Source organism: Galbibacter sp., from assembly GCF_035306585.1.
GTDB lineage: Bacteria > Bacteroidota > Bacteroidia > Flavobacteriales > Flavobacteriaceae > Galbibacter.
Genome location: NZ_DATGNU010000007.1, coordinates 1 through 46,494 on the forward strand (window position 1 = coordinate 1; position 46,494 = coordinate 46,494).

45 protein-coding genes, 1 tRNA gene and 1 pseudogene are annotated in these 46,494 nt (G+C 38.5%); 18 read left to right on the forward strand and 29 right to left on the reverse strand.

The genetic code is table 11. The annotated features are described in order from the left end of the window. Positions 1–162: 162 nt before the first annotated feature. Together VKY50_RS00635 and VKY50_RS00640 are read right to left on the reverse strand one after the other, a co-directional pair. Positions 163–1,356, reverse strand: a complete 1,194-nt coding sequence (locus tag VKY50_RS00635) for a pyridoxal phosphate-dependent aminotransferase (RefSeq protein ID WP_324297793.1) — start codon at positions 1,354–1,356, stop codon at positions 163–165. Between the two features lie 15 nt (positions 1,357–1,371). Beyond that, positions 1,372–2,478 (reverse strand): fatty acid desaturase family protein, encoded by a 1,107-nt coding sequence (locus VKY50_RS00640; RefSeq protein ID WP_324297795.1) that lies wholly within the window; start codon positions 2,476–2,478, stop codon positions 1,372–1,374. A 134-nt stretch (positions 2,479–2,612) separates the two neighbouring features. Between VKY50_RS00640 and rsmG the strand changes: the two genes are divergently transcribed. Beyond that, positions 2,613–3,248 carry a 16S rRNA (guanine(527)-N(7))-methyltransferase RsmG gene (gene rsmG, locus VKY50_RS00645; protein WP_324297797.1) on the forward strand — a complete coding sequence of 212 codons (636 nt, stop codon included), beginning with the start codon at positions 2,613–2,615 and terminating at the stop codon, positions 3,246–3,248. A gap of 12 nt (positions 3,249–3,260) precedes the next feature. On the opposite strand, the gene VKY50_RS00650 is transcribed toward rsmG, so the two are convergent. From VKY50_RS00650 to VKY50_RS00665, 4 genes are all read right to left on the reverse strand, one after another. Continuing rightward, the gene (locus VKY50_RS00650) at positions 3,261–3,509 is read right to left on the reverse strand and encodes a hypothetical protein (RefSeq protein WP_324297799.1); all 249 of its coding nucleotides are present in this window, start codon (positions 3,507–3,509) and stop codon (positions 3,261–3,263) included. Between the two features lie 178 nt (positions 3,510–3,687). Next, positions 3,688–5,319, reverse strand: coding sequence for an L-glutamate gamma-semialdehyde dehydrogenase (gene pruA / locus VKY50_RS00655; protein WP_324297801.1), 1,632 nt, complete (start codon positions 5,317–5,319; stop codon positions 3,688–3,690). 91 nt (positions 5,320–5,410) lie between these two features. Continuing rightward, positions 5,411–5,797, reverse strand: coding sequence for a Co2+/Mg2+ efflux protein ApaG (apaG, locus tag VKY50_RS00660; protein ID WP_008991250.1), 387 nt, complete (start codon positions 5,795–5,797; stop codon positions 5,411–5,413). A 255-nt stretch (positions 5,798–6,052) separates the two neighbouring features. Further along, positions 6,053–7,306 carry a type IX secretion system plug protein gene (locus VKY50_RS00665; protein ID WP_324297807.1) on the reverse strand — a complete coding sequence of 418 codons (1,254 nt, stop codon included), beginning with the start codon at positions 7,304–7,306 and terminating at the stop codon, positions 6,053–6,055. 167 nt (positions 7,307–7,473) lie between these two features. On the opposite strand from VKY50_RS00665, the gene VKY50_RS00670 reads away from it, so the two are divergent. Genes VKY50_RS00670 through nqrF form a run of 6 tightly spaced genes read left to right on the forward strand, consistent with a single transcriptional unit; the run spans position 7,474 to position 13,397 of the window. Continuing rightward, a complete protein-coding gene (locus VKY50_RS00670; RefSeq protein WP_324297809.1) occupies positions 7,474–8,817 on the forward strand; it encodes a Na(+)-translocating NADH-quinone reductase subunit A in 1,344 nt (447 codons plus the stop codon). A gap of 13 nt (positions 8,818–8,830) precedes the next feature. Then, the gene (locus VKY50_RS00675) at positions 8,831–9,988 is read left to right on the forward strand and encodes an NADH:ubiquinone reductase (Na(+)-transporting) subunit B (protein ID WP_324297811.1); all 1,158 of its coding nucleotides are present in this window, start codon (positions 8,831–8,833) and stop codon (positions 9,986–9,988) included. Positions 9,989–9,990: 2 nt separating this feature from the next. Continuing rightward, on the forward strand, positions 9,991–10,716 hold the full coding sequence (gene nqrC, locus VKY50_RS00680; protein ID WP_324297813.1) for an NADH:ubiquinone reductase (Na(+)-transporting) subunit C: 726 nt from the start codon (positions 9,991–9,993) through the stop codon (positions 10,714–10,716). A 5-nt stretch (positions 10,717–10,721) separates the two neighbouring features. Beyond that, entirely contained in the window at positions 10,722–11,441 is a 720-nt protein-coding gene (locus VKY50_RS00685; protein ID WP_324297815.1) for an NADH:ubiquinone reductase (Na(+)-transporting) subunit D, read from the forward strand. A 24-nt stretch (positions 11,442–11,465) separates the two neighbouring features. Then, positions 11,466–12,080, forward strand: a complete 615-nt coding sequence (gene nqrE, locus VKY50_RS00690; protein ID WP_324297818.1) for an NADH:ubiquinone reductase (Na(+)-transporting) subunit E — start codon at positions 11,466–11,468, stop codon at positions 12,078–12,080. 24 nt (positions 12,081–12,104) lie between these two features. Then, on the forward strand, positions 12,105–13,397 hold the full coding sequence (nqrF, locus tag VKY50_RS00695) for an NADH:ubiquinone reductase (Na(+)-transporting) subunit F (RefSeq protein WP_324297820.1): 1,293 nt from the start codon (positions 12,105–12,107) through the stop codon (positions 13,395–13,397). Between the two features lie 76 nt (positions 13,398–13,473). On the opposite strand, the gene VKY50_RS00700 is transcribed toward nqrF, so the two are convergent. Both VKY50_RS00700 and VKY50_RS00705 read right to left on the reverse strand, forming a co-directional pair. Further along, complete coding sequence (locus VKY50_RS00700) at positions 13,474–13,998, reverse strand: hypothetical protein (protein WP_324297822.1); 525 nt, start codon at positions 13,996–13,998, stop codon at positions 13,474–13,476. 38 nt (positions 13,999–14,036) lie between these two features. Continuing rightward, complete coding sequence (locus tag VKY50_RS00705) at positions 14,037–15,845, reverse strand: vWA domain-containing protein (protein ID WP_324297824.1); 1,809 nt, start codon at positions 15,843–15,845, stop codon at positions 14,037–14,039. 171 nt (positions 15,846–16,016) lie between these two features. Here VKY50_RS00705 and VKY50_RS00710 point away from each other — a divergent pair, with 171 nt between their 5' ends. Continuing rightward, entirely contained in the window at positions 16,017–16,376 is a 360-nt protein-coding gene (locus VKY50_RS00710; protein WP_324297827.1) for a Na(+)-translocating NADH-quinone reductase subunit F, read from the forward strand. Beyond that, entirely contained in the window at positions 16,357–17,394 is a 1,038-nt protein-coding gene (locus VKY50_RS00715) for an FAD:protein FMN transferase (RefSeq protein ID WP_324297829.1), read from the forward strand. The genes VKY50_RS00710 and VKY50_RS00715 overlap by 20 nt, the downstream gene beginning before the upstream one ends. On the opposite strand, the gene VKY50_RS00720 is transcribed toward VKY50_RS00715, so the two are convergent. The 5 genes from VKY50_RS00720 to VKY50_RS00740 all read right to left on the reverse strand — a co-directional run bounded on the left by VKY50_RS00720 (position 17,391) and on the right by VKY50_RS00740 (position 22,964). Next, positions 17,391–18,164, reverse strand: coding sequence for a class I SAM-dependent methyltransferase (locus VKY50_RS00720; protein ID WP_324297831.1), 774 nt, complete (start codon positions 18,162–18,164; stop codon positions 17,391–17,393). The genes VKY50_RS00715 and VKY50_RS00720 overlap by 4 nt on opposite strands. A 6-nt stretch (positions 18,165–18,170) precedes the next feature. After that, the gene (map, locus tag VKY50_RS00725) at positions 18,171–18,986 is read right to left on the reverse strand and encodes a type I methionyl aminopeptidase (protein ID WP_324297834.1); all 816 of its coding nucleotides are present in this window, start codon (positions 18,984–18,986) and stop codon (positions 18,171–18,173) included. 179 nt (positions 18,987–19,165) lie between these two features. Beyond that, positions 19,166–21,463, reverse strand: coding sequence for a M1 family metallopeptidase (locus VKY50_RS00730; RefSeq protein WP_324297835.1), 2,298 nt, complete (start codon positions 21,461–21,463; stop codon positions 19,166–19,168). Between the two features lie 58 nt (positions 21,464–21,521). Next, positions 21,522–22,073, reverse strand: coding sequence for a DUF6702 family protein (locus VKY50_RS00735; RefSeq protein WP_324297837.1), 552 nt, complete (start codon positions 22,071–22,073; stop codon positions 21,522–21,524). Between the two features lie 138 nt (positions 22,074–22,211). Further along, the gene (locus tag VKY50_RS00740; RefSeq protein ID WP_324297839.1) at positions 22,212–22,964 is read right to left on the reverse strand and encodes a carboxypeptidase-like regulatory domain-containing protein; all 753 of its coding nucleotides are present in this window, start codon (positions 22,962–22,964) and stop codon (positions 22,212–22,214) included. Between the two features lie 111 nt (positions 22,965–23,075). Here VKY50_RS00740 and pepE point away from each other — a divergent pair, with 111 nt between their 5' ends. Beyond that, complete coding sequence (gene pepE / locus VKY50_RS00745) at positions 23,076–23,777, forward strand: dipeptidase PepE (protein ID WP_324297841.1); 702 nt, start codon at positions 23,076–23,078, stop codon at positions 23,775–23,777. Between the two features lie 6 nt (positions 23,778–23,783). Here the strand turns inward: pepE and rluF are convergent, their stop codons facing one another. Both rluF and VKY50_RS00755 read right to left on the reverse strand, forming a co-directional pair. Then, complete coding sequence (rluF, locus tag VKY50_RS00750) at positions 23,784–24,515, reverse strand: 23S rRNA pseudouridine(2604) synthase RluF (protein WP_324297843.1); 732 nt, start codon at positions 24,513–24,515, stop codon at positions 23,784–23,786. 62 nt (positions 24,516–24,577) lie between these two features. Beyond that, positions 24,578–24,650, reverse strand: a tRNA-Gly gene (locus VKY50_RS00755). A gap of 137 nt (positions 24,651–24,787) precedes the next feature. Between VKY50_RS00755 and VKY50_RS00760 the strand changes: the two genes are divergently transcribed. Together VKY50_RS00760 and VKY50_RS00765 are read left to right on the forward strand one after the other, a co-directional pair. Beyond that, positions 24,788–25,078: a GNAT family N-acetyltransferase gene (locus VKY50_RS00760; protein WP_324297845.1), complete on the forward strand. Its 291-nt coding sequence runs from the start codon at positions 24,788–24,790 to the stop codon at positions 25,076–25,078. Positions 25,079–25,153: 75 nt separating this feature from the next. Then, positions 25,154–25,795 carry an O-methyltransferase gene (locus VKY50_RS00765; RefSeq protein WP_324297847.1) on the forward strand — a complete coding sequence of 214 codons (642 nt, stop codon included), beginning with the start codon at positions 25,154–25,156 and terminating at the stop codon, positions 25,793–25,795. 1 nt (position 25,796) lies between these two features. Here VKY50_RS00765 and VKY50_RS00770 read toward each other — a convergent pair whose 3' ends face one another. The 4 genes from VKY50_RS00770 to gpmI all read right to left on the reverse strand — a co-directional run bounded on the left by VKY50_RS00770 (position 25,797) and on the right by gpmI (position 28,992). Beyond that, a complete protein-coding gene (locus VKY50_RS00770; protein WP_324297848.1) occupies positions 25,797–26,354 on the reverse strand; it encodes a phosphatase PAP2 family protein in 558 nt (185 codons plus the stop codon). Continuing rightward, the gene (locus VKY50_RS00775) at positions 26,354–26,626 is read right to left on the reverse strand and encodes a Sec-independent protein translocase subunit TatA/TatB (protein ID WP_324297850.1); all 273 of its coding nucleotides are present in this window, start codon (positions 26,624–26,626) and stop codon (positions 26,354–26,356) included. The genes VKY50_RS00770 and VKY50_RS00775 overlap by 1 nt, the downstream gene beginning before the upstream one ends. A 169-nt stretch (positions 26,627–26,795) precedes the next feature. After that, a complete protein-coding gene (locus tag VKY50_RS00780) occupies positions 26,796–27,368 on the reverse strand; it encodes a thioredoxin family protein (protein ID WP_324297852.1) in 573 nt (190 codons plus the stop codon). Between the two features lie 103 nt (positions 27,369–27,471). After that, positions 27,472–28,992 (reverse strand): 2,3-bisphosphoglycerate-independent phosphoglycerate mutase, encoded by a 1,521-nt coding sequence (gene gpmI, locus VKY50_RS00785; protein WP_324297854.1) that lies wholly within the window; start codon positions 28,990–28,992, stop codon positions 27,472–27,474. A gap of 249 nt (positions 28,993–29,241) precedes the next feature. Between gpmI and VKY50_RS00790 the strand changes: the two genes are divergently transcribed. After that, the gene (locus VKY50_RS00790; protein WP_324297856.1) at positions 29,242–29,640 is read left to right on the forward strand and encodes an ankyrin repeat domain-containing protein; all 399 of its coding nucleotides are present in this window, start codon (positions 29,242–29,244) and stop codon (positions 29,638–29,640) included. A gap of 166 nt (positions 29,641–29,806) precedes the next feature. Here the strand turns inward: VKY50_RS00790 and clpX are convergent, their stop codons facing one another. The 10 genes from clpX to VKY50_RS00840 all read right to left on the reverse strand — a co-directional run bounded on the left by clpX (position 29,807) and on the right by VKY50_RS00840 (position 41,678). Continuing rightward, entirely contained in the window at positions 29,807–31,036 is a 1,230-nt protein-coding gene (gene clpX / locus VKY50_RS00795) for an ATP-dependent Clp protease ATP-binding subunit ClpX (protein WP_324297858.1), read from the reverse strand. A gap of 87 nt (positions 31,037–31,123) precedes the next feature. Further along, positions 31,124–31,801: an ATP-dependent Clp endopeptidase proteolytic subunit ClpP gene (gene clpP, locus VKY50_RS00800; protein ID WP_324297860.1), complete on the reverse strand. Its 678-nt coding sequence runs from the start codon at positions 31,799–31,801 to the stop codon at positions 31,124–31,126. A gap of 89 nt (positions 31,802–31,890) precedes the next feature. Further along, entirely contained in the window at positions 31,891–33,213 is a 1,323-nt protein-coding gene (gene tig / locus VKY50_RS00805) for a trigger factor (protein ID WP_324297862.1), read from the reverse strand. Positions 33,214–33,399: 186 nt separating this feature from the next. Then, the gene (locus VKY50_RS00810; protein ID WP_324297864.1) at positions 33,400–33,741 is read right to left on the reverse strand and encodes a phage holin family protein; all 342 of its coding nucleotides are present in this window, start codon (positions 33,739–33,741) and stop codon (positions 33,400–33,402) included. Positions 33,742–33,832: 91 nt separating this feature from the next. Further along, a complete protein-coding gene (locus VKY50_RS00815; RefSeq protein WP_324297866.1) occupies positions 33,833–35,305 on the reverse strand; it encodes a G-D-S-L family lipolytic protein in 1,473 nt (490 codons plus the stop codon). Between the two features lie 22 nt (positions 35,306–35,327). Next, a complete protein-coding gene (locus VKY50_RS00820; RefSeq protein WP_324297867.1) occupies positions 35,328–36,578 on the reverse strand; it encodes an OmpP1/FadL family transporter in 1,251 nt (416 codons plus the stop codon). 113 nt (positions 36,579–36,691) lie between these two features. Continuing rightward, the gene (locus VKY50_RS00825) at positions 36,692–37,462 is read right to left on the reverse strand and encodes an alpha/beta fold hydrolase (RefSeq protein ID WP_324297869.1); all 771 of its coding nucleotides are present in this window, start codon (positions 37,460–37,462) and stop codon (positions 36,692–36,694) included. A gap of 26 nt (positions 37,463–37,488) precedes the next feature. Beyond that, the gene (locus VKY50_RS00830) at positions 37,489–39,522 is read right to left on the reverse strand and encodes a M3 family metallopeptidase (protein WP_324297871.1); all 2,034 of its coding nucleotides are present in this window, start codon (positions 39,520–39,522) and stop codon (positions 37,489–37,491) included. 127 nt (positions 39,523–39,649) lie between these two features. Then, positions 39,650–40,135 carry a 5-(carboxyamino)imidazole ribonucleotide mutase gene (purE, locus tag VKY50_RS00835; RefSeq protein ID WP_324297873.1) on the reverse strand — a complete coding sequence of 162 codons (486 nt, stop codon included), beginning with the start codon at positions 40,133–40,135 and terminating at the stop codon, positions 39,650–39,652. A gap of 385 nt (positions 40,136–40,520) precedes the next feature. Then, entirely contained in the window at positions 40,521–41,678 is a 1,158-nt protein-coding gene (locus tag VKY50_RS00840) for a 5-(carboxyamino)imidazole ribonucleotide synthase (protein WP_324297875.1), read from the reverse strand. A 258-nt stretch (positions 41,679–41,936) separates the two neighbouring features. On the opposite strand from VKY50_RS00840, the pseudogene VKY50_RS00845 reads away from it, so the two are divergent. The 5 genes and pseudogenes from VKY50_RS00845 to VKY50_RS00865 form a co-directional block, all read left to right on the forward strand. Then, positions 41,937–43,044 (forward strand): annotated as a pseudogene (locus tag VKY50_RS00845) (adenylate kinase). A gap of 34 nt (positions 43,045–43,078) precedes the next feature. Beyond that, positions 43,079–44,095, forward strand: a complete 1,017-nt coding sequence (obgE, locus tag VKY50_RS00850; protein ID WP_324297877.1) for a GTPase ObgE — start codon at positions 43,079–43,081, stop codon at positions 44,093–44,095. A 77-nt stretch (positions 44,096–44,172) separates the two neighbouring features. Continuing rightward, positions 44,173–44,691, forward strand: a complete 519-nt coding sequence (locus VKY50_RS00855) for a DUF4136 domain-containing protein (RefSeq protein ID WP_324297880.1) — start codon at positions 44,173–44,175, stop codon at positions 44,689–44,691. Between the two features lie 86 nt (positions 44,692–44,777). Next, positions 44,778–46,142, forward strand: coding sequence for a UDP-N-acetylmuramate--L-alanine ligase (locus VKY50_RS00860; protein WP_324297882.1), 1,365 nt, complete (start codon positions 44,778–44,780; stop codon positions 46,140–46,142). Positions 46,143–46,278: 136 nt separating this feature from the next. Beyond that, positions 46,279–46,494 (forward strand): UPF0758 domain-containing protein (locus tag VKY50_RS00865; protein WP_324297884.1); only part of this gene is annotated, 216 nt, incomplete at its 3' end.

Genomic DNA, 46,494 nt, shown 5'->3' on the forward strand with positions numbered 1-46,494 from the left:
GTCTTCTTACTGGACTCTTTTCTAAAGTCGAAAACATAAATTAAGAAACCGCCGTATACGAGAACCGTACGTACGGTGGTGTGAGAGGACAGATAGGGAACAATAGTCTTAATAAGATAATCCCTATCTTCCTACTCGATTGTCAATAGTAAAAGATGCGTTTTATGCGTTTGAAACAGCAGTTTTAATTCTACTGATCGCTTCTTTTAAGGCCTCCTCTGAAGCGGCATAGGATATTCTGATACAGTTTGGATTTCCAAATGCCTCGCCAGTAACAGTAGCTACATTGGCTTCTTCTAATAGGAATAAGGCAAAGTCAGAAGCATTTTCTATTTTCTTTCCTTTGAGCGTTTTTCCAAAGAATGAGGAAACATTAGGGAAAACATAAAATGCTCCTTCAGGAACATTGAGCTGAAAACCTTCAATTTCTCCTAATAGTGAAAGAACCAAGTCCCTGCGTTCTTTGAATTTGTCGATCATAAATTGAATGCTACTCACAGGGGCCTCTAAAGCAGCGATGGTCGCTCTTTGAGCAATACTATTCGCACCACTTGTGATTTGACCTTGGATCTTGTTGCAAGCTCTAGCGATCCAATCTGGAGCACCGATGTATCCAATTCGCCATCCGGTCATTGCAAATGCCTTGGAAACGCCATTAACAGTCACAGTGCGATCAAACATGCCCTCGATGGAAGCAATACTGGTATGCCCACCCGCAAAATTGATATGCTCATAAATCTCATCGGAAACCACGATGATATTTGGGTGCTTTCTTAAAACTGCTGCAATAGCCTCTAGTTCTTCTTTGCTATAAACTGATCCACTTGGATTACAAGGTGAACTGTACCAAAGCATCTTAGTTTTAGAAGTAATAGCAGCTTCTAGTTGATCAGCAGTCATTTTGAAATCATTCTCTATCGAAGTTTGGACTTCTACAGGAACCCCCTCAGCTAATTTTACGATCTCTGAGTAACTTACCCAATACGGCGCCGGTAGAATAACTTCATCACCTGGATTGATTACTGCCATAGCGACATTGGCTAAGGATTGTTTGGCTCCAGTAGAGACCACAATACCACTTTGACCATAGGTCAAGTTATTATCCCTTTGGAATTTCTTTATAATAGCATCTTTAAGATCAACATAACCATCCACTGGGGAATAACTACTGTAATTTTGATCAATTGCTTCCTTTGCAGCCTGTTTTACAAAATCTGGAGTATTAAAGTCTGGTTCACCCAAACTAAGTCCGATGATGTCTTTACCTTCCGCACGTAATTCTCTTGCTTTGGCTGCCATGGCAAGGGTTGCAGAAGTTGCCATGTTCAAAACTCTTTCCGATAATTGTTGTGACATAAAATTGATATTCGTTTAATTGTACACATAAGCTGGTTTTTGTCCCAGCTCCTTTAAGTGTTTAAAATGCGAAATTATAGCTTTTCTTGTAGTTTTATACTCATAATATGGTAAATCAAACTCCTGAGCGGTTTGTTTAACAATTTTAGCAATATTTGTGTAATGGACGTGGCTAATATTAGGAAAAATATGATGTTCCACTTGATGATTTAGTCCTCCAGTAAACCAATTGACCAATCTGTTATTGGTGGAAAAGTTTGTGGTAGTAAACAACTGGTGAATTGCCCAGGTATTTTTAATGGTGCCCGTCTCATCTGGAAGGAAGGTGTTCGCTTCATCTACAATATGCGCCAACTGAAAAACCACACTTAAAATAAGCCCAGCAGTATAATGCATCACAAAAAATCCAATGAGAACTTTCCACCAAGCTAGTTCGATGAAAAACATTGGAATAGCAATCCATACAACGATGTAAATGATTTTGGTAATGATCAGAACACTCCATTCCTTGGCAGGATTAGGAAATTCACCATAAGAAAGCTTCCGAGATAAGTAACGTTTCATTTGTTTAAAATCCGTAGTAATGGCCCAATTCAAGGTAAGCAAGCCATAAAGTAATATGGAGTAATAATGCTGAAAACGGTGAAAACGATGCCATTTGGAATGTTCACTAAAACGAATAATTCTACCGGCGTCTAAATCCTCATCATGCCCTGGGATATTAGTATAAGTGTGGTGAAGAACATTGTGTTGTACTTTCCAATTGTATACGTTCCCGGCAAGAATATAAATGCTCGAGCCCATCACTTTATTGATCCACTTTTTAGAAGAGTAGCATCCGTGATTCCCATCATGCATAACATTCATTCCAACTCCTGCCATTCCAATTCCAATGACTATGGTCAATAATAATTGTATCCACTGATTTAAATCTGTGGTTAGAAGTAGGAAATAAGGCGTTAGGAAAATGGCAAACATGATCGCAGTTTTGAGATATAATTTGAAATTCCCTGTCTTTTTAATTTCTTTTTCCTTGAAATATGTGTTTACTCTGGAGTTTAGTGTTTTGAAAAATTTTTTCGGATCCTTTCGCGAAAACCGAATTGTAGTTGCTGTATTCATTTGGAAGTCTGTATTAATGCCTTACCTTCAACAGGTATGTAAAAGACAAAAGTATAATAATTAATTCCAATATCCTTCGAATAGATTCAAAAGTGATTGTTAATTTTCTATTTTTGTGAAAATTTGGCATTCGCATGGCGCTCGAGATAATCAAGAACTACTTTCCATCCCTGACCCCAAAACAAGTACAGCAATTCGAACAATTAGAACCGCTGTACAAGGACTGGAATCGTAAGATCAATGTGATAAGTCGCAAAGATATAGATGAATTATATGTACGACACGTGCTTCATTCTTTGGGTATAGCTAAGGTTCAGGGTTTTGCTCCAGGTAGTGCTGTGATGGACGTGGGAACAGGAGGGGGATTTCCTGGGATCCCTTTATCGATCCTATTTCCTGAAACGGAATTCTACCTTGTAGATGCTATTGCAAAGAAAATTAAGGTCGTACAAGAAGTGGTCGATACCTTGGGGTTAAAAAATGTCACAGCTGAACAAAAGCGGGCAGAAAAAGTAAGTGCTGAATTCGACTTTATTGTAAGTCGAGCGGTCACCTCCATGCCCGATTTTGTAAAATGGGTTAGAAACAAAATTAAAAAGCAGTCGAAACACGAATTAAAAAACGGGATCCTTTATCTTAAAGGAGGAGATCTTACTCAAGAGCTGGCATTGTATCAGACCGCTACTATTTACCAGCTTACGGATTACTTTAAAGAAGACTTCTTCGAGACCAAAAAGGTGGTTCATCTCCCTTTAAAATACAAAGGATAACCTGGTATTGCACTAGAGCCTCAACATTTCCCGCTGAGTGTAGCTCCAACTTTTTATAAAATGCTTCAAATACGCCTTAACGCGTTTATAAAAAGAAGCGGGTCGATGGGGTTTTAAACTCGTTTCAAAAGCTTTAATCTGAGCTCTTAATTTTTTCTTATTAGAAGTGGCATAGAAGTGTTTTGTTTTTGTCTTCTCCGTAGAAGGGTCTAGAAAAGAATACGTAACACTTAATACTATTTTGTCGTCATCAGCTTTCATTGCAATTGTATTTAGTGATTCTGTCAAATATAAGAAGGATACATTAAATTTACAATTACATAACATTAAATTAACATTGTAGTGGAGTGAAATTTAATGAATTACATAAAAAAACCCCAGTTTTAAACCGGGGTTTTATGGTTTTATAGGGATCCTAGAGATAAGGAATCCCATTACATTATGATTCGCCCAAGAAAGGGTATCGGTAATTCTCGGGAGAAACAAAGGTTTCTTTGATTAATCTTGGCGAAACCCAGCGCAGAAGGTTCTGTGCTGAACCTGCCTTGTCATTTGTTCCAGATGCGCGAGCACCTCCAAAGGGCTGTTGACCAACAACAGCACCAGTTGGTTTGTCATTGATATAAAAGTTACCAGCACTGTTTTGAAGAGCGGTCGTAGCTTCTTCGATGGCATAACGATCATGTGAGAAGACCGCACCTGTGAGTCCGTATGCTGAAGTTGTGTCAACTAAATTTAAGGTTTCACTCCACTTATCATCCTTGTATACATAAACCGTTACCACAGGTCCGAAAAGCTCAGTGGTCATGGTTTTGTATGTAGGATCAGTGGTGACAATTACCGTTGGATGAATAAAGTACCCTTTGGATTTGTCGTAAGTTCCACCTACAAAAATTTCAGCATCCGCATCTTCTTTAGCTTGATCAATATAGCTAGCGAGTTTGTCGAATGATCCCTCGTGAATCACCGCAGTAATGAAGTTTTCCATTTGGTTCGGCGCTCCAATCTTAAAGGATTCTACGTCTTGTTTTACAAAGTCTAGGACCTCTGAAGCAATGGATTCAGGAAGGTAAACTCTGGAAGCAGCACTACATTTTTGACCTTGGAATTCGAAAGCTCCTCTACTAATAGCGGTAGCTACTTGTTTTGGGTTTGAAGTCGGGTGTGCTATTATGAAATCTTTTCCTCCAGTCTCACCAACAATTCTGGGATAGGATTTATAGATGTCAATATTCTTACCGATGCTTTTCCAAATTGATTTAAAGACACTGGTAGAACCTGTAAAGTGAATTCCGGCAAAGTCAGGACTTGCAAGCACCGTATCTGTGATCATTTGCGGATCTCCATAAACCACATTAATTACGCCATCGGGAAGGCCAGCTTCCTTGAAAATGTCGACGATTACCTTTGCAGAATAAATCTGGCTATCGCTAGGTTTCCACAGTACGACATTCCCCATCATAGCTGCACTAGCTGGAAGATTACCAGCAATAGCTGTAAAGTTAAATGGCGTAACGGCGTATATAAAACCTTCCAAAGGTCTGTATTCTACACGATTCCAAATTCCAGACTCCGATATAGGCTGGTCTTTATATATGTTGGACATGAACTCGATGTTGAAGTTCAAGAAGTCGATTAATTCACAAGCTGAATCAATCTCCGCTTGGTGAATATTTTTCGACTGAGCAATCATAGTGGCAGCATTGATTTTAGCCCTATAAGGACCAGCGATCAAAGCTGCTGCTTTTAAAAATACGGCTGCGCGCTGTTCCCAAGAAAGGGCAGCCCATTTTTCTCTGGCTTGTAGATTGTTGGTAATTGCTTTACTTACAAGTGATTTGTCAGCCAAATGATAGTGCCCAACGATGTGTTGGTGGTCATGTGGAGGAGACAGTGGTCGGGTGTTTCCCGTTCTGACCTCTTCGCTTCCAATATACATTGGAATGTCAACTGTACTGTTAAAGTACTGATCGTACTGCTCTAATACAGCCGCTCTTTCAGGTGAACCTGGCGCATATGATTTTACCGGTTCATTCACTGCCTTAGGGACATGAAAAAAGCCTTTTCCCATACTCTTTATGATTTATAGCATTAAAAAATTAAATCAAAGGTACTAAAAAGCCTATAGGTTTAAAAAGCAAATTTTTGTTAAAGGTTTTCCTTTAGTTCAAGGCGAAAGGTGCATGTAATTTGAAAGTTGGCACAAGAACTCGAAACCTTCTAGTGGATGTGAAGTTGATCATATTAAAATGACCTCGCATGGCGCCTATAGGAGAGGTTAATAAACAACCTGAATTATAACTATAGGATTCTCCTGGTTTAATCACTGGTTTTTTTCCGATAACTCCTTCACCATCAACAATTTCAACTCTATTTAAGGCGTCGAATATTTGCCAATGTCTCGTGGTGAGTTGTACGGAGTCTTTGCTTTGGTTTTCGATAGTGATACAATAACCGAAAGCAAAGTGCATCTTGTAGTTTTTAAAGAAGGTACCTTCAAAACTAGTCTTGACTGTAATTTTTATGCCTTTGGTTATTTGTGTAATCATGTTTTTTCACGCTCTTTTATCGGGACTGTGTGATTTAATAACGATGCTAAATTAATAAAAATTGTGTTATCATGAACGATTTTAACAATTGTTTACCTTGCTTTTCGCCCTATGATTCACTGTGTTAGGTTTTATTTACAATATTATCTATCGATTTACTAGATTAAAGAGCAACATAATCAATATGTTATGGTTTGATACTGGGATCTTAAACACCAGATTTGAAAATAATTTTTTACACTTAGATTTAACGATTTAATTCGAAATTGTCTGAGAACTAGCATTTCCAACTCCGATGACACTGTCATATGTTTTTCCAAATTCCCTGTAGTAAACAAGAACGGTGTAATTGTTTTCGGTTTCCCAATGGCTGCCGCTAATAAAATTGTAGTCAACCACCTGATTTTTGTCCCCCATTTTAACGTACTTGTAATTGTAAAATCCTTGTTTTAATAGAATTGGAGTTTGAAGCAATTGATTTTCATGATCAATTTTTAACCGGTTCTCTTCAGTGAGTTGATAGTTATTGAATTTTCCGTAAACATAAATCTTATCCAGACCGATCTCATTGGTGTATGGTAGGCTAAAATAAACAAAGGAGTAATCTGCTTCACGATCAGAATTGGTGGCTCCAGCATCGATGGTTCGCACTCTAAAATCTCCGTTAATATCTGGGTTATAGGTGTAGGGTTGGTCATTTCGGATCTGGTCTGGGTATAAATAATGGTAGTACCGGTTTTTAGACTCGACCATGGCGATGGAATTACTAGCGGTTCTTATTTCTTTGGTGTCGAACCACAGGTATTCATTTCCGCCCTCAAAGGAGGTTTCCTTTTCATACCTATAGAGTAATTGATTTCCCGAAATAAATTGTGGCGTAACATCTTTAATGCTATGGTTAAAGTTTCCGTTTTGGTACATGATAACATGGACATCCTGTTTTGGGTTGACTAGCTCAAAATCTGGAGCGTCTATGGTGATTTCTAGGCGTTGCATTCTATCGAAATTTTTAACCTCCTTGGCAGTTTTTACCGCTACCCCTACCTGCACCGCTTCTTTGTATACAACAAAGCGACGCGAGAAGATTGGTTCTCCTTTGCTATCGGTGATCTCCAAGATATAATTGCCAGTAATCTTGAATTTTGTTTGTGCGTTTGGAAGTTGTAGTTGGTAGTTTGTGTAGGGTTGCAGGGTTGTAATGGAATTGGCGTAATCTGAGATGCGTTGATTGTCAATCCCATCCAAGTATTGTGATTTTAAAAGCCTTGATGGGGTCCAATCGTAATTGCAGTACACGATACGATAGTAGTAATCCATTTCATCCGCATAGAGATCATCAAAGGAAAGCTGCAGGGCTTGTCCCAGCTTTACGATAGGGAATTGATCTGTTTCATTTTCTGATTTGAATACAATGGTTTTAATGTTTTCTGGCGGTTCTTTTTCTTGGATCACTTGAGAAAAACCAATGTTAAGAAAACCGAGGCAGAATAGTATAAAGGTAAATTTCACTTTCTAGTTGCGTTTTGGATTTTTGTTATAAAGGTAAACAAATTCACTTAGAGCTGTTTTGTTTGGTTCTAGGGGTCTAAATTAATACTGTTTTATTGTGCAAACTCTATTTTAATTATTAAATTTGCACGAATTTTTGAGTTAACTAATTTCATTAGATAGATAACATGTCCAACGACATTAAGATTAGAAAAGGCTTAGACATTAAGCTGAAGGGCGAAGCAGAGAAATTGATTTCCGCAGCGCCAAGATCTAAATTCTTCGCAATTAAACCTACGGATTTTCACAAAGTTACTCCTAAGATGGTTGTTAAAGAGGGTGCGACAGTTCAGGCTGGTGACACCATTTTTTATTCCAAAGCTAGTGAGCGTGTGAAGTTTGTTTCCCCAGTTAGTGGAACGATTCATGAGATTAAAAGAGGTGCAAAGCGTCGTATTTTAGAGGTGGTAATCAATGCCGATGCCACTGACACGTTCAAGGATTTTGGTCAAAAAGATGTTTCTAAAATGTCTGCTGAGCAAATAAAGGAACATTTACTTTTGAGTGGATGTTGGCCTTTTATAAAGCAACGACCATACGATATTGTGGCGAATCCAGAAGATACTCCTAAAGCAATTTTTATTTCGGGTATGTCAACAGCACCGCTGGCTGCTGATGTTGAGTTTATACTTGAGAAAAGAAAAGAGGATTTTCAGTTGGGTATCGATGCAATTTCGAAACTAACTTCTGGGAAAACGCATCTTTCAGTTGATAATCGCTCTGCGTCATTTTTCGACCAGGTAAATGGGGTGACCATCCACAAGGTTTCTGGACCGCACCCAGCTGGAAATGTAGGAGTGCAAATTCATCACATCGATCCTATTAATGCGGGAGAGCGTGTGTGGGTGATCAATCCTGAAGATGTAGCCATCATAGGGTCACTGTTTAAAACAGGGCATTATGACCCAACTCGTGTGGTGGCTGTAGCGGGAACTGAAGCGCCTAAAGCACAGTATTTCCGATTCAAAATAGGTTCCAATATCAAGGATATCGTAGGTGATATTGCTACTGATGTACGTATTATCAGTGGGGATGTTCTTACTGGAACTAAAATAGCTAGTGATGGCTTTGTTGGTTTTTACGATAACACGATTACATTAATTCCTGAAGGAGATAATTATAGAATGTTTGGATGGTTGCCATTTAAAGATAATAATATCCCAAGTATGTCGAAAACTTCATTGTCTTGGTTATTTCCAAATAAAAAGTATAAGGTTAACACAAATCTCAATGGAGAAGAACGTGCCTTAGTTGTTACAGGAGAAATGGAACAAGTGATGCCAATGGATATCTATCCTATGCAATTGTTGAAGGAGTGTATGGTAGGTAATATAGAAAAGATGGAAAATCTTGGTATCTACGAAGTGGCTCCAGAAGATTTTGCATTGATAGATTATGTGAATACCTCCAAGTTGGAAGCTCAGGCTATCATTCGTGAGGCACTAGATATAATGATAACAGAAGTTGGTTAAAAAATATTGAGATATGAACGCCTTAAGAAAAAAAATAGATCAACTAAAGAAGCCTTTTGAGAAGGGACAGAAATGGGAGAGGTTTGCTCCCGCGGTAAACGCATTTGATACCTTTTTATATGTGCCAAATCACACCACACAAAAGGGAGCCCATATCAGGGATTCTGTAGACTTAAAAAGGACGATGATAACCGTTGTCATTGCTTTAATACCAGCATTGATTTATGGGATTTATAATTCAGGATACCAGCATTTTATACAGTTAGGAGAGCAATTTACATTTTGGGATGCCTTTGCACATGGTGCTATGAAAATTGTTCCAATGCTTATTGTGTCCTATGTTGTAGGGCTTACCATTGAATTCATTTTTGCTATTTATAGAGGGCATGAGGTCAATGAAGGATTCCTGGTTACGGGTATATTAATCCCGATGATTATGCCTGTAGATTTACCGCTTTGGATGCTTGCTTTATCGGTTGCTTTTGCAGTGATTTTAGGTAAGGAAGCTTTTGGTGGTACTGGAATGAATATACTAAACCCGGCTTTAACGGCTAGGGCTTTTGCTTTCTTTGCCTATCCGACATATATGTCAGGAAATAAAATATGGGTATCGGAAGCCTCTAATATTGACGCTATCTCTGGTGAAACTATTCTAGGTTCACTGGCCGCCAATCATGAAGTGCATTACAGTGTTTGGGAAATGTTCAGCGGAGCCATTCCTGGTTCGGTTGCAGAAACATCAGTATTGTGGATTTTAGTGGGTGCTGCGATCCTAATCTTCACTGGTGTGGGTAGTTGGAGAATTATGCTAGGAGGAGTTATCGGAGCGGCATTTATGGGATTCCTATTTAACTTATGGGGAGTAAATGCACTTATGAGTTTCCCTTGGTATGAACACTTGCTTGTAGGAGGTTTGGCTTTTGGACTTGTATTTATGGCAACGGATCCGGTATCTGCTGCACAAACCTTTAAAGGGAAATGGATTTATGGAATTTTGATCGGTATCTTCTGCATCATGATTCGTGTTTTTAATCCGGCTTATCCTGAAGGAGTGATGTTGGCAATCTTACTGATGAACGTATTTGCACCAACAATTGATCATTATGTGATACATGCTAATATTAAGAGAAGAAAGAAACGTGTATCGACAGCAACTGTTAAATCCGCTTAATCATGAATAGAGAAAGTAACGCATATACATTAATTTTCGCCGTGATTATGGTAGTGGTAGTAGCATCTGCTTTGGCAATTGCTGCGACTTCACTTCAGCCACTACAGGCGCAGAATATAAAAATCGAGAAAATGCAAGACATTTTGTCGACTATTGAAATTTCTACCACTAAAGAGGATGCTGAACAGACCTATGATAAATATATTACCAAGGTTGTTGCTCTTGATCAAAATGGAGAAATTGTAGTAGAAGGACAGGAAGCCTTTGCAATTGATCTTGCAAAGGAATATAAGAAGAATATTGATCAACAACGTTTTCCGCTCTATGTGGCTGACGTAGATGGTTCTAAATACTATGTTATCCCACTTTACGGTGCTGGTCTTTGGAATTCAATATGGGGTTATATCTCCCTAGAAGAAGATGGAAATACCGTTAAAGGAACTGTTTTTTCCCATGCTGGAGAAACACCAGGACTTGGTGCTGAAATTACACAAGATTGGTTCCAAGAGCGTTTTGTTGGTGAAAAGATCAAAGATTCCAATGGTGAATTTGTTGGTATCACCGTTCAAAAGGGATATTCAGGAGGAAATAATAAAGACGATAACGCAGTAGATGCCATATCGGGAGCAACTATCACAGGGGATGGTGTGACTAATATGATTCATGAGCGTTTGGCGTACTATATTTCCTATTTAGAGAAACAGAACACTAATTTAGCTTTAAATTAAGGATAATGGCTGATATTAAAAATAAAAAAGAGAAAGATCCTATGGTGCTTTTTGTAGCTGAGGAAAAAGAGCCACTCTTCTCTAAGAAAAACCGAAAACTTATTACGGATCCACTTAATGATGATAACCCCATTACAGTTCAAGTACTTGGTATTTGTTCAGCCTTAGCGATCACAGTTCAATTGGAACCTTCCATTGTAATGGCCATTTCGGTAATGGCTGTTATGGCTGCAAGTAATGTCGTGATTTCGTTGCTTCGAAATCTAATTCCTAATCGAATTCGGATCATTGTTCAATTAGTGGTAGTGGCTGGTTTAGTTGCTCTTGTAAATGAGGTGCTTAAAGCTTATGCGTATGATGTAAGTAAACAGCTATCTGTTTTCGTTGGGCTTATTATTACCAACTGTATCGTGATGGGTAGATTGGAAGCATTTGCTTTAGGTAATGGTCCTTGGAAGTCTTTCTTGGACGGGATCGGAAACGCAGCAGGGTATGGACTCATTCTTATCCTTATCGCATTTTTCCGTGAACTATTGGGATCTGGTAAATTGTTTGGATTTGAAATTCTTGGACATAAAGGTGTAACGCTAGCTGAATCAACTGGTCTCTACGCGCTAGGGTATGAGAATAATGGACTGATGTTATTATCACCTGCGGCATTACTGGTTTTAGGTGTAATCGTATGGTTCCAACGTTCTAAAAACAGAAAATTAATCGAAAAATAAGCAATAGCATAAAAACATTAAATTATGGAATACGTAAATCTTTTTGTAAGGAGTATTTTTATAGAGAACATGATCTTTGCTTATTTTCTTGGAATGTGTTCTTATTTAGCCGTCTCTAAGACGGTGAAAACTGCGGTTGGATTAGGTGCTGCGGTGATCTTTGTATTGGCCATTACAGTGCCAATGAACTATATGATTGATAATTATTTGCTAAAACCTGGAGCCTTATCATGGTTAAGTCCTGATTTGGCAGAATTAGATTTGAGCTTTTTAAGTTTTATTCTATTTATAGCAGTAATTGCCTTTATGGTACAACTTGTTGAAATGATTGTTGAGCGATTCGCACCAGCACTTTACGGTGCTTTGGGGATCTTTTTGCCATTAATTGCGGTTAACTGTGCGATTCTGGGAGCTTCATTATTTATGCAACAAAAGGACTTTTCTTCCGTTGGAGAAGCTTCTGTTTATGGATTGGGTTCTGGTGTAGGCTGGTTTTTAGCGATTCTTGCCATAGCAAGTATACGTGAAAAGATTACGTATTCGAATGTTCCCGCTCCTCTAAGGGGCCTTGGAATTACATTTATCATCACTGGACTTATGGCCATTGGGTTTATGAGTTTTATGGGAATTAAATTATAATATAAATCTTATTTTAAGTAGGATATGGATTATTCAGTAATCATAGCAAGTTTAGTAGTCTTTCTAGCACTCATCATCATAATGGTAATAGCTCTCTTGTTCGCCAAGTCAAAGCTACTCCCTTCTGGTCCAGTGACCGTAAAGATCAATGGAGAGAAAGATTTAGAGGTTTCCTCTGGTGGCACTTTGTTGTCTACCTTGGGTAACAGTAAAATATTTTTACCTTCTGCATGTGGAGGAGGTGGAACCTGTATTCAGTGTAAATGTATCGTTAAAGAAGGAGGAGGTCAAATTCTTCCTACGGAGGAGCCACACTTTACACGAAAAGAAATCGCAGAAGGATGGCGACTCAGTTGTCAGGTAAAAATCAAACAAGATTTGGTTATACAAGTTCCTGAAGAGGTTTTCGGTATTAAAAAATGGGAAGCTGAGGTTGTTCGTAACTGGAATGTTGCTTCCTTTATTAAGGAATTTGTGGTTAGGCTACCTGAAGATATGGACTATCAACCAGGAGGATATATTCAAATTGAAATTCCTAAAGGGGAAGTTAAGTTTAAGGATATGGATATTACGGCTCACCCAGAGGAGCATGATGATCCTAATAAGTTCCAATTGGAGTGGGATAAGTTCAATCTTTGGCCTCTGGTTATGAAAAATGACGAAGTTGTGGAAAGAGCCTACTCTATGGCTTCTTATCCAGCTGAAGGAAGGGAAATCATGTTGAACGTTCGTATTGCCACCCCACCATGGGATCGTAATAAAAACGGATGGATGGATGTAAATCCTGGGATTGCTTCATCTTATATATTTTCTAAAAAACCTGGTGATAAAGTTATTATTTCAGGGCCTTATGGTGAATTCTTCATCAATCCGAGCGATGCTGAAATGGTCTACGTTGGAGGTGGAGCAGGTATGGCGCCAATGCGTTCTCACTTATACCACTTATTCAAAACACTTAAAACAGGTAGAAAAGTATCTTATTGGTATGGAGGGCGTTCAAAACGTGAGCTGTTCTATTTAGAGCACTTTAGAGAACTTGAACGTGAATTCTCCAACTTTAAATTCCACATTGTTCTTTCTGAACCTTTAGAGGAGGATAACTGGAAAGTTAAAGATTCCATGGATGCTGAAGGAGATGGTTTTGTTGGATTTGTACACCAAGCGGTTATCGACCATTACTTAAACCACCATGAAGCACCAGAGGATATTGAATTCTATTTCTGTGGTCCACCATTGATGAACAAGGCAGTTGAAAAAATGTGTGATGATTTTGGAGTACCACCTGAAAATGTTCGATTTGATGATTTCGGAGGATAAGAGACCACCCGAAATTTGGGATATAAGATAAAAAAAACCGCTAATTGGCGGTTTTTTTTATCGTGTTTATTGAACTTTACCTCGAAGGCACGGTGATGATCTTGCTATCCCCATCCGATTTAAACTCCAGGGTCTTTAGTTTGTTATCTGCTGGTAATTTAAATATCAGTGTTGGTATGGTTGAAAATGACTGTTTATCACCCTTGATGGTTTGGTAGGTGATAATAGCACCAGATCCAAATCGCTGGGCATCAGAAATCTCAATAGTAGTTTGTACATCGGTGGTTGGCATTACAATTGCACCGATTCTATTTTTTTTAAAATCAATGGTAGTTATGGAATTATTCATTGTTTTAGCTGCCCCAAATTGCTTGTCAAAGTCCTCCTGGTTATCGATGGTGAAATACTGAACTACCCTAGGCGCCATATCGTTTTTTGTAAAATAATTTTCAACTATTTCAATTTCCATAGGTGTTGTTTTTGCAGTCATCTCCATGTTACTTTCGGAGCTTTTCTTATCTTTTTTCTCCTTGTTGCAGGATAAACAGAGACTGAAAATCAATACCCCTAGTAGTGGTCTAGTGAATTTAAAAGTTTTCATATGGTTTTTGTTTTTAATGAATTAGCCTTTTAAAGATACTAATTTTGGTGGTAACTTTTTATAAGACGCACAAACTCTGCTCGGTAGCCTTGCGGGTCTTGCGCTTTATTTCCATCGGCTAAGGCAATAATTTGATCTTTGGTTGCACCATTTAAATATTCAGATTCTCTTACATACATTCCCCACATTGCTACGGCCGCTGCAAAGTTAAAGTCAGCATCTGATTTTTCAACGGTGCTTCCAACGGTATGAACAACCTCTTTACTTTTAGCCGCACCTGGTTTTTTGTATCTGAATTTTATGGTTACTAGTTCATCTTTAAAATCGGTACTTGGCGTTACTTTCGTATACTTTAAAGAGTCTATATCTTTTAAATACTTACTGTGGACTCCAACAGGAATGATTTCATATAGTGCCGTTACCGTGTGTCCACTCCCTAACTCCCCCGCATCTTTAGTATCGTCTTTAAAATCTTCATCCTCTAGAAGTCTATTCTCATAGCCTATTAGTCGGTATGCTTGTACTTGGGCAGGATTAAATTCCAATTGTAGTTTAACATCTTTGGCAATGGTGTATATGGTACCACCAAACTCAGTTCCTAAAATGCGTTGCGCCTCTTGCATGGTATCAATATAGGCATAATTACCGTTGCCCTTGTTTGCCAGAATTTCCATCTTTGAATCTTTGTAATTCCCCATCCCGAAACCTAAGCAACTTAAAAATACGCCCGATTTTCGTTTCTCAGTAATTAATTCTTCCATTTCATTGTCCGTATATGGACCAACATTAAAGTCTCCATCGGTGGCAATTATCACACGATTGTTTCCATTTTTAATAAAATGCTCTTCGGCGGTTTCATAGGCCAATTTAATTCCTGCACTTCCCGCAGTAGACCCTCCAGCCCGAAGCGCTTCTAAGGAAGCAATAATAGTTTGTTTGTCACCGCCAGAGGTGGGAGGAAGAACTTCCCTAACGGAGCCTGCGTAGGTGACTATGGCCACCTTGTCTATAGGTCTTAATTTTTCAACTAGAACCTTTAAAGCTGACTTCAATAGCGGTAATTTGTTCGGTGCATTCATGGAACCTGATACATCGATTAGAAAGACTAAATTGGAGGCTGGAAGGTGCTCTAAAGGCACTTCTTTGCCTTGTAAGCCTATTTTTAGGAGTTGATGATCTTTATTCCAAGGCGCCTTACTTAAAGTGGTTGCTATGGAAATAGGGTGTTTAGATTCGGGTTGCTTGTAATTATAAGTAAAGTAATTGATCAATTCCTCTACTTTGATAGCATCCTTGGGTATTTTAGTTCCATTGTTTATCATGCGTCTCATATTGCTATAGGAAGCCTTGTCAACATCTATAGAGAAGGTGGAAAGTGGTTTGTAGCGCACTTGCTGAAATCCATTTTCCACGATCTTTGCATAGCGCTCTGTATTTGTAGCTACAGGAATTCTATTGCCTAGAACAGGCGTACTAGTTCTGCTGACCCCTCTAATTTTACGCGGTGGCGCATAAACCTGTACAACTTCTTCACTAAGCTCATCTACATGAAGGACTTGTGGTGGGTTGTGATCTAATTGAACATCTAGTTTAGTACTGTGTTGTACAACGATCTCTACAGGGTGATATTCCTCTAAAGTAAAGCGTAGCGTGTTTCCAATTGCTGCTTTAATGGAATAGTTTCCGTTTTGATCAGTTATAGCGGTGACTTGCGTGAATTTATTGGTAACTAAGACACCCACTAAAGCCTTGTTGTTCTTTGTATCTGTAACGCGGCCGCTAATGGTGAGGTACTGGGCATTGGTCCATGAGGAACATAGTACTAATAACAAGAGGACGATTCGCATATTGGATATAATTTATTGATTTTTAAAGTGAATAAAACAAGTTTTGTGCCAAAAACACCCCCCCCTATAACAAACCCTCTAAAAGCCATCGTTTTAGTTGGTGTATTTTCGGATGAATTCAATTAAATTTATTAGATTGCATATGGAAAATTTTAAGATAGCAACAATACGATGCCTGAAGAATTTACAGAGCAGGAGCTGCATAATTTGGCGATGAATGTCGTTGGTAAAGAGCTTGAAAAAGAAGGTTTTGAGTTTATGACCGTCAATTCAAAGCTAAAGAAAGACCCGCAATTCGTATGCTTGAAGAATAAAAAGCTTCATTTTGTTGTGGTTCGAGCTATAAGGTACCCTAATAACCCTGCAACCTATGATGTCACCTATATGGAAATAGTAAAACAGCATGCACTGAACTTTAAAGCACGAACTTATTACGCTGGAGTGGGCATAGCCAATGCGAATGATTATACAAAAGGAGTATTTAAGGGTGATAAATATATAATAAACTTTAATGGAATTACCGAAATTTAATCAGTTAACCCTAGTTTTAGGGTTGTTGATGTTGCTAGGAAGTTGCTCCATAGGGAAAGCTCCAGAGGTGAAAATCGAAGAAGGCTATGTGCTGGGCTCTACCTATCAGATACGCTATGATGCCCTCGAGGATTCGTTATGCATTAGGCAGGAAATTCAAAAAGTTTTTCAGGATATTAATCAATCACTTTCTACCTATTTACCTACCTCAGATTTATCGGCTATAAACCGGGGTGATACGAATAAGGTTGTCGATGCCTATTTCAAGGAAGTGTATACCACAGCAAAGGATGTATGGCGACAAACAGAAGGCTATTTTGACCCGACTATTGGTGGTTTAATAGATGCTTGGGGATTTGGTTCTAGCAAAGCTTTAAGTAGTATGGGGAATAATCAGGTAGATAGTTTAATGGAATATATAGGATTTGGGAAAGTTTATTTGTCAAATGACAATAGGGTTATAAGAGAAAACATCCAAACAAAATTAAATTTCAACGCCTTGATAAAAGGCTACACTGTGGATCTAGTTGCCCGAGTGCTGGAGGAAAATGGGGTAGAGAATTATGCCATAGCATTAGGAGGTGAACTCATGGTAAAGGGGGATAGGGATTTTGCTAATATCACTAAAAATTGGGTGGTGGCCATAGAGAGTCCCATTCAAAGTGGAAAACAGGATGTGTTCATAGCTAAGGTTCAACTGAAAAATAAGGCCATGGCAACTAGTGGCAATTACAGAAAATTTAGAGTAGACCCGATTACTAAAGAACACTATGTGCACATTGTTGATCCACACACTGGTTATCCAAAAAAAAGCAATGTATTAAGTATTGCGATCATTGCAGATCAATGTATGATCGCGGATGCCTATGCCACGGCTTTGATGGTCATGCCTTTGGAGAAAACCAAGGCCTTTCTAAAACAAAACCCTGAAATTGAGGCCTATATTATAGTAGCTGATAAGGATGGTGATCTAAGCGAGTATAAAACAAAAGGTTTTCAGGAACGACTACTGAATTAATTACCTAAGGGCTTTCTGCAAATTGGAAGTATTTCCGAAGGGTTCAGTCCATAGCACTGGATTTGCTTAGGCGTTAGTTTATCCTGAAGCAATACTTCTTGAACCTCAAAGCCAACACCTCTGAGTTTGTTAAAATAATCCATTCCATAGACCCTTACATGGTCATATTGGCCGAATATTTTTGCCCGCTCTTTGGGATCCGTAATACGATCATCCTGAAAGGTCTTGGAGCGTTGTGTATCTAAAGGTACTTGGAAAATACCCCAGCCTCCAGGCTTCATTACACGAAATAATTCTTGCATCGCTTTTAAGTCGTCTGGGATGTGCTCTAAAACGTGGTTGCAAAAAATAACATCGTAAGAATCGTCTTCAAAGGGAAGGTCGCAGATATCGGCTTTAACGCTTGCAAGAGGAGATTCAATATCAGTAGTAGTGTACTCCAAATTCTTCTGAACTTTAAAACGTTTATAAAACGCTTGTTCTGGTGCGAAGTGTAAAAGTTTTAAAGGCTTGGTAAAAAAATCTGTTTCTGCCAAATAAAGCCATAACAAACGATGGCGCTCTAAAGACAATGTTCCAGGAGCTAGCACGTTTTCTCGCTGATTCTCGTAGCCATAAGGCAAGAAAGAACGATAGTTCTTCCCATCAATAGGATCATGATAACCTTCTCCTCGATATAAAAAGGCTACAATTGGACTGACCCAATAACTTATTTTTATAAGCAAGGGGCGTGGAACCTTATTTAAGAAAAATTTAAAAACGTGCTTCAAGGAGGTTTAGGTTGTTACATGATTTTTAAACTCATTCTCCTCATCACTCTTTATACCAAGGGCTTCATAGATATAATGAAAGGTAGATAGAATCTCAGGTTTACCATCAATAAGGGCTACATCGTGTTCAAAATGAGCACTTGGTTTGCCATCAGCCGTAACAATCGTCCAGCCATCTTTTAATTGTTTGATACGGTGCGTTCCCATATTTATCATTGGTTCAATGGCCACCACCATGCCATTTTGGAATTTTTTGCCACGCCCCCTTTTGCCATAGTTAGGCATTTCAGGATCTTCGTGCATCTTTTTTCCAAGACCATGCCCTACAAGTTCTCTAACAACACCGTATCCGTGATCTTCACAGTATTTTTGAATCGCATAACCAACATCACCCACACGGTTCCCATGCTTGAACTCCCGAATTCCGATGTATAGTGAATCTTTGGTTACCTTAAGTAGTTTCTTAGTTTCAGCTTCAACCTCACCAATTTCGAAAGTATATGCGTGATCGCCATAGAAACCATTTTTTAGTGCACCACAATCAATGGATACGACATCACCTTCTTTTAGTGGTATATCTGTCGGTAGTCCATGGACCACCGCCTCATTGGTTGATGTCAGTAGGGTAGAGGGACAGCCATATAAGCCTAAAAATCCTGGTTCGGCCCCTTGCTCTCTGATATAATCCTCTGCGATTTTATCTAAATATTTCGTCGTAACACCTGGCTTTAATTCCGTGGCTAACATACCCAGTGTTTTGGATACTATTAGGGCACTCTCTCTCATCAATTCAATTTCTTCAAGCGTTTTTAACTCAATCATATACTGTTATTTTTAGAATCTAATGCGGCTTTAATTTATCATTGGCTAGTTATGGGAGCAAAAGTAGCTATTATTTTTTGTTTTTCGCGGTTTCTCTTTATGGAGACTAAACCCACGGTAAAGAAAAAAACGAGTCCAAGACAAACCATGGACTCGTTTTTAAGATAGGTTAGGTTCAGTTATTGCACCTTTTTTTTAAAGTTGTCAAAATCAGAATCTGTTTGATCCTTTGGCCATTTATTATTGGAAGTGTCTACATCCGCTGTTTGCGCTTTTGGATCTACTTCTATACTGGTGATTTCTTTCTCGCTAGCGATTACTCTTATGTGCTGCTTATCATTTTTTCGCCAAATCTCTACAGGATAAGTAATCGTTTCTTGACTTCCATCTCCATAGGTATACTGCACAATGAGTGGCATTGGAATACCACCTGGTTTGGTGAAGGTAACTTCGTAGAAATAATTGGGCGATTTTAATTTAGACCGCTCCGATGGGGTGAAATTATCCATCAAGTATTCATTAAGCGTTTTGAAATTTTCCTTTTCGCTCCTTTTGACTACCTCATTTTTATATTCATCACTCTGCTCTGCAACCAAATATACCAAAGCTGGCAAGTCGGACTGGGTCATACCTTTTTGCTCTAATATCTCTTTCACTCGGTTGTTGGGCTTGGAAGTCACATGGAACTTTTTCACACGTTCAATACCTATATCTACATAATCGGTAGTATAGAACCAAGCTCTCCAAAACCAATCTAAATCTATACCTGAGGCGTCTTCCATGGTACGGAAAAAATCTTCAGGGGTTGGGTGTTTAAACATCCAACGTTGTGCATAGGTTCGAAAGGCATAATCAAAAAGTTCGTGTCCCATAATGGTTTCTCTAAGGATGTTTAATGCCGTAGCAGGTTTACCATAAGCATTTGCGCCGAGTTGGTGCACATTTTCTGGATTAGACATAATAGGAGAGATGAAATTTTGATCGCCTTTCATATAACTGACAATTTTACTGGGCTCGCCTCTTCTTGATGGGTAAACTCCTGAAGGAACAGCTGCTGGGTTATTTCTGGCGAACTCTTGTTCTGTTAAATACTGGCAAAAAGTATTCATGCCTTCATCCATCCAACCCCATTGTCGTTCGTCGGAATTTACAATCATTGGGAAGAAGTTGTGTCCAATCTCGTGAATAATCACACTGATCATCCCAAACTTTGTACGATCACTATAGCTTCCGTCTTCCTCTGGTCTGCCATGGTTCCAGCAGATCATTGGATATTCCATTCCTTGATTTTTGGCATGAACAGAAACCGCTTTGGGATAAGGGTAAGGAAAGGTGTGTTTAGAATACGTTTTTAGCGTTTGAATTACCGTTTTGGTAGAGAATTCTTCCCAAAGAGGATTTCCTTCTTTCGGATACATCGATACAGCCATTACGGTGCTTCCATCTTCCATTCTTACCGCTTGACGTTCCCAAATGTATTTTCTAGAAGTCGTGAATGCGAAATCGCGAACGTTCTCCGCCTTATAGACCCATGTCGCTTTATCAGTAGAATATCCTTTTTCGTTGACCATAGCCTGTTCTTCTGTGACAATAAAGACAGGACTTTTATAGGAGGATTTCGATCTTTCATACGCTTTTAGCATCTCTTCTGTGAGGACCTCTTCTGGATTTTGCAAGGTTCCGGTTGCTTCCATAATGTGATCAGAAGGCACTGTAATGCTTACTTCAAAGTTTCCAAAAGGGAGTGCAAATTCACCATCTCCCCAGAACTGATGTGTTTGCCAACCTTCTACATCGGTGTAAGCGGCCATACGAGGATAGAACTGCGCGATCACATAATTTCTGTTTCCATCAGGAAACTCTTCATATCCACTTCGTGCGCCATCGACAAGGTGGTTGTTTATTTTATACCACCACTTGATGTTAAGGACAAATTGTTCCCCTGATTTTAGTGGTTGGTCCATCTCTACTCGCATCATTGTTTGATTGATGGTGTAAGGGAGGTTCTTCCCGTTTCCATCCTTGACCTGAGTGATATTAAACCCACCATCGAAAGCAGGTTCATAATGTTTCTTTACAAAACTAGCGGTCTGCTCAGCTGGAGGCATCGCCTCACCATCTTTAATAAGCGCTTTAGAATCCTTGGTTCGTATATTTTGATCTAGTTGAAGCCATAGATAGTCTAAGGATTCTGGTGCATTGTTGGTATAGGTGATGGTTTGTTCTCCAGAGATTTCTTTGGTATCATCATTTAGGGTGATGTCCATTTTGTAATCCGCCTGTTGTTGATAATAGGCCGAACCTGGAGCTCCAGATCCAGTTCGAAATAAATTAGGAGTAGCAAACTCCTGGTACATTTGTCGGAACTTGTTGGTATTCTCATGACCTTTTTGATCTCCATTTTCGCCATCTTGTGCCATGGAAAGACCGAAAATCAAGAGTCCAAAGGTTGTTGCTAATAGTTTTATTTTTTGCATTTTTAAATAGTAAATATATTGAGTTTGAAATATAATTATAATCCAGATCTTGGGGCAGTTAATCGTATAATTTTAACACAGCACTGTGTTTTTCTTTTATCAAAACGTAACTTTTCTTTACATCCATTACTTTGATGTGAACCACATTCTTTTGTTCTGGATAAACCCCATAGAGTACCGAGCTTTGCACACCTATACTGTGGAATTTACCTTTGGCTATATTGGGTATTTCTAAATAGACTTTCATAACATCAATATCATATTGCTTGCCTATGAAGTTCCAGTCCACTTTTTTCCCGTCGATAAATATAATAAATTTATCCCTGAGGTAGGTTTCAATATAGGTGTCGATATTTTGTAGCTCTCGATCAGACATGAGCCTGGGCGTAATGTCATAACGCTCCATTAATAGCTTTTCCATATCATCTATAAAATACCTGGAAATCATTTGAATCGCTTGGTTTTCCTCGTTGTAATTGACATCTGTCACACTGAGGTAAAACTTGTGATAGGCCGTAAAACCCAACAGCGGTACTAGTATAAGCAACAGCAGGTATGTGCCTTTATAAAGCCATTTAAACAAGCGTACATTGTCACGTGATAAACTCAATTAGATCGCGTTTTTATTCTACCAAAAAGATCCTTTGTATACCAAGCAAAGGTAGAGATTGCTTCTCACAATCGGGTAAGATAATTAATCAAAAGAAGCATTTTCCATTGCTTTTTAAATAAATGATTTTTTTACAACTTAATTATCTTCAGATTCTAAGATGGCATTAAAGTTTTTACTTTCTTCAACCAGAAAGTCGATTAACTCAAATTCATGGTCTTGTCTCATCAGTTCTTGGGACGGAAGTTTGTCATCGACATAATATAGAAATGCATCAATTTTGTCTTGAGGTATCTTTAGATCAATTACAAAGAACGCATCATCGTACACCTGGCGCATTACTTGGCTAGGGAGAATAGGAGTACTTTGGTCTTTTTTAGAATTCGAATTAAAAAGGGCTTTAAAAATATTGACAAAATTGATTCCGTTAACCATACCTCTTTGGCTCAAAGGAATGGCTTCATTGGTGCGAATTGGGGTAGAATGATCCTTCTCATACACATACTCCATGAATTGCGCGTTTTTATTTTGGATCCAAGCCTCCCTTTGTTCGGGAGTTATAACAACCTCGTCAAGTTCTGTAACTTTTTCATTTACCTCCACTACCATTCTTTTGTTTTCAAAGATGTCCTGAGTGATCTCAACGGTCTTTAGTTCAAAATTTAGCGAAGTAAAAGCTAATTTGTCTCCTACACTCACCTTGATTTGAAAGGCTCCTTTCTCATTGGTAGTGGTCGCTTGCTCATTATCAATATTGATAACATTCTGATTGGGTACAGGAACGTTTTGATACAACACCACCCCGCGAATAAGGTTGGTATCATTTGATTGTCCCTGTGATAGTTGTGTAGCAAAGAGGGTGAGGCAAATTATAATGAGATATTTTTTCATGGAAATGTTGTCTAGAATTTTGCGTTTAAAACTCCTTGGAACTATAAAGGTAACTCCATAGTAGTTTTGAGTTTATATTATAAATTTACAAAAAAATAAATCTTTAGGCTTATGAAAAAGATGTTAATTGCAAGTACTTCCACCCTATATGAAGGGACTTATTTGGATTATCTACAAAAGGAATTACAGGAATTTTTTACTGGGGTGGATGAGATCATTTTTATTCCTTATGCACGCCCTGGCGGGATCTCTCATGATGCCTATACCGAAATTGCACAACAAGCCTTTAAGCATATTGGCAAAAGTATCATTGGATTACACCGTTTTGAAGACCCGCAAAAAGCACTAAAAGGTGCAAAGGGCGTATTCACCGGTGGTGGGAATACGTTTTTACTAGTATCACAACTCTATAAATTTAATGTGCTATCCAGATTACGACAACGTATTTTTGAAGGCATGCCTTATTTTGGGACAAGCGCTGGGTCCAACATCACAGGAGTGACCATGCAAACCACCAATGATATGCCTATTATTTATCCGCCGAGCTTTAAAACTCTCGGTGCAATTCCCTTTAATATCAACCCTCATTATTTGGATCCAGTTTCTGGTTTAAAGCATATGGGAGAAACCAGAGAAACTCGAATTAAAGAATTTCATACCTACAATAGCATACCAGTTGTTGGTCTTAGGGAAGGAAGTTGGCTGGATGTCAAGGGTGATCAAATTACTTTAAAGGGAGCGTTATCCGCTCGCGTATTTAAGCAAGCAGAGCAGGCGTATGAATTAGCAACAGGTAGTTTGGTAGAACTCTAAACAGCGCTATTTAGTATGAGTTTTTTTGGACCCTGCCGATAAGTCATTGATTCGATCTAATTCCGCTTTGGTGAGATAACGCCACTGACCCACTGGCACATCCAAACTCACATTCATGATTCGGATACGTTTTAAGGATGTAACTTGGTAATCGAGGTATTCACACATTCTTCGAATCTGCCTATTGAGTCCTTGGGTGAGAATGATTTTAAAGGTATGACTGTCGATTTTTTCTGCCTTACATTTTTTAGTCAGGGTATTTAAAATTGGAATTCCATTGCGCATGCGATTTAAAAAATCATCCGTGATGAGTTTGTTTACACCTACGATATACTCCTTTTCATGACCATTTTTAGCTCTGAGGATCTTGTTGACGATATCCCCATCGTTGGTTAAAAATATTAAGCCCTCACTTGGTTTATCCAATCGTCCAATAGGGAAAATACGCTTCGGGTAGTTGATGTAGTCTATGATGTTATCTTTTTCAACTCTAGTATCCGTTGTGCATACAATGCCAACAGGTTTGTTGAAGGCTATATAAACGAAGTCTTCACTTGGTTTGCCGATGGGTTTACCGTCCACTCGAATCTCATCATGGGCGCTTACTTTGGTCCCCATCTCAGGAAGCTGACCATTTACGGTGATTCGCTTTTGTAAGATGAGCTTATCGGCAGCTCTTCGAGAACAATAACCCACTTCACTTAAATACTTATTTATTCTGGTAAGTTCTTTTTCCATGGTAGTTTACAAGATACAACTTATTTACATAAAAAAAGCCCAACTTTAGTTGGGCTTCAAAGAGCGGGAGACGAGGGTCGAACTCGCGACATTCAGCTTGGAAGGCTGACGCTCTACCAACTGAGCTACTCCCGCTTTTACTATTACGTTGGCAAATATACAGAAAGTCTTAAATGCGATGCAAATATTTTTTTAGGTATTTGATGTATAATTTTTGCATTGGTAGAATTGTAAAATTTAAACTACCTTTAATCAATATACTAAAGAGACTTATGGATGTTTTAATTCAACAGGAAGAATCTGTAAGCAAGGGTCGTTTTTTTATCGAAAAAGAGGATAAGACCTTGGCAGAGATGACCTATTCCATTGCAGGACCAAGAAAAATAATAATTGATCATACGGAGGTAGATCCATCTTTGAAAGGTAAAAAAATTGGTTTTAATTTGTTTTTAGCCGTTGTCAATTACGCTAGAGAGAACAATTTAAAAGTAATACCACTTTGTCCTTTTGCCAAGGCACAGTTTGATAAAAATCAGCAGTTCAATGACTTGTTAGTCCCCTAGGTTGTGTTATTCGCAAATGCCTTTAGGTTAGTTTATGTACTGTATATCACGTAAATTTGAAAAAAAAAGTCAAACATGCATTTTATTTCAAAAGATATTGAATCCTATGTGGATAATCACAGTGAAGATGAGCCTGAGTTATTGAAAGAGCTCTCTAGGGAAACGCATCTACAGGTCCTTCGGCCTAGAATGCTAAGCGGGCATTTTCAAGGGCGGTTTTTAAGTCTTTTGTCAAAAATAATCGCGCCTAAGACCATTCTAGAAATCGGAACTTATACGGGGTATTCTGCTATTTGTATGGCCGAAGGGCTTGCAGCGGATGGGCAATTGCACACGATCGATATCAACGAAGAGCTCTATGATTTTCAAAGACGATTTTTTGATAAAAGCGGTTATGGAGCACAAATCATCCAACACCTGGGTAGTGCACTGGATATTATACCTACCCTTGATATGAGTTTTGATTTGGTATTTATCGATGCCGATAAGGAAAACTATCCCGCTTATTTTGATTTGGTGATCGATAAGGTAGCCCCTAAGGGAGTTATACTTTCCGATAATGTCCTATGGAGTGGTAAAGTGGTTGAGCCTTTGGATCCAAAAGATAAAAGCACCCCAGTATTGTTAGAATTTAATAAGAAGTTAAAAGAAGACCCTAGGGTAGATACGGTATTGTTACCTATAAGAGATGGGTTAACTCTTAGTAGAAAAGTTTGATTTAAGAGCTGCATTTGTTTTTTAAGTACACAAATCTATAGATCACCCAAGCTATTAAGACACCAACAAGAGTTCCTATTAAAATATCCGAAGGGTAGTGCACCCCTAGATACATCCGGCTATAGGCGAATAATATTGGCCAAATAAAAAGCAAGTAGACCCATTTGGTTTTTTCTCGAAGCACCAGTTGAACAAAGGTCGTTATAGCAAATGAGTTTGCCGCATGGCCAGAAAAGAAACTATAGGAGGTGGGGAAGCTTAATACGCGCAATTTATTTTGGAGGCTCACTAAATGTTCTGGACGTACGCGTCCAACAGAAATTTTTACTATGTAAGTCACTAGTCCACAAACCAAGAGCACCAGAAGCATATGAAGAAATACTGTATAGAATTTGGAAGGGGTAAAGTAAAACCAAATGACAATTAAGATGGCCAAATAAAGGGGTAACCAACTAATGGGATTGGTGACAAAAAGCCAAAACCCATCGTGATCTACAACACCAAAATTATTGATATATAACAAGAGCGCGCGATCGAGCTCTAGGAGTTTTTCAAGCATTAGAGCTTACGTTTTACCGAACCTGTAAAGTTTTCCAAGTCATCTTTAACCTTACTTACTTCTTCACCTATTCCTTTAGTGAAGTCTGCATCTAAGCCGTTTTTCTCTGCACTCTTTTGAATCTCCGATTTAACCTCATTTGTAGCGTTCTTTAACTGACGCATACCTTTTCCTAATTCTCGTGCGATTCCAGGGAGCTTATCAGCACCAAATACCATAACTACAATAAAGAGAATGAAAACAATCTCTGCTCCACTAATAAATAAAAACATATACTTTGTTATTTAATGTGGTAAATCCACTAGCACAAATATAATGAAGTTTCGATGTAAATTTAAAATACTTATGTCTTAAATGCTAAGTTTTAACGTAACAAAAACTCCAATTTGTTGCCGATTTCTATACGAGTCAATAATTCACTTAATTTTAAAATCTTTTCTCCTAGAGCGCATAAGGATTTTTATAACCTTTACCTTGGAGGATTTCTAGAAGATCTTGTTCAATGCTTGTTAGCGGATATTCTACCAGTCTATTGAGTTCTTTGCCGTCTTTGTAGATAATAAAAGTGGGAACTTGCGTGATGTTTAAATTTTGTTCAAAATCCTGAGGAGTCATTTTGTCTTCCGTCATTGAGTAGAGCTCAAAGTCGGTATACTTATAATCTGCTCGATCCATGATTTTGAAAAATGCGGGTACATGCTGTTGACTATCACTACACCAAGTCCCCATAAACACTTTAATAGTCACCCCTTTAAGTAGCGGCTCTAGTTCTGAAATTACCTTCTGATTAGTCTGATATCCCTGGTAGTTTGCGTCAAACCACTCTTTATAGGGGGCGGACTCCAGCTGTTTTCTAGTGTGCTTTCCCACTAGGATAGAATCCTCTCCCTGGTATATAGATTCTTGAGTGCTATAATCAACACTTGTTGTTTGATTCGATTTGCTTTGACAGGCCAACAGGGCTAACCCAAGGGCTACGATCAACGTAGCTGCTTTATATTTTAATAGTTCCATTACTTGAAAAATCTGTCTTTAAATTAAGTACTTCACTTTTAAAATGAGCTCCTTAAAGCTAACTTTAAAAGTGAAGTTGTTAAGGTAATTTCTCTAAAGTGGTTTACACCAAAGACGCTCTGGTCATTTCTTTAGGCTGTTCAATACCCATTAAACGAAGAATAGTTGGTGCGATATCTCCTAGAACACCATCTTTTATTTGTTTTACATCCTTATCTACCAGAATCAGTGGGACGGGGTTGGTGGTGTGAGCTGTATTAGGAGTGCCATCAGGATTTATCATGGTATCACAGTTCCCGTGATCGGCGATCACTAGGGTTGTATATCCGTTTTCCAAAGCCGTGGTAATGACATCTTTAGCGCAGATATCCACGGTTTCGCAGGCTTTGATAGCAGCTTCCATAACGCCTGTATGACCTACCATGTCTGGATTGGCAAAGTTTAAGCATACAAAATCTACCGTGCCTTTCTGTAATTCAGGAATGATTCTATCTCGGATATCAAAAGCGCTCATTTCTGGCTGGAGGTCATAGGTAGCCACCTTTGGAGATGGGCAAAGGATCCGACTTTCGTTTTCAAAAGGTTCTTCTCGACCACCGTTAAAGAAAAAGGTTACGTGAGGGTACTTTTCTGTTTCAGCTATTCTGATTTGATGTTTTCCTGCCTTGGATAAGGTCTCTCCAAGGGTGGCAGTGATGTTATCCTTTTGATATACCACATGAACGTTTTCAAAGGACTCATCATAATTGGTCATGGTTACAAAATACAAGGGTAATTTTTGCATGTTTTCCTCTGGAAAATCACGTTGAGAAAGCACTTGAGTTAGTTGACGACCTCGGTCGGTTCTAAAGTTAAAGAAAATCACCACATCGTCTTTTTCTACCTTGGCCAAGGTGTTGTTGTCTGCATTCTGCAGTGCAATAGGTCGGATGAATTCATCTGAAACTCCTTGATCATAGCTTTCCTGGATAGCTTCTAGGGCATTTTTATAAGGAGCCCCTTGGCCATTGACTATTAGGTCATAAGCTAGTTTTACGCGTTCCCATCGCTGATCTCTATCCATGGCATAATATCGACCTACAATGCTCGCTAGACGACAGTGGGTTTGTGCGCAGTGTTTTAGTAGATCATCAATAAAACCTTTGCCGCTATGGGGATCCACATCACGACCATCAGTAAAGGCGTGAATAAATACCTGCTCATCTAATCCGAAGTTGTGCGCAGCGCTCATCAGGCCCTTTAGATGATCAATATGAGAATGGACTCCACCATCACTTACCAATCCTAATAGATGGACTTTTTTATGATGCTCTTTTGCATAGGTGAAAGCGTCCTTTAATTCTTTTTCCTGAGCTAATTTGTTGTCCGCTACGGCCATATTGATCTTTGCCAAATCTTGGTATACAATTCTACCGGCGCCTAAGTTCATATGGCCTACTTCGCTATTACCCATTTGACCATCAGGTAATCCGACGTTCATTCCGTCAGTTAAAAGATTGGCATTAGGATATTGGGCGTATAAGGAATCTATAAATGGAGTGTTGGCATTTTCTATGGCTGATATTTTTGGATCAGGAGACTTACCCCAACCATCTAATATCATCAATATTACTTTTTTGTTCATCGTTTTAAAATTATTATCCTTCAAAGATACTATTATAATGGCTTTTTAAGAAAGCTACCAGGGGCTTTGTATCGGACTGTGCTGAATTACACAAAATTAAACTTTATATCATGCTTGTATAACAAGTTAGCATTGAATTTGTTAATTATATCACTTTTTGATGTTAAAGATACGTTAAACGAAATTTGTTCTGTAACAATTCACATTTACCTCTGTCTTTAAAGTTATAAACCAATAAATATTTATATTATGAAACAAGCATGTTTAATCATGCTCCTTGTCCTTACAGCAGGGAGCACCTTGGCACATTCATCAAAAAACGAAAAAAATTTTCAATGCATCCAATCAATGCATATTCTAAAAACAGCAGACCTATCTCCTTTTTGTAAGGCGATTGTAAAAGGAGATCTAGAAACCGTTCAAAAGCTACTAGCTTTAGGAGCAGATGTGAATGAGAGATCACTTGGAAGAACACCAGCTATGTATGCTGCACGTTACAACAAGGTAGAAATCTTAAAGCTTTTAATTAAGTACCAGGCGGATCTAAGTGCTAAATGTGCGGGTAAAAAATTTACCGCTTTAGAGTATGCAAAACAATCCAATGCGAAGGAGGCAGCTCGAGTTATCGAGCAAGCTATGCATTCTTAATTTAGAAATAATTGCATTAAAATTTATTTAATTTAGCTATTTCAAAATCCTGCTTTTTAGCGGGATTTTGACTGGTTAATAGTTTGGGATACAGGGTATTTGAAATAGAAACAGCAGGAAGTATATTCCCGCTGTTCCATGCTATTTCTAGATTTAATTTTTGTTTTTAAGAAACCGCTTTGAGCTTATTCACTGTGGCCTTAGTAAGTTTATCTTCCACATATTGCCTGTCGACGATAAGCTCCGTTTCTTTACTACTAGGTAGTTCAAACATGGCATCCGTAAGTACTGTTTCGCAAAGGGAACGCAATCCTCTAGCCCCTAGTCCATACTCAACAGCTTTGCTAACGATATAATCCAAGGCCTCATCCTTGATTTCGAACTTGATATCATCCATTTCGAACAACTTGGTGTATTGTTTAATAATGGCATTTTTAGGTTCGGTCAAGATGGAACGCAATGCTTTTACATCCAACGGATTCATATGGGTAAGGACTGGTAAACGACCAATGATCTCTGGAATCAATCCAAATTCTTTTAGATCCTTGGGAATAATGTACTGTAGGAGATTCTCTCGGTCCACCAATTCTTTCTTGTCGATATTATAACCAACAGCTTGCATGTTAAGCCTTTTAGAGATGTGTCTGTCAATACCATCAAAAGCACCACCAGCCACAAATAATATATTTTCAGTATTTACCTCAATAAATTTCTGATCGGGATGTTTTCTTCCGCCTTTAGGTGGAACGTTTACCGTAGTACCTTCAAGTAATTTTAGTAAAGCTTGCTGGACACCTTCTCCAGAGACATCTCTAGTGATAGAAGGGTTGTCGCTTTTGCGAGCAATTTTGTCGATCTCATCGATAAAAACAATCCCTCGCTCCGCCTTTTCTAAATTGTAGTCTGCAGCCTGTAATAAACGGGTTAAGATACTCTCTACATCCTCACCAACATAACCAGCCTCTGTTAATACCGTGGCATCTACAATAGCCAACGGTACGTTGAGCATTTTAGCAATGGTCTTTGCGATTAAGGTTTTACCAGTACCGGTTTGTCCAACCATGATGATATTGCTTTTTTGTATTTCAATATCATCTTTTGATGCCGGTTGTAGCAGTCGTTTATAGTGGTTGTATACGGCCACTGACATCACTTTTTTAGTAATGTCCTGACCAATTATATATTCATCCAAATAGGCTTTAATCTCCGCTGGCTTCTTTAGTACCAGTTCTGCAGATAACTCTTGATTCTTGGATTGTTGTAACTCCTCCAGAACAATTCCATGCGCCTGTTCGATACAACGATCACAAATATGAGCATCCAGTCCAGCTATAAGCAAGTTGGTTTCTGGTTTCTTTCGTCCACAGAAGGAGCATTCTAAATCTTCTTTCGCCATTTTTCCTTTTTTGTGAAAGCGGTAAACAATATGCTTTCTATTTAAAAATAGATTTTAAGTTGCTGTTGTGGTGGTTGGTTTTGGGTGTTATTTATTTCGAGCGAGGATCTCATCGATCATCCCATAATTTTTGGCCTCTTCAGCCTTCATCCAGAAGTCGCGATCACCATCCTCTATTACTTTCTCCATCGATTGTCCTGAGTGATTTGAAATAATTTGATATAACTCGTCTTTTAATTTCAATATCTCACGGGCAGTGATTTCAATATCACTCGCTTGACCTTGTGCACCACCAAGTGGTTGGTGAATCATCACTCTACTATGAGGTAAGGCAGAACGTTTTCCATTTTCGCCAGCGCATAATAGAACCGCACTCATAGAGGCGGCCATACCTGTACATATGGTAGCAACATCGGGTTTGATGTATTGCATGGTATCATAAATACCTAAACCGGCATATACGCTTCCCCCAGGGGAATTGATGTATATCTGAATGTCTTTTGATGCGTCGGTGCTTTCTAAAAACAACAACTGCGCTTGTATGATATTTGCTACCTGGTCGTTAATTGCAGTGCCCATGAAAATGATACGATCCATCATAAGTCTGGAGAAAACATCCATGGCCACAGCATTCATTTGACGCTCTTCAATGATATTTGGTGTAAGGCCTACAGGCGTCATAGCACTTACGATCTTATTGTAATATGCACTATTGATTCCTTGGTCTTTTATGGCAAATTCCTTAAATTCTTTATCTAAATTCATAAGATTTAATTTCTATTTATAAGACGTAAAAAGGCGTTAAAACTTACTTTTTAACGCCTTAAAGATACTTAAAAATATTTTACTTGAAATTAGCTGTATACTTCTTTAACAAAGTTTTCAAAGCTCATTTCCTTCACCTTTAAATTGGCTTTTTCCTTATAGACGTTGATAAGTTTTTCACTCATCAATTGTTCGGATAAACGCTTCGCTTCATCTTGGTTAGATAACACTCTGGAAGCGATGTCTTCTAATACCTTTTCCTCTGGATTGGTTTGTCCAAATTGTGCCATTTGGATCGCTACGTATTTTTTAGTGTAATCCTTTAGTTCCTCATAGGTGATCTGAATGTCATTATCTTTAATGATCTTCCCTTCGATGAGTTGGTAACGCAATCCCTTTTCTGATTTTTCGTATTCCTCACTAGCCTCTTCGATGCTCAGCTGGTTCTCCCCTGTAACCTGAATCCATTTTTTAAGGAATTCTGCAGGAAGGTCAAACTTGGTATCTTCAATTAACTGCTCGGTAATATCGTTCAGAAGTTTTTGATCCGACTGCTGAACAAATTGCTTCTCAGCATCTTCTTTGATCTTAGCGCGTAATTCTTCTTCAGAAGTTACCACACCTTCACCATATAATTTATCAAAAAGCTCTTGATTTAATTCTGCAGCTTCTCTTTTATTTGCTTCTTCAATGGTAAACTTAACCTCGATCTCTAAATCGTGTGCTTTATCATGATCAACTTTTAGTAGATGCATTAAGTCGTGGTCATCCTCAAATAAATTTTTAGTTTTTAGCTCTAACGTATCGCCAACCTTAGCCCCTATAAATTTATTTAAATTTCTTTTTCCTTTAAGTTTATCTAAGGTAAATGTAGCTTTGTTATCGATTCCTTCTTCTTCATTGATGAAGGTTCCAGTAACCTCGCTATCCTCACTTACTTCTTGTTGAGAGATGAGTTTTCCATATTGTTTAACGATGCTCTCAATTTGCTCATCAATCATTTTATCATCAGCAATTAGCTTGTAATGAGTGATCGGCTTTTTGGTGTTTAATTCTACCTCAAACTCAGGAGCAAGACCTAATTCAAATTCAAAAGAAAAATCTTCATTGTCCCAATCCAAATCATCTTGAGCCTTTGGAAGTGGATTTCCAAGAACGTCAAGCTTCTCCTCGGTAAGGTACTTGTTTAAAGATTCTTGAAGTAATTTGTTGACCTCGTCAACCAAAACCGCTTTACCGTATTGTTTCTTCACTAACCCCAAAGGAACGTGTCCTTTTCTAAAGCCAGGAATGTTTGCAGTTCTACGGTAATCGTTCAAAATCTTAGCGACTTTGTCGCTGTAGTCATCTTTTGTAATTGCAACCTTAACTATTGCATTTAAATCGTCTATTTGCTCTCTAGTAATATCCATGCGCAGTAAAAAAAATTTATTGGCCCCTGTAAATGGGCAGGCAAAAGTAATACATTTTAGAAAGTTAACCAAGTTTTTAAAAGGCTGAAAAACAAATTCTTATTTTTTGTTTTCAGCCTAGGTAAAATTGTAAATGCATATGAGGTTCACTAGTTATATTAGTTAGCCGTTATAACTAGGTTCTAACTAATCTGTAGTAACTAATGCATTGAATATGGATTGCAAGATGGTAAGTAGTAAACTAAAGATAAGCGCCCACCAAAAATTTTCCGCGGCAAACCCTTGCACCAAATAATCCACAATCAAAATAACAATGGCATTGATTACCAGTAAAAACAGTCCCAGTGTCAATATGGTTGCTGGCAAGGTTAGTAGAACCAAGATCGGCTTTACTAGAAAATTTAATAACGCTAAGACCACAGCTACGATAATGGCTGTGACGTAGCCGTCCACACTGATCCCTGGCAAAACATTTGCCAGAATGACCACGGCTACGGCTGTCAATAGTAGTTTGATAATCATTTTCATATTTAAAACGTTGTTAATGGTTTAAAACTAAAGGTACAAAAAATGCGTCTAAAAAATATAGCGCCTCGAATAACTAACGCCTTCAGGACGTTTACTTTACAAATATCGTCGGATAATTTCCTGGATTTACTATAGGTAAATCAGCATTGTATTTTGAATTAATTGCCTTGATAAAAGTATTGGCAACCACAGCGTAACCACGTTGTGTAGGGTGTACTCCGTCTAAAGAAAAGGCGCCACCAGTTCCAAAAGTATTGGTGATGGTCCCGCCATCGAACGAGACGCCTTCTTGAGCTAAGGTATTCATTAGCCCCTGGATGTCCACAAAGGCAATATCATATTGGTCTGCCAATGTTTTTATTGTCGTATTGTATGCTCTTTGAGCAGTCACTACTAATTCAATTTCTGAAGCGGTAAGCAGCTGACTATCATTTAATGGTACGCTCACTCCGATGACCGAATTGGGGTTTTCTGGATCCGATAGTGTCCCTAATACGGAAGAAACAGGTAGGGGAATAAGGTCTTTGTCCGTTGCTTGTCTCATATTGGTGAGTCCCTGATTGATAAAGGTTAAATCGGTGAGATCTTCATCGAGTAAAACCACTGGATTTTGACCAGCTTTAAAATTAATAGTACGGGCAGTGGCTTCTTCATCCGTAATAACACCCAATAGGGCAGCTTGTTGCAGTCCATTATTGTAGGGTTCATAGGCTTGGTTGAGCATGGCAGCGGTAGACTCATCCAATGGAATGGCATTATAAGGTACAGTGGTAAAATAAGGGATCGAGGTTACATCAGGGATGTTAGCGACTGCTCCTTTAGCGCCATTAGCAGTAAGGGCTTTGAGGAATTCATTGTAGAGGTTCGCAAATACATTTGGATCAGTGATATCAGAACTACCATAGGTAAAAGGGTCTAAATTTCCAGTTTGGTCTTCTCCTACACCTCCAGAGGTTGCAAAACTTAATATATCATTGTTACCGATCCAAAGGGTAAAGAATGTTGGGTCTTGTGCGACGGCATCACCGATAACCGTTGCTTGGTTGGAAGAGGCTATTCTTATAAAATAAGGATTGGCCGCAGGGAGGTTACCGATATTACCATAGGTGTTGGCGGTAAGATGAAAACTTTTGGCTCCTGGAATTCCCATGTTGTTAAAGCTACCTTCAAGGTGATTGGCAATATCAGTAGTTGGTGTTCCTTCTATAGGAACAGGGCTTTGTGAGCCTGCGGTCACTTCCAATACCAGACGATTGCCTTGAATTTGTTGCCCATTGACTAAAAGTCCTCCTAAGTTATCTGAAACCAAAGGTTGGTTAAAGTCTCCTCCTCCCGCTAAAGAAAATTTATTAGCAAGCATTGAAGGGAACGAGTTTAATTGTCCTTCCAAATATAGGGCGTTGTCGGCATATCCTGCCGTTAAAGAATTTCCAACCGCTACATAATTGGAGAAATCAGCCGATCCACTACTGTAAAACCCAACTTCATTTATAGGATCATTAAATTCAGGCTGACATCCAATACTTAAGCTTATAGCTAGGACCGTATATAAATATTTTTTCATGAGTATCGCTTTTTTTCAGTGTTTAAAATCCATAAGTTATCCCGAGTCCAGGTACAAATCCATTGTTCTTGTAAAGTCCACCAAAGGAAACATTTTGACCGTTTTCTTGATAGTAGTCGTATGATTCCTCAATCTCATCAAAATGAATATAGAGGAAGGACGCATCAATTGCAAATCGGTCGCTGAGTTTAAAACTAAACCCTCCAGTGAAGTTATTGGAGTCATTGCGTGGCGTTTCAGGTGCAAAATAACCGGATTGAACTGGAGATTCATCAAAATAGTATCCACCTCTTAGCACCAGTCTTGGTGTGGCGTTATACTGAATTCCGAAACGATAGGTCGATGAGTTTTTATAATTTCTTGGATTAATGGAAGATTGACCATTGCTGAATGTTACATTTAAGTTCTCATAAGCATTCCAGTACACCCTATTGTAATCAATAGCAACAAGCCATTTTTCATTGATGGTATAGGAGGCACCTACGGTTAATTCGGCTGGAAGGGGTAGGGAGGCATTGAAAGTCACCTGATCAAACTGTCCTTGAAGGTTTCCTGCCTCTGGAACATTTTGAAAATCAGCGTCTCCATTTTTAGCATCCATCTGAATTTTGGATCGATAGTTCACCCCTAACGTTAATTTTTCGGAAGGCTTTACCGTTAGACCTAGGTTGTAGCCCCAAGCCGTAATCCCTGTTTTATCGATGGTAACATTGGTTCTGTTTCCATTGACATCGGTGGTGGTACGATCGATATTTCGATTGAAATTTACATTTCCAGTAGCAAAAATGGGGCCGCCACCTATGCTTACTATATCATTGATTTTAAATGCCACAGTGGGTTGTACGAATATTGAAGCTAGACTAATGTCGTTAATCAAATGGGATCCTTCCCAATCCTTTGGATATTCTACGCCACTACCATAGGGTGTATAAATACCTAGCCCTATACTGACCCATTGGTTGACCTTATAGGCGGCGTATACATTAAAAGGGGTGGATACACCATTTTTATCCTCGGTGTGCCAACCATAGTTTTGGTTTTGAAAACTAATATTGGCAAAAACCAAATTGGCACCAACGCTCACTGTAAATTTTTCGTTTAAAAAGGTGAGTCCCGAAGGGTTAAAGAAGACCAGTTCTGAGGCGTTAATAACGGCCACTCCAGTGTGACCCATCGCTAATTGTTTCTGCCCTTGTAAGGCGATCCGATATCCCCCAGCATAGCTCGCTGTGATGCATAGCAATGAAAGGACTAGTAGTATTGTGCTTTTCATGGGCATTAAAGTTTTAGATTTAGCACTTTGATATACCAAAAATATAACATTAATACTGAAAAAACCTATAAATATTAACAAAAAAACTTGCTAAAAGTCTATGAGTGGTTATACTAAGCCTGAAGAAAGACGAGTGATTTTTCAAAAAATTGCTTCGGATTTTCAGCGTGTAGCCAATGTCCAGCATTGTCTACAGTCTCCACCTGTGCGTTGGGAAAATAGCGTAGAATTTCTGAGGTGTCATCAGGATGAATATACTCCGATTTTGACCCTCTTAGAAACAATGTCTTGCCTTTAAAAATACTACTGGAAGGCAAAGGCTCTCCAATTTCTTCTTGGGCATTGCTAAGGACCTTAAGGTTGATCCTTAAACCAAGTTGCTGCTTTGTTTTCCAATAAAGGTTCTTAAGTAAAAATTGACGTACTCCCCAATCCGTTATATATTCGGCAAGTTTTTCATCGGCTTGACCACGAGAAGAAATGGAAGAAAAATCAAGCGCATTCAAACCTTCAAGAATCCGATGATGGTGCGCAGGATAAAACTTAGGAGCGATATCAGCTACTAATAAACGTGCTACCTTATCGCTGTGGCTAACAGCTAAAAGCATGGCTACCTTGCCGCCCATGGAATGGCCTAAGACGCTTACCTTATTTAGGTTTTTAGCTAGGATATATGCTACCACATCCTCCACCATGAGCTCATAGGAGAAATCATCGGAATGAAAACTTCGCCCGTGATTTCTAAGATCTAGTAGGTGTACCTCAAAACCATTTTCAGCATATTTACCCCCCAAGGTTTTCCAATTATCTGCCATGCCTAGAAAGCCATGTAATATAAGTAGTGGTGCTCCTTGACCAAGTATTTTCGAATGTAGTAACGCCATGTTTTTATAAATTTAAATTAAGAGGATTATTTTAATAGCCCAGCTCTTTTTAACAGTGCTTCTGGTTGAGGTTCTTTGCCTCTAAATTCCTTATAGAGATCCATTGGGTCTTGGGTACCCCCTTGTGAGAGTACCGTGTTTTTAAATTTGGTAGCAACTTCTTTATTAAAGATTCCCTTTTCTTTAAACAGCTCAAAGGCATCAGCATCCAAAACCTCAGCCCATTTGTAACTATAATACCCTGCCGAATAACCGCCTTGAAAAATATGAGAGAACGACGTACTCATACAAGTCTGTGGTGTATTTGGAAATAAGTTAGTAGATTCGAAGGCCTGTTCTTCAAAGGATTTAACATCTTTAATAGCTGTTGGGTCAGTGCCATGCCAATTCATATCCAAGATGCCAAAACTCAGCTGTCTTAAGGTTTGCATTCCTTCCATAAAAGTGGAAGATTCCTTTATTTTTTGGATGTATTGCATTGGAATTACCTCACCGCTTTGGTAATGCTTGGCAAAGAGTTCTAAGGCCTCTTTTTCATAACACCAATTTTCCATCACTTGAGAAGGAAGTTCTACAAAATCCCAATAAACACTCGTGCCACTTAAACTTGGGTAAGTAGTGTTTGCTAACATACCATGTAGCGCATGACCAAACTCATGGAATAGGGTAGTAACCTCATTAAAGGTGAGCAGCGAGGGCTTGGTGGCGGTTGGTTTTGTAAAGTTACATACAATGGAAATATGAGGTCTAGAGTCCACCCCATTTTTTCTGTACTGTCGTTTATACACGGTCATCCATGCGCCATTTCTTTTTCCTGGGCGTGGATGAAAATCGGCGTAAAAAACAGCCTTAAAGGCATCGTTTTCATCCAACACCTCATAGGTTTTTACCTCTGGATGATAAGTATCAATGGTTGCGTTCTCTTTGAACCGAAGCCCGTACAATCTTTCTGCGATCGTAAAAACACCTTGGATAACATTTTCAAGCTTGAAATATGGTTTTAACTTTTCATCATCCAAATCAAAGCGTTGTTGCTTTAGTTTTTCAGTGTAATAGGCAGCATCCCATTTTTCTAACCGATCGATACCATCAGTCTTTTTGGCAAATTCTTGTAGTTCTTTAAATTCTCTTTGTGCTGCCGGTTTCGCCTTGCGAAGTAATTCGTCTAAAAAAGCGTTCACCTTTTCAGGACTTTTAGCCATACGCTCCTCTAGAATGAAATCAGCATGGGTTTTAAAGCCTAACAATGCCGCTCTTTGTTGCCTTAGTTGAACGATCTCTTTGATAATATCTTGATTGTCATGAGCGCCTGCTTTGAAGGCCTTACTACCAAAGGCTAATGAGATTTCTTTTCTTAAGTCCCTATCATCGGCATAGGTGATCATGGGGATGTAACTAGGATAATTTAAGGTGAAAATCCATCCTTCTTTATTTCTAGCTTTTGCTTCCTCAAGGGCCGTTTCGATGGCGTTCTCCGGAAGACCTTTTAAATCGGACTCTTTTGTAATGTGAAGGGTGTAGTTGTTGGTTTCGGCTAGTACATTTTCCCCAAAGGTCAGACTAAGCTTGGAAAGTTTTGAATCAATCGCTCTCAGGGTTGCTTTTTTGTCCTCTGGGAGGTTTGCACCATTTCTGGAAAAACTCTTATAGGTCTTTTCCAATAGCATGGATTGTTCCTTGTTTAAAGAAAGCTGTTGTCTGTTGTCCCAAACGGTCTTTATACGCCTAAAGAGCTTTTCGTTTAAACGAATATCATTTCCAAATTCAGAGAGTAGTGGCGATATTTTTTGAGCTAATCTTTGAATCTCCTCATTGGTCTCTGCACTGTTTAAATTAAAGAAAATAGCGGTAATTCTATCTAGTTGCTCACCAGTAAATTCCAAGGCCTCAATAGTGTTTTCAAATGTCGGTGATTCTGGATTGGTGCATATTATATCGATCTGCGTTTTTGTGTTTTGAATCTCTTTCTCAATTGCTGGAAGATAATCTTCATTTTTAATTTGTGAAAAAGGAGCAGTGGTATAAGGGGTATTGAATGTATGATTGAGTATGTTTGACATGAAAATTAATTTTATGAATGGCTAGATTAAAATAAGCTTTACCTAAAAAAGGGCTTAACCTTAACAAATAAACAGCGGATAGTGTTTTATAAAAGTACTCATTTCGTGCTTTTTTCGATCCGGATCTTTAGGAGTTAAATTCTTGGGAGCCTTTAATTACTTTTTCCTTTAGAGACTCTTTGTAATCAATAATATTCTGGCGAATCTCAAGGGTAGCCACACCCACTATTTGAGCGGCTAGGATCCCTGCGTTTTTAGCGCCATTTAAGGCCACCGTAGCCACAGGAACGCCACCAGGCATTTGCAATATCGACAATACAGAGTCCCAGCCATCAATGGAATTGCTGCTCTTTACTGGCACGCCGATTACTGGAAGAGGCGATAAGGAAGCCACCATCCCTGGTAGATGTGCGGCACCTCCTGCTCCAGCAATAATAACTGAAATACCATTGGAGTGAGCATTTTTACCGAATTCGTACATTTTATCTGGGGTTCTGTGTGCTGATACAATATCAACAAGAACCTCAATTCCCAATTCTTTTAAAACATCTATTGCATCTTGCATAATGGGAAGATCACTAGTACTTCCCATAATAACAGCTACTTTGGCCATGGTTGTCAAAATTTATTTTTTCTTACGCAAATGTACAAAGAAGCCTTAAGATGAACTCCGTAGGCGGGGTTTATTTTTAAGATGCAGTATTTTGATTGAAATACAAACTAAGCTGTCTTTAATATCGCATATTGCAATATTAATTTTGGGAATGTTATTCTTTAAGATCGTACAAGTAGTAAAATGGCTTTGCTTAGTTATAACTAACAATCTTGTTCTTTTAATAGGCAAATACGATAGTTGCTTTTTTTCTCCCTTATGCGAAATCGAGAAACAATTTTTATAAATCTAAATACCGCCACTAGATTTTCTCAGTGGCCTAGCTAAGATGATATTATAGTATTTATGTTGGCTAGTGGGTTTTTAAATATTTCCTTGTGCTGCGCTAAGAGTCCGAAATCACCCGAATACTATTTTTGACCTCTTCTGCAATTCTTCGAGCCTTGGCAACATCTTGGTTGATGATGGTGACATGCCCCATCTTACGAAAAGGTCTTGTTTCACGCTTTCCGTAGATATGAGGCGTAACACCTTCCATGGCCATGATCTTTTCAATATTCTTATAAATAACAGGACCTTTGTACTGCTCATCCCCGACAAGATTGACCATAATTCCAGCAACTTTACTTTTGGTTTCCCCTAAAGGAAGACCTAAAATGGCTCTAAGATGTTGTTCGAATTGATTGGTATAACTAGCCTCGATACTGTAATGACCACTATTATGAGGTCGTGGAGCCACTTCATTTACTAGGATATGATCGTCTTGGGTTTGAAACATTTCCACTGCAAGTAAGCCAACATGCTGAAAAGCTTGTGAGACTTTTAAAGCAACTAATTGTGCTTTTTTAGCCACCTGCGGATCAATTCTAGCAGGGCATATTACATATTCCACCTGATTGGCCTCTGGATGAAATTCCATCTCTACCACAGGATAGGTCTTGACATTGCCATGAACATCTCGGGCGACGATAACCGCCAATTCATTTTTAAAAGGAATCATCTTTTCTGCAATGCATTCCCCATTTGGAAGACCATCCAGATCAGAATAGGTGCGAATTACTTTAACCCCTTGTCCATCATACCCAAACCTTGCGCTTTTCCATACAAATGGAAATTCGATTGATTCATTTTCTACAGCGGTAAGAATCTCATCTGCATAAGCAAAACGACTAAAGTCCGCTGTAGGGATATTGTGGTCCTTATAGAACAATTTTTGCTTGGCCTTATTTTGAATTTTTTTCAGGGTAGTGGAGGATGGATATACTTTTTTACCCTTTTTCTCGAGTGCCTCTAGAGCATCGATATTTACATTTTCAATCTCTATGGTAAGAACATCTACCTCAAGGCCAAAATTATAAACCGTATCATAATCCATCAAATCTCCTAGTACAAAATCATTACAGGCAATTTTACAGGGTGCCTGGTCACTAGGATCCAGGACAGCAGTGCAAATGTCTAATTTCCGAGTTTCGTAGAGTAGCATTTTACCCAGTTGCCCTCCTCCTAAAATACCGAGTTTAAAATCTGATGAAAAATAATTCATACCTATTGTAAATATCAATTAATGTGCGCTTATCTCTTATGTTGCGACATGGCAAAAGTACAGTAAAAAGTGAAAAACTAATATTGAAACCTCCTTTAAATAATTTGTCTATGGTGAATTAAACTTAAAACCTAGTGAGAATTCACAAACATCGGAGGTTTTTTTGTGAAAATCTGAAAAAAATTACCGAAATCAATTAAATTTAAGGAGAAAACAAATATGGAATAGTATCTTTGCAACTTTATAATTTTAAGACAATTGATCAAGCTTCACGATAAATATTTTGAACCTTATATCTCTAGAGAAGAGATCGATACCGCTATTGAACGAATAGTAGCCAAAGTAAAGGTAGATTTTAAGGATGAAACTCCTATATTTATTTGTGTGCTTAACGGCGCCTTTATGTTTGCTTCTGATTTTATTAAAAAATATGATCAGCCTTGTGAGATAAGCTTTGTAAAACTTAGTTCTTACCACGGTTTCTCATCCACGGGTATTGTAAAGACGCTATTGGATGTTCCAGATAATGTTGAAGGTAGGAGCGTAGTGATATTGGAAGATATCATAGATACTGGGAAAACAGTTAAAGAACTTGTTTCCATGTTCTCCAATATCAATGTAAAACGATTTAAGATTGCATCAATGTTTTATAAACCTGAGGTCTATTCAGGGGAATATAATATTGATTATGTGGGTATTGAAATCCCAAACAAGTTTATCGTTGGATACGGGCTTGATTACGATGAATTAGGAAGAAACCTACCAGAGGTATATCAAATAAAAGAGAATTAATATGATCAATTTAGTGCTTTTCGGGAAACCGGGTGCAGGAAAAGGTACGCAAGCGAACTTTTTAAAAGAAAAATACAATTTAGAACACATTTCAACTGGTGACGTTTTTCGTTACAATATCAAAAATGGAACAGCTCTTGGGAACTTAGCTAAAACCTATATAGACAAAGGAGATCTAGTGCCAGATCAGGTAACAATTGATATGTTGAAGGATGAGGTTGAAAAGAACCCAGATGCTGCCGGATTTATTTTTGATGGTTTTCCTCGAACCGGTGCACAAGCCAAAGCACTAGATGCACTTCTTGAAGAAAAAGGCATGAAAATTCATGCGACTATCGCACTCGATGCTGATGATGAAGTTTTAATTAAAAGACTTTTAGAGCGTGGAAAAGTAAGTGGAAGAACCGATGACCAAGATGTGGTTAAAATTAAAAACCGCTTTGAGGAGTACAATGAAAAAACCGCTCCACTGATTCAGTACTACCAAAACCAAAACAAGTTTCACAGTGTCAATGGTATCGGTAGCATAGAAGAAATAACACAACGTCTTAGCGCAGTTATTGACACGCTTTAAGATCTTCGCAAAACAAATACGTAAGTTTATTTAGATGACAGAAGGGAATTTTACAGATTATGTAAAAATTAATGTTGCATCCGGCAAAGGAGGGCAAGGTTCCAGCCATTTGCGCCGGGAAAAATATGTTGCCAAAGGAGGACCGGATGGGGGAGACGGTGGTCGAGGAGGTCATGTCATCATCAGGGGAAATGAAAGTCTATGGACCCTGTTCCATTTTAAATTTAAAAAACACTTTAAAGCAGGACATGGCGAGAATGGAGGAAAACAAACCAGTACTGGGGCAGATGGGGAAGACGTCTATCTAGAAGTGCCATTAGGTACACAAGTCAAAGATCCACAGACCAATACTATTCTTTTTGAAATTACCAAGCACGATGAGGAAAGGATCTTAGCAAAAGGTGGAAAAGGCGGATTAGGGAATGTTCATTTTAAATCATCGACCAATCAAACCCCTCGATATGCTCAACCAGGATTACCAGGAGAGGAAGTAGAAGTGTTGCTGGAATTAAAACTATTAGCTGATGTAGGTTTAGTTGGTTTTCCTAACGCAGGGAAATCTACCTTGCTTTCGGTGATTACCTCTGCCAAACCGAAAATAGGCGATTATGAATTCACTACTCTAAAACCTAATTTAGGAATCGTTGAATATAGGGATTTCCGAACCTTTGTTATGGCTGATATTCCCGGAATCATTGAAGGAGCTTCAGAGGGAAAAGGTTTGGGACATTATTTTTTAAGGCATATTGAACGTAACTCTACGCTCTTATTCTTAATCCCAGCGGATGCCAAAGATATCTATCAGGAGTATAAAATACTGCTTAATGAATTGCAGAAATACAACCCAGAACTCTTGGATAAAGATCGTTTGGTGGCTATTTCTAAATCGGATATGCTAGATGATGAATTAAAGGCAGAAATGAGACAGCAGCTAGCCGATGAATTTAAAGATGTTAAATTCCTCTTTATCTCCTCTGTAGCGCAGCAAGGGATCCAATCTTTAAAAGATGAGCTATGGGAAATGCTCAACAAAGCTGGAGCAAAGATCTAAATTAGATGTTTAATTCGTATTTTTAGTACGGTAATTGTTTTGTGTTCTATAAATCAAAATGCCTTAAATTAAAAACGATGAAACCACATATTGTAATTATTATCCTATGTTTTTTTGTTTCCAGTTGTGGGGTTCAAGTGGCCTATGACTATGATAGGAATTTTGATTTTTCAAAGGCAGCGTCCTATAATTACTTCCCCTCCATGCAAAGTGGAATGAATCAATTAGACGAAAGACGCCTTATAAGAAGCATCGATAGTGTGATGCACTCGAGAGGGTATCGAAGCAGCGAATCTCCAGATTTGTATATCAATATTAAAAGCTCCAGTCGACCTAAACCTATCAATAGTGCCGTAGGGATTGGGATTGGTGGAACTAACCGAAATATTGGGGGTGGGGTTTCCGTTGGACTTCCCATAGGTCAACCAGATCAATACCATCAGATCATCTTTGATATCATCGATGTGATGAATGATGAGCTCATTTGGCAAGCAGTTAGCGAAAGTACCGTATCGGAATCTTTGACGCCAAAGGAAAGAGATGCTAAAATGAAAGCCATCGTAAATAAGGTGTTCTCTAAGTATCCACCACGCTAGTAAAATTGTTTTTTTGAACCCTTTGTCCAAGGGTGTCGAATGTGTATCTTTGCTCTTTGAGTAAACATCCGTAGAATTTCGATACTTTGAAGATACATTTTATAGCTATAGGAGGTAGTGCTATGCATAATTTAGCCTTAGCATTACAACAAAAAGGACATCACATTACCGGGAGCGATGATGTGATTTATGAACCTTCCAAATCCCGGTTAGAGGCTGCTGGACTAGCTCCAGAGAGTTTCGGTTGGTTTCCAGAAAAAATTGATGATTCACTCGATGCTGTAATCCTTGGAATGCATGCTAAAAGTGATAATCCAGAGCTTTTAAGAGCTCAAGAATTAGGGCTTCAAATCTATTCTTATCCAGAGTTTATATACCAACAAAGTAAATATAAGACGCGTGTTGTAATTGGAGGAAGTCACGGTAAAACTACCATTACGGCGATGATTCTTCATGTTTTGGACTACCATGATAAAGAAGTGGATTATATGGTCGGCGCACAATTAGACGGCTTTGATACCATGGTAAAACTTACCGAGGAAAATGATTTTATAGTATTAGAAGGAGATGAGTACCTGTCATCCCCTATTGATCGAAGACCGAAGTTCCATTTATATAAACCCAATATAGCCCTTCTTAGTGGTATTGCCTGGGATCATATCAATGTTTTTGAAACCTATCAGGAATATGTGGAGCAATTCAGGATATATGTTGATTCCATAGTAGAGGGAGGGAGCATTACCTATAATATGGAGGACCCAGAAGTGGTTAAAGTGGTAGAGGAATCCCAAAATCAAATACGTAAAATACCTTATTATACGCCAGAACATTATATAGAAGCAGGAGTCACCTATATAGAAACACCAGAGGGTGCTATGCCTATAGAGGTTTTTGGAAAACATAATTTGAGCAATATTGCCGGTGCCAAATGGATTTGTCAGCATATGGGTATTGACCAAGATGATTTCTACCAGGCGATTGCGAGTTTTAAAGGAGCTTCTAAACGATTGGATAAACTTGCCGAAAATAGTAAGACTGTAATTTATAAGGATTTTGCTCATGCTCCTAGCAAAGTAAAAGCTACCTTAGCGGCGGTAAAAGAACAGTATTCAAATAAGACTATTGTTGCCTGTTTGGAATTGCACACCTATAGTAGTTTAAATGCCACCTTTATAAAAGAATATAGGGACAGTTTAAAAGCCGCTGATACCGCTGTAGTATACTACACCCCAGAGGCGGTGAAGATTAAAAAGCTCGAGGCTCTTAGCAAAGAACAAATCAAAGAGGCTTTCGCAAGGGAAGATTTAATAATTTTCACCGACGCTCAGGATTTTAGTGACTTTATATTTACCTTAAAGCTTGAAAACACAGCACTTTTACTGATGAGTAGTGGTGCTTATGGGGGATTGGATGTGGAAAAGTTAAAGGCAAAAGTTACAGAAGCAGACTAGTCTTAAAATTTATAAATCGACCAAACTCTTAAAAGTTGAACTTTTATGCTAAAAGTTTATCACAGGGGTCGTTTTTTGTTGATAACCTTAAACTGTATGTCTAAAAAGGTAGATGGATCTTTCATACCTTTAGGATATGAAAGTGAATACTCCAAAAACAACAATCAAAGACTGGAGTGCAGATGATAGACCTAGGGAAAAGATGCTTTTGAAAGGTAAGGATGCGCTGTCAGATGCGGAACTCATTGCTATATTAATTGGCAGTGGTAATCGAAGGGAGAGTGCTGTAGACTTGTCGAAACGCATTTTAACCACTTCGAGAAATAGTCTAAGTGTACTAAGTAGACTCTCT

Coding starts and splice junctions, on each gene's coding strand:
- VKY50_RS00635 (WP_324297793.1), bottom strand. CDS start 1,356: ATGTCACAACAATTATCGGAAAGAGTTTTGAACATGGCAACTTCTGCA.
- rluF (WP_324297843.1), bottom strand. CDS start 24,515: ATGGAAAAAGAACTTACCAGAATAAATAAGTATTTAAGTGAAGTGGGT.
- nqrC (WP_324297813.1), top strand. CDS start 9,991: ATGAATAGAGAAAGTAACGCATATACATTAATTTTCGCCGTGATTATG.
- VKY50_RS00820 (WP_324297867.1), bottom strand. CDS start 36,578: ATGAAAAGCACAATACTACTAGTCCTTTCATTGCTATGCATCACAGCG.
- VKY50_RS00670 (WP_324297809.1), top strand. CDS start 7,474: ATGTCCAACGACATTAAGATTAGAAAAGGCTTAGACATTAAGCTGAAG.
- VKY50_RS00740 (WP_324297839.1), bottom strand. CDS start 22,964: ATGAAAAAATATCTCATTATAATTTGCCTCACCCTCTTTGCTACACAA.
- VKY50_RS00840 (WP_324297875.1), bottom strand. CDS start 41,678: ATGAATTATTTTTCATCAGATTTTAAACTCGGTATTTTAGGAGGAGGG.
- VKY50_RS00780 (WP_324297852.1), bottom strand. CDS start 27,368: ATGGAACTATTAAAATATAAAGCAGCTACGTTGATCGTAGCCCTTGGG.
- VKY50_RS00855 (WP_324297880.1), top strand. CDS start 44,173: ATGAAACCACATATTGTAATTATTATCCTATGTTTTTTTGTTTCCAGT.
- VKY50_RS00640 (WP_324297795.1), bottom strand. CDS start 2,478: ATGAATACAGCAACTACAATTCGGTTTTCGCGAAAGGATCCGAAAAAA.
- VKY50_RS00775 (WP_324297850.1), bottom strand. CDS start 26,626: ATGTTTTTATTTATTAGTGGAGCAGAGATTGTTTTCATTCTCTTTATT.
- VKY50_RS00765 (WP_324297847.1), top strand. CDS start 25,154: ATGCATTTTATTTCAAAAGATATTGAATCCTATGTGGATAATCACAGT.
- VKY50_RS00710 (WP_324297827.1), top strand. CDS start 16,017: ATGCCTGAAGAATTTACAGAGCAGGAGCTGCATAATTTGGCGATGAAT.
- VKY50_RS00790 (WP_324297856.1), top strand. CDS start 29,242: ATGAAACAAGCATGTTTAATCATGCTCCTTGTCCTTACAGCAGGGAGC.
- VKY50_RS00730 (WP_324297835.1), bottom strand. CDS start 21,463: ATGCAAAAAATAAAACTATTAGCAACAACCTTTGGACTCTTGATTTTC.
- VKY50_RS00650 (WP_324297799.1), bottom strand. CDS start 3,509: ATGAAAGCTGATGACGACAAAATAGTATTAAGTGTTACGTATTCTTTT.
- VKY50_RS00760 (WP_324297845.1), top strand. CDS start 24,788: ATGGATGTTTTAATTCAACAGGAAGAATCTGTAAGCAAGGGTCGTTTT.
- VKY50_RS00830 (WP_324297871.1), bottom strand. CDS start 39,522: ATGTCAAACATACTCAATCATACATTCAATACCCCTTATACCACTGCT.
- VKY50_RS00675 (WP_324297811.1), top strand. CDS start 8,831: ATGAACGCCTTAAGAAAAAAAATAGATCAACTAAAGAAGCCTTTTGAG.
- nqrE (WP_324297818.1), top strand. CDS start 11,466: ATGGAATACGTAAATCTTTTTGTAAGGAGTATTTTTATAGAGAACATG.
- clpX (WP_324297858.1), bottom strand. CDS start 31,036: ATGGCGAAAGAAGATTTAGAATGCTCCTTCTGTGGACGAAAGAAACCA.
- VKY50_RS00705 (WP_324297824.1), bottom strand. CDS start 15,845: ATGCGAATCGTCCTCTTGTTATTAGTACTATGTTCCTCATGGACCAAT.
- clpP (WP_324297860.1), bottom strand. CDS start 31,801: ATGAATTTAGATAAAGAATTTAAGGAATTTGCCATAAAAGACCAAGGA.
- tig (WP_324297862.1), bottom strand. CDS start 33,213: ATGGATATTACTAGAGAGCAAATAGACGATTTAAATGCAATAGTTAAG.
- map (WP_324297834.1), bottom strand. CDS start 18,986: ATGATTGAGTTAAAAACGCTTGAAGAAATTGAATTGATGAGAGAGAGT.
- apaG (WP_008991250.1), bottom strand. CDS start 5,797: ATGATTACACAAATAACCAAAGGCATAAAAATTACAGTCAAGACTAGT.
- VKY50_RS00685 (WP_324297815.1), top strand. CDS start 10,722: ATGGCTGATATTAAAAATAAAAAAGAGAAAGATCCTATGGTGCTTTTT.
- VKY50_RS00700 (WP_324297822.1), bottom strand. CDS start 13,998: ATGAAAACTTTTAAATTCACTAGACCACTACTAGGGGTATTGATTTTC.
- gpmI (WP_324297854.1), bottom strand. CDS start 28,992: ATGAACAAAAAAGTAATATTGATGATATTAGATGGTTGGGGTAAGTCT.
- VKY50_RS00815 (WP_324297866.1), bottom strand. CDS start 35,305: ATGAAAAAATATTTATATACGGTCCTAGCTATAAGCTTAAGTATTGGA.
- pepE (WP_324297841.1), top strand. CDS start 23,076: ATGAAAAAGATGTTAATTGCAAGTACTTCCACCCTATATGAAGGGACT.
- VKY50_RS00825 (WP_324297869.1), bottom strand. CDS start 37,462: ATGGCGTTACTACATTCGAAAATACTTGGTCAAGGAGCACCACTACTT.
- VKY50_RS00770 (WP_324297848.1), bottom strand. CDS start 26,354: ATGCTTGAAAAACTCCTAGAGCTCGATCGCGCGCTCTTGTTATATATC.
- VKY50_RS00810 (WP_324297864.1), bottom strand. CDS start 33,741: ATGAAAATGATTATCAAACTACTATTGACAGCCGTAGCCGTGGTCATT.
- purE (WP_324297873.1), bottom strand. CDS start 40,135: ATGGCCAAAGTAGCTGTTATTATGGGAAGTACTAGTGATCTTCCCATT.
- VKY50_RS00715 (WP_324297829.1), top strand. CDS start 16,357: ATGGAATTACCGAAATTTAATCAGTTAACCCTAGTTTTAGGGTTGTTG.
- nqrF (WP_324297820.1), top strand. CDS start 12,105: ATGGATTATTCAGTAATCATAGCAAGTTTAGTAGTCTTTCTAGCACTC.
- rsmG (WP_324297797.1), top strand. CDS start 2,613: ATGGCGCTCGAGATAATCAAGAACTACTTTCCATCCCTGACCCCAAAA.
- pruA (WP_324297801.1), bottom strand. CDS start 5,319: ATGGGAAAAGGCTTTTTTCATGTCCCTAAGGCAGTGAATGAACCGGTA.
- obgE (WP_324297877.1), top strand. CDS start 43,079: ATGACAGAAGGGAATTTTACAGATTATGTAAAAATTAATGTTGCATCC.